General features: G+C 71.2%; 56 protein-coding genes (2 of these 56 running past the window's edge). 18 read left to right on the plus strand and 38 right to left on the minus strand.

Annotated elements, in window-relative coordinates:
* A protein-coding gene (locus EIL87_RS03980; RefSeq protein WP_125088944.1) for a glycine--tRNA ligase crosses the window boundary here: on the minus strand, positions 1-1,125 show its 5' portion. Its footprint begins 261 nt before the window's first position; the window shows 1,125 of its 1,386 coding nt (coding positions 1-1,125); its start codon is at positions 1,123-1,125; its stop codon lies off the left edge, out of view.
* A 182-nt stretch (positions 1,126-1,307) separates the two neighbouring features.
* Between EIL87_RS03980 and EIL87_RS03985 the strand changes: the two genes are divergently transcribed.
* Positions 1,308-1,763, plus strand: a complete 456-nt coding sequence (locus tag EIL87_RS03985; protein WP_125088774.1) for an ArsR/SmtB family transcription factor — start codon at positions 1,308-1,310, stop codon at positions 1,761-1,763.
* Positions 1,760-2,185: a Fur family transcriptional regulator gene (locus EIL87_RS03990; RefSeq protein WP_125088775.1), complete on the plus strand. Its 426-nt coding sequence runs from the start codon at positions 1,760-1,762 to the stop codon at positions 2,183-2,185. Before EIL87_RS03985 ends, EIL87_RS03990 begins: the two co-directional genes overlap by 4 nt.
* Positions 2,186-2,540: 355 nt before the next feature.
* Here EIL87_RS03990 and EIL87_RS03995 read toward each other — a convergent pair whose 3' ends face one another.
* The 17 genes from EIL87_RS03995 to hemW all read right to left on the minus strand — a co-directional run bounded on the left by EIL87_RS03995 (position 2,541) and on the right by hemW (position 17,400).
* On the minus strand, positions 2,541-3,242 hold the full coding sequence (locus EIL87_RS03995; RefSeq protein ID WP_125088776.1) for a TIGR03943 family putative permease subunit: 702 nt from the start codon (positions 3,240-3,242) through the stop codon (positions 2,541-2,543).
* Positions 3,242-4,258, minus strand: coding sequence for a permease (locus EIL87_RS04000; RefSeq protein ID WP_125088777.1), 1,017 nt, complete (start codon positions 4,256-4,258; stop codon positions 3,242-3,244). Before EIL87_RS04000 ends, EIL87_RS03995 begins: the two co-directional genes overlap by 1 nt.
* 117 nt (positions 4,259-4,375) lie before the next feature.
* Positions 4,376-4,801 carry a hypothetical protein gene (locus EIL87_RS04005; RefSeq protein WP_125088778.1) on the minus strand — a complete coding sequence of 142 codons (426 nt, stop codon included), beginning with the start codon at positions 4,799-4,801 and terminating at the stop codon, positions 4,376-4,378.
* Positions 4,802-4,804: 3 nt separating this feature from the next.
* Entirely contained in the window at positions 4,805-5,635 is an 831-nt protein-coding gene (locus EIL87_RS04010; protein WP_125088779.1) for an isoprenyl transferase, read from the minus strand.
* Positions 5,636-5,697: 62 nt separating this feature from the next.
* On the minus strand, positions 5,698-6,510 hold the full coding sequence (gene recO, locus EIL87_RS04015) for a DNA repair protein RecO (RefSeq protein ID WP_125088780.1): 813 nt from the start codon (positions 6,508-6,510) through the stop codon (positions 5,698-5,700).
* 36 nt (positions 6,511-6,546) lie between these two features.
* Positions 6,547-6,993: a DUF2752 domain-containing protein gene (locus EIL87_RS04020; RefSeq protein WP_233576006.1), complete on the minus strand. Its 447-nt coding sequence runs from the start codon at positions 6,991-6,993 to the stop codon at positions 6,547-6,549.
* A 3-nt stretch (positions 6,994-6,996) separates the two neighbouring features.
* Positions 6,997-7,740 carry an RDD family protein gene (locus tag EIL87_RS04025; protein ID WP_158628580.1) on the minus strand — a complete coding sequence of 248 codons (744 nt, stop codon included), beginning with the start codon at positions 7,738-7,740 and terminating at the stop codon, positions 6,997-6,999.
* A 122-nt stretch (positions 7,741-7,862) separates the two neighbouring features.
* Complete coding sequence (gene era / locus EIL87_RS04030) at positions 7,863-8,768, minus strand: GTPase Era (protein ID WP_125088782.1); 906 nt, start codon at positions 8,766-8,768, stop codon at positions 7,863-7,865.
* 375 nt (positions 8,769-9,143) lie between these two features.
* On the minus strand, positions 9,144-9,509 hold the full coding sequence (locus EIL87_RS04035) for a cytidine deaminase (protein WP_125088783.1): 366 nt from the start codon (positions 9,507-9,509) through the stop codon (positions 9,144-9,146).
* On the minus strand, positions 9,502-10,824 hold the full coding sequence (locus EIL87_RS04040) for a hemolysin family protein (protein ID WP_125088784.1): 1,323 nt from the start codon (positions 10,822-10,824) through the stop codon (positions 9,502-9,504). The genes EIL87_RS04035 and EIL87_RS04040 overlap by 8 nt, the downstream gene beginning before the upstream one ends.
* A 10-nt stretch (positions 10,825-10,834) precedes the next feature.
* The gene (gene ybeY, locus EIL87_RS04045) at positions 10,835-11,395 is read right to left on the minus strand and encodes an rRNA maturation RNase YbeY (protein ID WP_125088785.1); all 561 of its coding nucleotides are present in this window, start codon (positions 11,393-11,395) and stop codon (positions 10,835-10,837) included.
* Positions 11,392-12,453 (minus strand): PhoH family protein, encoded by a 1,062-nt coding sequence (locus EIL87_RS04050; RefSeq protein ID WP_125088946.1) that lies wholly within the window; start codon positions 12,451-12,453, stop codon positions 11,392-11,394. The genes ybeY and EIL87_RS04050 overlap by 4 nt, the downstream gene beginning before the upstream one ends.
* Positions 12,454-12,570: 117 nt before the next feature.
* Positions 12,571-12,936, minus strand: a complete 366-nt coding sequence (locus EIL87_RS04055) for a histidine triad nucleotide-binding protein (RefSeq protein ID WP_125088786.1) — start codon at positions 12,934-12,936, stop codon at positions 12,571-12,573.
* A gap of 90 nt (positions 12,937-13,026) precedes the next feature.
* Complete coding sequence (locus EIL87_RS04060) at positions 13,027-13,761, minus strand: 16S rRNA (uracil(1498)-N(3))-methyltransferase (RefSeq protein WP_125088787.1); 735 nt, start codon at positions 13,759-13,761, stop codon at positions 13,027-13,029.
* 8 nt (positions 13,762-13,769) lie between these two features.
* Positions 13,770-14,942 (minus strand): molecular chaperone DnaJ, encoded by a 1,173-nt coding sequence (gene dnaJ, locus EIL87_RS04065; protein WP_125088788.1) that lies wholly within the window; start codon positions 14,940-14,942, stop codon positions 13,770-13,772.
* Between the two features lie 61 nt (positions 14,943-15,003).
* A complete protein-coding gene (hrcA, locus tag EIL87_RS04070; protein ID WP_125088789.1) occupies positions 15,004-16,026 on the minus strand; it encodes a heat-inducible transcriptional repressor HrcA in 1,023 nt (340 codons plus the stop codon).
* Positions 16,027-16,176: 150 nt separating this feature from the next.
* Positions 16,177-17,400: a radical SAM family heme chaperone HemW gene (hemW, locus tag EIL87_RS04075; RefSeq protein ID WP_125088790.1), complete on the minus strand. Its 1,224-nt coding sequence runs from the start codon at positions 17,398-17,400 to the stop codon at positions 16,177-16,179.
* Positions 17,401-17,466: 66 nt separating this feature from the next.
* Between hemW and EIL87_RS27895 the strand changes: the two genes are divergently transcribed.
* From EIL87_RS27895 to EIL87_RS04120, 11 genes are all read left to right on the plus strand, one after another.
* Positions 17,467-17,559, plus strand: coding sequence for a putative leader peptide (locus EIL87_RS27895; RefSeq protein WP_407690511.1), 93 nt, complete (start codon positions 17,467-17,469; stop codon positions 17,557-17,559).
* A 119-nt stretch (positions 17,560-17,678) separates the two neighbouring features.
* Complete coding sequence (locus EIL87_RS04080) at positions 17,679-19,376, plus strand: nitrite/sulfite reductase (protein ID WP_125088791.1); 1,698 nt, start codon at positions 17,679-17,681, stop codon at positions 19,374-19,376.
* Positions 19,373-19,528 (plus strand): hypothetical protein, encoded by a 156-nt coding sequence (locus EIL87_RS26980; RefSeq protein WP_199740249.1) that lies wholly within the window; start codon positions 19,373-19,375, stop codon positions 19,526-19,528. The genes EIL87_RS04080 and EIL87_RS26980 overlap by 4 nt, the downstream gene beginning before the upstream one ends.
* Complete coding sequence (locus EIL87_RS04085; protein ID WP_125088792.1) at positions 19,528-20,259, plus strand: phosphoadenylyl-sulfate reductase; 732 nt, start codon at positions 19,528-19,530, stop codon at positions 20,257-20,259. The genes EIL87_RS26980 and EIL87_RS04085 overlap by 1 nt, the downstream gene beginning before the upstream one ends.
* A gap of 67 nt (positions 20,260-20,326) precedes the next feature.
* The gene (gene cysD, locus EIL87_RS04090; protein WP_125088793.1) at positions 20,327-21,253 is read left to right on the plus strand and encodes a sulfate adenylyltransferase subunit CysD; all 927 of its coding nucleotides are present in this window, start codon (positions 20,327-20,329) and stop codon (positions 21,251-21,253) included.
* A 215-nt stretch (positions 21,254-21,468) separates the two neighbouring features.
* The gene (locus EIL87_RS04095; protein ID WP_125088794.1) at positions 21,469-22,812 is read left to right on the plus strand and encodes a sulfate adenylyltransferase subunit 1; all 1,344 of its coding nucleotides are present in this window, start codon (positions 21,469-21,471) and stop codon (positions 22,810-22,812) included.
* Positions 22,809-23,564, plus strand: a complete 756-nt coding sequence (locus tag EIL87_RS04100; protein WP_125088795.1) for a sirohydrochlorin chelatase — start codon at positions 22,809-22,811, stop codon at positions 23,562-23,564. Before EIL87_RS04095 ends, EIL87_RS04100 begins: the two co-directional genes overlap by 4 nt.
* 136 nt (positions 23,565-23,700) lie before the next feature.
* A complete protein-coding gene (locus tag EIL87_RS04105) occupies positions 23,701-23,925 on the plus strand; it encodes a hypothetical protein (RefSeq protein ID WP_125088796.1) in 225 nt (74 codons plus the stop codon).
* Positions 23,926-24,192: 267 nt separating this feature from the next.
* Positions 24,193-28,959: a type VII secretion system-associated protein gene (locus EIL87_RS04110; RefSeq protein WP_125088797.1), complete on the plus strand. Its 4,767-nt coding sequence runs from the start codon at positions 24,193-24,195 to the stop codon at positions 28,957-28,959.
* Between the two features lie 6 nt (positions 28,960-28,965).
* The gene (locus EIL87_RS04115) at positions 28,966-31,305 is read left to right on the plus strand and encodes an ADP-ribosylglycohydrolase family protein (RefSeq protein WP_125088798.1); all 2,340 of its coding nucleotides are present in this window, start codon (positions 28,966-28,968) and stop codon (positions 31,303-31,305) included.
* Positions 31,306-31,379: 74 nt separating this feature from the next.
* Positions 31,380-32,156 carry an enoyl-CoA hydratase family protein gene (locus tag EIL87_RS04120; protein ID WP_125088799.1) on the plus strand — a complete coding sequence of 259 codons (777 nt, stop codon included), beginning with the start codon at positions 31,380-31,382 and terminating at the stop codon, positions 32,154-32,156.
* A gap of 45 nt (positions 32,157-32,201) precedes the next feature.
* Here EIL87_RS04120 and EIL87_RS04125 read toward each other — a convergent pair whose 3' ends face one another.
* The 10 genes from EIL87_RS04125 to aceA all read right to left on the minus strand — a co-directional run bounded on the left by EIL87_RS04125 (position 32,202) and on the right by aceA (position 42,228).
* Positions 32,202-32,564, minus strand: a complete 363-nt coding sequence (locus tag EIL87_RS04125; RefSeq protein ID WP_233576007.1) for a barstar family protein — start codon at positions 32,562-32,564, stop codon at positions 32,202-32,204.
* Between the two features lie 50 nt (positions 32,565-32,614).
* Positions 32,615-33,028 carry a ribonuclease domain-containing protein gene (locus EIL87_RS04130; RefSeq protein WP_125088801.1) on the minus strand — a complete coding sequence of 138 codons (414 nt, stop codon included), beginning with the start codon at positions 33,026-33,028 and terminating at the stop codon, positions 32,615-32,617.
* Entirely contained in the window at positions 33,025-33,264 is a 240-nt protein-coding gene (locus EIL87_RS04135; protein ID WP_125088802.1) for a hypothetical protein, read from the minus strand. Before EIL87_RS04135 ends, EIL87_RS04130 begins: the two co-directional genes overlap by 4 nt.
* Before the next feature lie 528 nt (positions 33,265-33,792).
* Positions 33,793-34,680 carry a 3-hydroxyisobutyrate dehydrogenase gene (gene mmsB, locus EIL87_RS04140; RefSeq protein ID WP_125088803.1) on the minus strand — a complete coding sequence of 296 codons (888 nt, stop codon included), beginning with the start codon at positions 34,678-34,680 and terminating at the stop codon, positions 33,793-33,795.
* Positions 34,681-34,730: 50 nt separating this feature from the next.
* Positions 34,731-35,765 carry an enoyl-CoA hydratase/isomerase family protein gene (locus EIL87_RS04145; protein ID WP_125088804.1) on the minus strand — a complete coding sequence of 345 codons (1,035 nt, stop codon included), beginning with the start codon at positions 35,763-35,765 and terminating at the stop codon, positions 34,731-34,733.
* 46 nt (positions 35,766-35,811) lie between these two features.
* On the minus strand, positions 35,812-36,975 hold the full coding sequence (locus EIL87_RS04150) for an acyl-CoA dehydrogenase family protein (RefSeq protein WP_125088805.1): 1,164 nt from the start codon (positions 36,973-36,975) through the stop codon (positions 35,812-35,814).
* 58 nt (positions 36,976-37,033) lie between these two features.
* The gene (locus EIL87_RS04155; RefSeq protein WP_125088806.1) at positions 37,034-38,533 is read right to left on the minus strand and encodes a CoA-acylating methylmalonate-semialdehyde dehydrogenase; all 1,500 of its coding nucleotides are present in this window, start codon (positions 38,531-38,533) and stop codon (positions 37,034-37,036) included.
* A gap of 169 nt (positions 38,534-38,702) precedes the next feature.
* Positions 38,703-39,353 carry an MOSC domain-containing protein gene (locus EIL87_RS04160; RefSeq protein ID WP_233576008.1) on the minus strand — a complete coding sequence of 217 codons (651 nt, stop codon included), beginning with the start codon at positions 39,351-39,353 and terminating at the stop codon, positions 38,703-38,705.
* A 31-nt stretch (positions 39,354-39,384) separates the two neighbouring features.
* Positions 39,385-40,431, minus strand: coding sequence for an NAD(P)H-dependent flavin oxidoreductase (locus EIL87_RS04165; protein ID WP_125088807.1), 1,047 nt, complete (start codon positions 40,429-40,431; stop codon positions 39,385-39,387).
* 483 nt (positions 40,432-40,914) lie between these two features.
* Entirely contained in the window at positions 40,915-42,228 is a 1,314-nt protein-coding gene (aceA, locus tag EIL87_RS04170) for an isocitrate lyase (protein ID WP_125088808.1), read from the minus strand.
* Positions 42,229-42,346: 118 nt separating this feature from the next.
* Between aceA and EIL87_RS04175 the strand changes: the two genes are divergently transcribed.
* Positions 42,347-43,813 (plus strand): helix-turn-helix transcriptional regulator, encoded by a 1,467-nt coding sequence (locus tag EIL87_RS04175; RefSeq protein WP_125088809.1) that lies wholly within the window; start codon positions 42,347-42,349, stop codon positions 43,811-43,813.
* A gap of 313 nt (positions 43,814-44,126) precedes the next feature.
* Here EIL87_RS04175 and EIL87_RS04180 read toward each other — a convergent pair whose 3' ends face one another.
* The 8 genes from EIL87_RS04180 to EIL87_RS04205 form a co-directional block, all read right to left on the minus strand.
* A complete protein-coding gene (locus EIL87_RS04180; protein ID WP_125088810.1) occupies positions 44,127-45,011 on the minus strand; it encodes a LysR family transcriptional regulator in 885 nt (294 codons plus the stop codon).
* Between the two features lie 70 nt (positions 45,012-45,081).
* On the minus strand, positions 45,082-47,376 hold the full coding sequence (locus tag EIL87_RS04185) for an arylsulfatase (RefSeq protein ID WP_233576009.1): 2,295 nt from the start codon (positions 47,374-47,376) through the stop codon (positions 45,082-45,084).
* 735 nt (positions 47,377-48,111) lie between these two features.
* Positions 48,112-48,246 (minus strand): hypothetical protein, encoded by a 135-nt coding sequence (locus EIL87_RS27805; RefSeq protein WP_325049391.1) that lies wholly within the window; start codon positions 48,244-48,246, stop codon positions 48,112-48,114.
* On the minus strand, positions 48,221-48,526 hold the full coding sequence (locus tag EIL87_RS27810; RefSeq protein WP_325049392.1) for a Uma2 family endonuclease: 306 nt from the start codon (positions 48,524-48,526) through the stop codon (positions 48,221-48,223). Before EIL87_RS27810 ends, EIL87_RS27805 begins: the two co-directional genes overlap by 26 nt.
* 3 nt (positions 48,527-48,529) lie before the next feature.
* A complete protein-coding gene (locus tag EIL87_RS27815; RefSeq protein ID WP_325049393.1) occupies positions 48,530-48,685 on the minus strand; it encodes a hypothetical protein in 156 nt (51 codons plus the stop codon).
* A 77-nt stretch (positions 48,686-48,762) separates the two neighbouring features.
* Complete coding sequence (lepA, locus tag EIL87_RS04195) at positions 48,763-50,613, minus strand: translation elongation factor 4 (RefSeq protein WP_125088812.1); 1,851 nt, start codon at positions 50,611-50,613, stop codon at positions 48,763-48,765.
* 369 nt (positions 50,614-50,982) lie between these two features.
* Positions 50,983-51,363 (minus strand): VOC family protein, encoded by a 381-nt coding sequence (locus tag EIL87_RS04200; RefSeq protein WP_125088813.1) that lies wholly within the window; start codon positions 51,361-51,363, stop codon positions 50,983-50,985.
* A 56-nt stretch (positions 51,364-51,419) separates the two neighbouring features.
* Positions 51,420-52,133, minus strand: coding sequence for a GntR family transcriptional regulator (locus tag EIL87_RS04205; RefSeq protein WP_125088814.1), 714 nt, complete (start codon positions 52,131-52,133; stop codon positions 51,420-51,422).
* A gap of 84 nt (positions 52,134-52,217) precedes the next feature.
* Here EIL87_RS04205 and EIL87_RS04210 point away from each other — a divergent pair, with 84 nt between their 5' ends.
* A complete protein-coding gene (locus EIL87_RS04210) occupies positions 52,218-53,555 on the plus strand; it encodes an MFS transporter (protein ID WP_125088815.1) in 1,338 nt (445 codons plus the stop codon).
* 184 nt (positions 53,556-53,739) lie between these two features.
* A complete protein-coding gene (gene manD / locus EIL87_RS04215; protein WP_125088816.1) occupies positions 53,740-54,951 on the plus strand; it encodes a D-mannonate dehydratase ManD in 1,212 nt (403 codons plus the stop codon).
* A gap of 59 nt (positions 54,952-55,010) precedes the next feature.
* Here manD and rpsT read toward each other — a convergent pair whose 3' ends face one another.
* Complete coding sequence (gene rpsT / locus EIL87_RS04220) at positions 55,011-55,271, minus strand: 30S ribosomal protein S20 (RefSeq protein WP_125088817.1); 261 nt, start codon at positions 55,269-55,271, stop codon at positions 55,011-55,013.
* Between the two features lie 206 nt (positions 55,272-55,477).
* On the opposite strand from rpsT, the gene EIL87_RS04225 reads away from it, so the two are divergent.
* Positions 55,478-56,008: a sulfite exporter TauE/SafE family protein gene (locus EIL87_RS04225; RefSeq protein ID WP_233576010.1), complete on the plus strand. Its 531-nt coding sequence runs from the start codon at positions 55,478-55,480 to the stop codon at positions 56,006-56,008.
* Positions 56,009-56,306: 298 nt separating this feature from the next.
* Positions 56,307-57,170 carry an EamA family transporter gene (locus tag EIL87_RS04230; protein ID WP_125088818.1) on the plus strand — a complete coding sequence of 288 codons (864 nt, stop codon included), beginning with the start codon at positions 56,307-56,309 and terminating at the stop codon, positions 57,168-57,170.
* On the opposite strand, the gene holA is transcribed toward EIL87_RS04230, so the two are convergent.
* Positions 57,171-57,398, minus strand: the final stretch of a protein-coding gene (holA, locus tag EIL87_RS04235; RefSeq protein WP_125088819.1) for a DNA polymerase III subunit delta. Its footprint extends 759 nt past the window's final position; only the last 228 of its 987 coding nucleotides appear in the window; its start codon lies beyond the right edge, outside the window — the gene reads right to left on this strand; its stop codon occupies positions 57,171-57,173.

Here is a 57,398-nt window from a genome sequence, read left to right on the forward strand (position 1 = left end):
GCGGGACAGCGGGAGCACCGCGGCCTTCACCGGGGCCAGCCTGCGGTCCAGCTTGAGCACGACCCGCTTGTCCACGCCGCCCTTGGCGTTCGGCGCCTCGTCCTCGGTGTAGGCGTCGATCAGGAACGCCATCATCGGACGGCCGACACCGGCTGCCGGTTCGATCACGTACGGCCGGTAGCGGGAGTTGCTGGCCTGGTCGAAGTAGGTCAGGTCCACGCCCGAGTGGTTCGAGTGCGTGGTGAGGTCGAAGTCGGTGCGGTTGGCGACGCCCTCCAGCTCGCCCCACTCCTGACCGCAGAAGCGGAACCGGTACTCGATGTCGACCGTGCGCTTCGAGTAGTGCGACAGCTTGTCCTGCGGGTGCTCGAACTCGCGCAGGTTGTCAGCGTCGATGCCCAGGTCCCTGTACCAGCTCATCCGCTGGTCGATCCAGTACTGGTGCCACTGCTCGTCCTCGCCGGGCTCGACGAAGAACTCCATCTCCATCTGCTCGAACTCGCGGGTCCGGAAGATGAAGTTGCCGGGCGTGATCTCGTTGCGGAAGCTCTTGCCGATCTGGCCGATGCCGAAGGGCGGCTTCTTCCGCGCGGTCGTCATCACGTTCGCGAAGTTGATGAAGATGCCCTGCGCGGTCTCGGGCCGCAGGTAGTGCATGCCCTCCTCGGACTCCACCGGTCCCAGGAAGGTCTTGAGCATCATGTTGAACTCGCGCGGCTCGGTGTACTGACCGCGGTTGCCGCAGTTCGGGCACGGCACGTCCGACAGGTCGTCCTCGGTGACCTCCTTGCCGGTGCGCTCGGAGTGCTCCTCGGCGAGCTGGTCCGCGCGGAAGCGGCGGTGGCAGGAGGTGCACTCCACCAGCGGGTCGTGGAAGGCGCCGACGTGGCCGGAGGCCTCCCAGACCTGCCGGGGCAGGACCACGGAGGAGTCGAGGCCGACGACGTCGTCACGGCCCTGGACCATGGACTTCCACCACTGGCGCTTGATGTTGTCCTTGAGCTCGACGCCGAGCGGTCCGTAGTCCCAGGCCGACCGGGTACCGCCGTAGATCTCGCCCGACGGGAAGACAAAGCCGCGGCGTTTGCAGAGGTTGACGATCGTGTCGATCTGGTCGGCGGGCACGTTCACTCCGGGATGGTCACTGGATACACGTCGAACCAGCTGGTCGCGCTGGAATGACCCAGCGTACCGATGCGGCGGGGCCGACCTGCCGCCCGGGCCGTGAACGCTGCGAGAGCACCCCCTCGCTGCGGGTGATCGATCCCGCGTCGACCGATCGGGTCGAGGAGCCACATGCCCGTAGGATGGTGCGCGTGGAACGTCATGGCGTGGCCCCCGACCAGAGCGCGGCTCCGCGGCCGGACCGGCCGGAGGACCACGTCCACTCGCCGGATCGCGACGTGCGGCCGGTGCCGGTGCGCGACCAGCGGGTCCTGCACGACGCAGGAGAGCTGCTGCGCGCGCTGGCCGCACCCGTGCGCATCGCGATCGTGCTGCAGCTGCGCACCGCGGAGCGCTGCGTGCACGAGCTGGTCGACGCGCTGGGCGTGGCGCAGCCGCTGATCAGCCAGCACCTGCGGGTGCTGAAGTCGGCGGGCGTCGTCTACGGCGAGCGCCACGGCCGGGAGGTCATGTACCGGCTGGTCGACGAGCACCTGGCGCATATCGTGGTCGATGCGGCGACGCACGCCGAGGAGATCGCCCGCGAGCGCGCGGGCGGCGACGCAAGCGACGGCGGACAGGAGACGGAGACAGCGTGACCACCGGCCAGGAGCCCACTGTCGGCGTCCCGGGACTGCGGGCCACCAAGCAGCGCGCTGCGGTGGCGCAGCTGCTCGACCGGGTCGACGACTTCCGCTCAGCGCAGGAGCTGCACGAGGAGCTGCGGCGGCAGGGCGAGGGGATCGGTTTGACGACCGTCTACCGGACGCTGCAGACCCTCGCCGACGCCGGCGAGGTCGACGTGCTGCGCACGCCCTCCGGCGAAGCGGTCTACCGGCGCTGCTCGAGCCACCACCACCACCACCTGCTGTGCCGGCACTGCGGTCGCACCGTCGAGGTCGCCGACCCGCCGGTGGAGAACTGGGCTGAGCGCATCGGTCAGGAGCACGGCTTCTCCGACGTCAGCCACACGGTCGAGATCATCGGCACCTGCCCGGACTGCTCAGCCAAGGGCCACTGAACTCCTCAGGTGCTCGCCCTGCATGGCGGCGCCTGAGCGACTCCGGGCGGCGCCGCTCCTCGAGCACGGTATGCACGGCGTCGCGACGTGCTCGCCACGCATCCGCTCAGAACCCGCCGCGGTGCCGGCTCAGTCCCACACCAGGAGCAGCGGCTCCCGCCACCCCAGGCCCCGTCGAACTCGCGCGAAGTTCGACGGGGTTCTTCAGGCTTCACCACTCTCGAGGAGTTCGAGGCGGGAAGTTCCGGGTCGAAGTTCTCGCGAGGTTCGGACGGGGTTCACGGCGCGGGGGCCGGAGGCGGTGACTCCGGCGCCGTGCTGAGTGCGCTTCAGCGCACGCCGTGCTGAGGGCGCCTCAGTGCTCGTAGGTGTCGGGTGGGGGTGGGATGGGTGTGATCGTGAGCGGGTCGACGGTGGGGGTGTAGTCGTTGGCCTGGGTGGCCGTGCCTGGGCGGAGGCGGGCGGTGACCTCGATCCAGGTGTCGACCGGAAGCGCAGCGGCGCCGGGTCCGGTGAGGTCGACCTTGACCGCGGTGGCGTCGGCCGCGCAGCAGCTGATCCGCATCCTGGCCAGCTGGGTCGTCCGCGGTGCCGGGTGGACGACGAACCCCTGCAGGCGGACCGCGCGGTCGTTCAGCGCACCCGAGTCGTCCCAGACCACGCGCGTGGCGAACTCCGACATGCTCAGCAGCGGGGCCTCTCCCGGTGGCAGCGGCGGGAACTTCGCTCCCTCGGGCGCGGCGGGGGCGGCTGCGGCCCGGTCCCGGGTCACCGAGTCCGACCCCAGCGCGGGCGGCGCGACCAGGAAGATCGCGAAGACCGGGAGCAGCAGCAACCAGGGGCTGCGAGTGCCGTGCTCGTGCTGGTGCACCGCATGCCCGGCGCGGACGTCGCGGACGATCGCGACGCCGGCGAGCAGGACCACCGCCGCCCCGGACACGACCAGCCAGGGCTGCAGCGAGGGTGTCACGTAGCGCAGGTAGGCGCCGCTCAGCGCGAGCTTCAGGACCGCGCCACCGAGCAGCACCAGCAGGATGTTCTGGGCCTCCCGCCGCATCACGCACCCCCGAGCAGCAGCGCGCCCACGGCGCTCGCGCAGCCGATCGCGACCAGGAAGGTCACCGGTGCGAACCTCGCGGCGAAGCGGCGACCGAAGGTCCCCGCCTGCAGTGCGATGAGCTTGAGGTCCACCGCCGGCCCGACCACCAGGAACACCAGCTTCGGCAGCAGCGGTAGGCCGGGCATGGAGGCGACGACGAAGGCGTCGGCCTCGCTGCACAGCGCCAGCACCACCGCCAGCACCGCCATGACCAGCACGCCCAGCAGGACCTGCCCACCCAGGGTCTTCAGCCACTCGGCGGGCACCAGCACGTTGAACACCGCCGAGGTCAGCCCGCCCAGGACCAGGAAGCCGCCGGCTTCGACGAGGTCGTGCCGGGCGGACTCGGCGAACACCGCCCACCGGCCGGCATCGCCGTGGTGCGCCTGCACGCGGCGCAGCGCGCGTTCGGCGAGCCACTCGACGCGGCCGAGCTTCGCCCACAGCCAGCCCACCACGCAGGCGGTCGACAGCGAGCCGAGGAACCGGGCGGGCACCATCCACGGGTCGGCGGGGAAGGCCACCGCGGTGGAGACCAGGACGACTGGGTTCACCGCCGGGGCGGCCAGCAGGAACGCGAGCGCGGCGGCCGGGGCGACGCCCTGCTGCACGAGCCGTCGCGCCACCGGCACCGAGGCGCACTCGCACCCCGGCAGCGCGACCCCGGCCAGTCCGGCGACCGGCACCGCCGCACCCGTCCGGGCGGGCAGGGCGCGCTGCAGCACCCGCGGTGGCACGAACGCCGCGATCAGACCGCTGACCAGCACGCCCACAACGAGGAAGGGCACGGCCTGCACGCACACCGCGACGAACACCGTCGACCCGGTGCGCAGCGCGGGCACGTCCAGCAGCGCGGTCAGCTGCGGCTGGAAGACCACGGCCAGCACGAGCAGCCCGCACATCACCTCCAGCGAGGTGATCGCGGGTCGGCGGCGCGTCCGCTGTGGCGCGGCGATCTCGGTCACGAGCGCCATCGTGCCAGCGCCGCGTCGGCGCCGTTCCGGCTTCGCCCGCCGGGAGGGTGAAAGCGCAGCTCACCCGGGGTACCGACACACCGGAAGATCACCCGGGCGGGTGCGCTGCGGCGTGGATCAGACGCTGCCCTCGGACTCGGTGAGCAGCTCCGAGCGCAGTTGCGACGCCGTGGCGACGACCAGCATCAGCAGGGTGCCCAGCGGCGAGGGGTCCATGCCCTCGGCCGGGAACGCGTAGCGCAACGTCACGTCCACGCCGCGCTCGGTGCGCACCACGCCCAACGTGCCGAACAGCCCTTGACCGGCGCGTTCGGCGACGGACTGCGACAGCTCGTCGCTCGGCGGCAGGTCCCAGGCCACGACGCAGGTCAGGCTCAGCACCGTCAGGCCCTCCGCCAGCTGCATCGCCTGGACCGCGCACGGCACCTCCGAGTGCCGGAAGGTCAGCGCGCCGTCGTCGTCCACGTGCACGTCGTGGTAGTTCTCCAGCGCTTCTTTGGCCGCGGTCATCAACCGCGCGGTGGTAGCGGCCTCTTGGGTCATCAACTAGCCCTCCTGGGCCGACGTGGCTGTCGCCGACCGATCGATTGCGCCGCCGAAGCGGCGGTCCCGGCGCGCGTACTGCTCGCACGCCTGCCAGAAGTGCGTGCGATCGACGTCGGGGAACAGCGTGTCCTGGAAGACCATCTCGGCGTAGGCGGACTGCCAGAGCAGGAAGTTCGACGTCCGCTGCTCTCCCGAAGGCCGGATGAACAGGTCCACGTCCGGCATCTCCGGCTGGTAGGTGTACTTGGCGATCGTCCGCTCGTCCACCCGGTCCGGGTTGATCTTCCCGGCGGCCGCCAGTCGCGCGATCTCCCGCGCGGCGTCACCGACCTCCGCGCGACCACCGTAGTTGACGCACATCGTCAGGTTGAGCACTTCGTTGCCAGCGGTGCGGACCTCGGCGTCCTGCAGGGTGTTGACGACGCTGCGCCACAGCTTCGGCTTGCGCCCGGCCCAGCGGATCCGCACACCCATCTCGTCGAGCTCGTCGACGCGGCGCGCGATCACGTCCCGGTTGAACCCCATCAGGAAGCGCACCTCCTCGGGGCTGCGCTTCCAGTTCTCGGTGGAGAAGGCGTACAGCGACAACCACTTCACACCGAGCTCGATGGCTCCCCTGGCCAGCTCGAGCACGACAGCCTCGCCGCGCTTGTGGCCCTCGACGCGCGGCAGCCCGCGCTCGTTGGCCCAGCGGCCGTTGCCGTCCATGACCACCGCGACGTGGTTGGGCACGAACTCCGACGGCAACGCCGGCGGCCGGGCCCCCGAGGAGTGCGGCTCAGGTGCCCGAACGGTCGGGTCTTCCTTGCCTCGCCCGCGGCGTCGCAACATATCCAGGATCTCCTTCGGCGGTGCTCGACGTGCGTGGCCATTGTGACCGTCGAGCCCGATCATCAGTTCAGCGGCCGTCCGCTGTCGCCCTCCCCGGCTCCGACCAGCGCGGCCTCGGACGCGCGTTCGCGGATCAGGTCGGGCACCGTCCGCTCCACCAACGGCAGCGACCGCAGCTGCCGCTCCATGTACCACTGCAGGTGCGCGGCGACCAGCCCGCTGGCCTCCCGGCGGACCGGCCCGGTGGCGGCCTCGGCGGTGTCCCAATCACCGTGCAGCAACGCCTCCATCAGCGGCAACGTCGACGCCGAGGGCCGGACCGAACCGGCGGGCCGGCAGGTCGCGCACACCGCTCCACCGGCTTGGACGTTGAACGCGGCGTGCGGACCGGCCCGGCCGCAGCGCGCGCACTCCGTCAACGCGGGCGACCACCCGGCGAAGGACATCGCACGCAGCAGGAACGCGTCGAGCACCTGGGAGGAATCGCGGTCCCGGCCCGCCAGGGCGCGCAGCGCTCCCACGGCCAGCAGGTACAGGCGCAGCACCGGCTCGCCCTCCTCGGCGGCCAGGCGGTCGATGGTCTCCAGCACGGCGCAGGCGGCGGTGTAGCGCTGGTAGTCCTCGACGATCTGCACGCCGAAGGCGTCGACGGTCTGCACCTGGGTGATGACGTCGAGCGTGCGGCCGGTGTAGAGCTGCACGTCGACGTGGCAGAACGGCTCGACCCGCGCGCCGAAGCGGGAGGTCGTGCGGCGGACGCCCTTGGCGACCGCGCGCACCTTGCCGTAGCGCCGGGTCAGCATCGTGATGATGCGGTCCGCCTCACCCAGCTTCTGCACCCGCAGCACGACCGCGGTATCCCGGTAGAGGCTCACCAACCCATCCTCGCACCTCGGCGTGACGACGAGGCGCTACGTCGGCAGGCGCAACTCCGGAACGGCGTTGCGCAGCACGGTCCAGAGCACCACCAGCACCAGCAAGACCTGCGGTGACCAGCGCCGGCTCGTCCAACTCGGCAACGCGCGGCCGAAGCGGCCGGCGACCCACGAGGTCCAGGCCCAGGCCAGCGGCGGCAGGAGCAGCAGGGCGAGCGCGTTGTGGTGCAGCGCCGCGGCCAGGTCCGCGCGCAGCAGGTGGAACAGCATCCGGGTGAGGCCGCAGCCGGGGCAGTCCAGGCCGGTGAGGAGCTTGATCGGGCACGGCGGTAGCGGGAACCCGGCGTCCGAGGTGGGGTCGGCCGCGAGCACCAGCGCGGCACCCGCGCACCCGGCGAGCACGGTCGCGGCGGGCCACCGCGCCCGGTGCAGGAACGTCGATGCCGGTGCGGGACGTCCCGCACCGGCATCGACCTCAACCACGGCTCACCACTGCTGCGGCGGCTGACCCCAACCCTGCTGCGGGGGCTGGCCGTAGCCCGGCTGCTGGCCGTAGCCCTGCTGCGGCGGCTGGTACACGCCCGGTGCCTGCGGCACGTCCGGAGCGGCGACCACGACGGTCTTCATGATCTTGTCCGCCCAGGTCTGCTTCTTCTCCTCCCACAGCGGCGCGAGCCACCCGATGGGCAGACCGCAGATCGCCGAGTCCACGATGTGGCAGAGCTGACGCAGGAACGCGTTGCCGAAGCCGATCGGCTGACCGGTCTGCTCGCTCACCGTCTTGATCTTGGCGACCTTCTGACCGAGCGTCTGGCCCGTGGTGCCCCGCCGGTAGCAGGTGTTCCAGATGGTGAAGCCCAGCAGGCCGAGGTAGATGAGGCCGAGCACGATGCCGACGACGATCATCGTGGTCATCGCCGCGTCCTCGGACCCGCCAGCTGCGACGGCCGCGAAGACGAACCCGGAGACGATGTAGAGCACGAAGAACACGGCCGCGGGAATGGCGCCGTCGATCAGGTAGCCCAGCACCCGCGTCCCCCACTCGGCCAGCTGACCGGCCGGGTGCGCGCCCGGCGCGCCGTAGGGCTGCGGCGGGTATTGCTGCGGGTAGGGCTGCTGCGGCTGCGGACCCGACGGGGGCCCGAAGGAGTGCTGCGGCTGCGGGCCCGAGGGCGGGCCGCCGTAGGGCTGCTGCGGACCGGACGGCGGGCCGCCGTAGGGGTAGTTCACGACAGGAGTCCTCTTCCCAGGTCTTGCGGAAACGTCAAGGGGCGCTGCGAGGCCGTTCGGCAACGTAGCTCAGACGCACCGCCGTCGTGGGCGGTTCCGGTGAACCAGGGCGGAAAAAGTGATCAGAACCCCAGCTTGCGGAGCTGCCTGGGGTCGCGCTGCCAGTCCTTGGCGATCTTGACGTGCAGGTCGAGGTAGATCTTGCTGCCCAGCAGCGCCTGGATGTGCCTGCGCGCCTCAGAACCCACCGCGCGCAAGCGTTCTCCGCGGCGCCCGATGACGATGGCCTTCTGGCTGGAGCGCTCGACGTAGATCAGCGCGTGCACGTCGATCAGGTCGTCGCGGCCCTCGCGCGGGGTCATCTCCTCGACGGTGACGGCGAGCGAGTGCGGCAGCTCGTCGCGCACGCCCTCCAGCGCGGCCTCGCGGATCAGCTCGGCGATCAGCGTCGACTCCGGCTCGTCGGTCAGCTCGCCGTCCGGGTAGAGCTGCGGACCCTCCGGCAGCTGGGAGACCAGCACGTCGGAGAGCTCGTCGACCTGGAACGAGTCCTTCGCCGACACCGGGATGAGCTCGGCGAAGTCCACCACCTCCTGCAGCGCCAGCAGCTGCTCGGCGACCTGCTGCTTGGGCACCAGGTCGGTCTTGGTGACGACGCCGACCACCGGGGTCCGCTGGGCGACCTTCTTGAGCTGCTCGGCGATGTAGCGGTCACCGGGACCGATCTTCTCGTCGGCAGGCACGCAGAAACCCACGACGTCCACTTCGGACCAGGTCTCGTAGACCAGGTCGTTGAGCCGACGTCCGAGCAGCGTGCGCGGCCGGTGCAGGCCCGGGGTGTCGACGATGATCAACTGGGCGTCGGGGCGGTGCACGATGCCGCGGATCGCGTGCCGCGTCGTCTGGGGCTTGCTGGAGGTGATCGCCACCTTCGTTCCGACCAGGCGGTTCGTCAGCGTCGACTTGCCGGCGTTGGGCCGGCCGACGAAGCAGGCGAATCCGGAACGGTGGGCATCTTCGGAGGTCACCGCCCCATTGTGACGGCTCCCGGTCCTCACCTGCGCACCACCCACCACCCGGCCCCGCCGCACCGCCGCGCGCACGACGTCCGACCAGGCACCCGGTCATCCGCTGCTCGAAGGCCCCCGGCGATCAGCACCCGGGGCCCGTCGCCGCGAGCCGTCTCCGGTGTCCGCGGTGATCGCCGGTCGGACGCCGGGGTGGCTGCCGACGGGTGCGCCACGTCGATCCGCTGTCCGAAGCTGGTCCGGGTGTCGGCGAGTGCCGTTGTCAGCGCGCGAGAACCCGCGGTGATGGGTTGGGTGATCACCGCGGGTCCGTCGAGTCCCGCTGGTGGTGGAGGGGCGGCGGCGTGGGAGGACCGGCGCCTGCGACTGCTCTCGTCAGTCGGCGATGACGCCCTGGACCTCGCCCTTGGCGTTGGCGCGGAGGACCTGGACGTGCTGGGTGAGGTCGTGGGCGGCGGCGACCGAGGCGTGGTCGAGCGCGTCCGCGTCGGTGACGACGGCTGCAGCCTCGAGGCCTTCGGCGCCGCTGGAGACGGCTGCGGCGACGGCCGCCTGCAGGGCCGTGAGCTTCAACGACGACAGGTCCACCGTGGTGGCGGCGTAGGTGCGGCCGTCGGTGTCACGGACCGCCGCGCCCTCGGCGGCGCCGTTGCGGGCGCGAGAGGAACGCGCGAGGGTGACGATCTTGGCGTCCTCCGGGTCGAGCTCCTGCGGTGCCGCCTTCTCGACGTGGTCAGCCACGGCTGTTGCTTCCCTCCTGCTCGGCACCGCGCAGCGGTGCTTGTTCGTTGTTCACCCGGCGGACCAGCAGCGCGTTGATGCGGATCCGCCCGCGGTGGTCCTTGCCGCCCTCGGCGCGCAGCCGGAGCCCGGCGATCTCGGTCTCGGCGCCCGGCAGCGGGACGCGGCCCAGCTGCTGGGCCAGCAGCCCGCCCACGGTCTCCACGTCGGAGTCGTCGAGCTCGACGTCGAACAGCTCGGCGAGGTCCTCCACCGGCAGCCGCGAGCTGACCCGCACGGTGCCGTCCTCGTAGTGCTCGACCGGCCGGTGCTCCTCCCGGTCGGACTCGTCGGTGATCTCACCGACGATCTCCTCGACGATGTCCTCGATGGTCAGCAACCCCGCCGTGCCGCCGTACTCGTCGACCGCGATGGCGAGGTGGCTGCGCGAGATCTGCATCTCGCGCAGCAGCTCGTCGAGCCGCTTGGTGTCCGGCACGAAGGCCGCCGGGCGCATCAGGTCCGTGACGGCGGGTCCGGCCGACTCGGTGCTCTCCAGCACGATGCGCGTGAGGTCCTTGAGCGTGACCAGCCCGACGATGTCGTCGACGCTGTCGCCGATCACCGGGATCCGGGAGAAGCCGGAGCGCAGGCACAGCGCGAGCGCCTGCCGGGCGGACTTGGTGTGCTCGATCCAGATGATCTCGGTGCGCGGAACCATGACCTCGCGGGCGAGGGTGTCGCCGAGCTCGAAGACGGAGTGGATCATGTCCCGCTCGCCGGCGGCGACCACACCTCGCTCCCCGGCCAGGTCGACGAGCTCGCGCAGCTCGACCTCGGTGGAGAACGGCCCCTCGCGGAAGCCCTTGCCCGGCGTGAGCATGTTGCCGATCAGGATCAGCAGCCTGGTCAGCGGGTTGAGCAGCCGGGCCAGCACGCGCACCGGCGCGGCGATCTTCACGCCGATGCCGTACGGGTGCTGACGCCCGAGGGTGCGCGGGCCCACGCCGACCAGCACGTACGAAGCGACCAGCATGATCAGCACAGCGATGACCAACGCCCCGGTCTCGGACTCGGCGATCCGCAGCGCCACCACCGTGACCAGCACGGTCGCGCCCATCTCGCAGGCCAGCCGGAGCAGGAGCAGCAGGTTCACGTGCCTCGGCCGGTCGCCCAACAGCGCCACGAGCTGCTTCGCCCCGGCACGGCCTTGGCGGGCCAGGTCCTCCGCACGTGCCTGAGAGGCCACCGTGATGGCCGCCTCGGAGGCGGCGAACACGCCGGCCGCCAGCACCAGCAGCACCGCGAGCACCAAGAACGCGGTGGAACCGGCCAACGCCACTCCCCTAGTCCGCTGGAACCGGGCCGCTGCCCGGCTCGTCGTCCAGGCCGACCGCTCCCAAGACCTTGTCGTCCATGCTGCGCTGGGCCTGCGCCCGCTCAGCCTCGTCGCGCGCCTCGCGGTACTCCGCCAGGATGCGGTTCTGCAGGCCGAACATCTCGCGCTCCTCCTCCGGCTCGGCGTGGTCGTAGCCGAGCAGGTGCAGGACGCCGTGCACGGTCAGCAGGTGCAGCTCGTCGAGCGTGCTGTGGCCGGCCTTCTTCGCCTGGTCGCGGGCGAACGCCGGGCACAGCACGATGTCGCCGAGCAGCGCCGGACCGGAACCGGCCGAGTCGGGACGGCGGGCCGAGTCGTACTCGTCCATCGGGAACGACATCACGTCGGTGGGACCGGGCAGGTCCATCCACCGCTCGTGCAGGTCGGCCATCACGTCGAGGTCCACCAGCACGATGGACAGCTCGGCGAGCTGGCTGACGCTCATCTTGTCGAGCGCGAAGCGGGCCACGGAGACGATCGTCTCCTCCGGCACCGCGACGCCGGACTCGTTGGCGATCTCGATGGTCATGCTCGTCCTCGTCGCTGGCCGTTGCGGCGTCCGTCGTGCTGGTCGGTGTCGTTCAGCGCGTGCCAGCGGTCGTAGGCGTTGACGATGTCGGTGACCAGCCGGTGCCGCACGACGTCGTGGCTGTCCAGGTCGGAGAAGTGCACGTCGTCGACGTCGCCGAGGATCTCCTGCACCATCTTCAGGCCGCTGCGCTGACCACCGGGCAGGTCGATCTGCGTGACGTCACCGGTGACCACGATCTTCGAACCGAAGCCCAAGCGGGTCAGGAACATCTTCATCTGCTCGGGCGTGGTGTTCTGCGCCTCGTCCAAGATGATGAAGGCGTCGTTGAGCGTGCGGCCGCGCATGTAGGCGAGCGGGGCGATCTCGATCGTGCCCGCCTGGGTGAGCCGCGGCACCGACTCGGGATCGACCATGTCGTGCAGCGCGTCGTAGAGCGGCCGCAGGTAGGGGTCGATCTTCTCGTAGAGGGTGCCGGGCAGGAACCCGAGCCGCTCACCGGCCTCGACGGCCGGGCGGGTCAGGATGATCCGGTTGACCCGCTTGGCCTGCAGCGCCTGCACCGCCTTGGCCATCGCCAGGTACGTCTTGCCGGTACCGGCCGGGCCGATGCCGAACACCACGGTGTGGTTGTCGATGGCGTCGACGTAGCGCTTCTGGTTGAGCGTCTTGGGGCGGATGGTGCGCCCGCGCCGGGAGACGATGTCCAAGCTGAGCACGTCGGCCGGCGACTCGTTGTTGTCGGCCGAGAGCATGCCCACGCTGCGGCGGACGATGTCCGGGTTGAGCTGGCTGCCCTTGCCGATCAACGCGATGAGCTCGGCGAACACGCGTTCGGCGAACGCCACCTCGGCGGGCTCGCCGGTCAGCGTCACCTCGTTGCCCCGGACATGGACGTCAGCGGTGAGCACGTCCTCGATCACCCGCAGGTTCTCGTCCCGCGAGCCCACCAGCGTCAGCACGACGTCGTCGGGGACGTTCACCTTGGACTGAGCGGCTGCGGCCTGCGGCTGCTCTCCGGACTGGGCGGCGGCGCCACCCGCTGCGAAACCGGCCACGTAGTTCGGGCCCACCTTCTGCGCGTGCGCGCGGGTCGTTCGGTCAGTTCTCCCTGGCACCGATGGTAGTCCAAGGGAGCAACCGAGTTGCTGACCTGCTCCCCCGGACCTCGGCCGTCAGCCCTTGAGCGGACCGCCGGTCATGCCACCGAGCCATTCCCCGCCGAGCAGGTGCAGGTGCACGTGGAAGATCGTCTGGCCCGCGTCGGCGTTGGTGTTGAACAACAACCGGTAACCGGACTCGGCGATTCCCTCCGCTTCGGCGATCTCGTTCGCGGTGGTGATCAGCTCGGCCAGCAGCGCCGGGTCGGCCGCGGCGAGCTCGGCGGCGTTGCGGTAGCGCTGCTTGGGGACGACCAGCACGTGCGTCGGCGCCTGCGGGTTGATGTCGCGGATGGCGATGACCCGGTCGTTCTCCCGCACGATGTCAGCCGGGATCTCCCGCGCGATGATGCGCTGGAACAGCTCAGTCTCCTCGCTCATGCCCGAAGGCTATCCGAAGTGGATGTTCGACAGCGGGACCGCTGGGAGCCGCACCGCAGGGAGCACCGATCTCGCCACGCACGCGGAGCGTCAGGACCAGCGGGTGGTGAGCGCGCCCAGCGCGCCGAGGGCCACCGCAGCGGCCGTGGAGGCGCGCAGCACGGTGCGTCCCAGGCGGGTGACCTGCGCTCCCGCCCGGGTCAGAGCGGCGAGCTCCTCATCGGTGATGCCGCCCTCCGGGCCCACCACCAGCAGGACCTCGCCCGACTCCGGCAGGTCGACGTCGGTGAGCTGGCCGGTGGCCGACTCGTGCAGGACGAGCGCGGTGTCGACCTCGGCGACGAGCTCCGCCAGCTGCTTGGTGCTGACCGGCTCGGTGATCTCGGGCGTCCAGGCGCGGCGGGCCTGCTTGGCGGCCGAGGCGGCGGTCGTGCGCCATCGGGCGAGCGCCTTGGCGCCGCGCGGCCCGTCGTCCCACTTGGCCACGCAGCGGGACGCTCGCCACGGCACGACCCCGTCCACGCCGGACTCGGTCGCCAGTTCGACCGCGAGCTCGCCGCGATCGCCCTTGACCAGCGCCTGCACCACCCGCACCCGCAGCGCGGGCCGCGGCTCGTGCCAGGTCTCGGAGACGGTCAACCGCAGCGAGTCGCGTTCGGCGGCCTCGACCGAGCACCGCGCCATGCCGCCCTGCGCGTCGGAGAGCAGGAGCTCCTCGCCGACGCGCAGGCGGCGCACGGTCGCGGCGTGCTTGCCCTCCGGGCCGTCCAGCGTGGTGGGGCCGACCTCGGGCAGCCGCTCCACGGAGAAGACCGGCAGCGACACGGGCTACCTCAGCGGTGCCCGAACGAGCGGAACCGGGAGAACAGCCCCTGCCTGGCGTTGCCGTTCGCGGTCACCGTCGGCTCGGGCTGCTCCTCGCCGCGCAGCTTGGCGAGGTCGCGCAGCAGCTCCGCCTGGCCGTCGTCGAGGTGCGTGGGGACCACGACGTCCAGGTGGACGTGCAGGTCGCCGTGACCGCTGACCTTGCCGTTGGAGCGGAGCTTGGGCAGTCCGCGGCCGGTGATGACGTGCTCGGTGCCGGGCTGGGTGCCGGGCTCCACGGCGATCTCCTCGCGGGAACCGTCCAGCGTCTCCAGCAGCAGCACGGTGCCCAGCGCCGCGGCGGTCATCGGCAGCTCGACGTTGCAGTGCAGGTCGGCGCCGTCCCGGGTGAACCGCTCGTGCGGCAGCTCCTCGACCTCGACGAAGAGGTCGCCCGCCGGGCCACCGCCGGGGCCGACCTCGCCCTCGCCGGCGAGCCGGACGCGCATGCCGTCGCCGACGCCCGCCGGGATCTTGACGGTGATGGTGCGCCGAGCGCGGACCCGGCCGTCACCGGAGCACTGCTGGCAGGGGTCGGTGATGACCTCGCCGAAGCCGCGGCAGACCGGGCAGGGACGGGACGTCATGACCTGGCCCAGGAAGGACCGCTGCACCGACTGCACCTCGCCGCGACCACCGCAGGTGTCGCAGGTCGAGGGGGCGCTGCCGGCCTTCGAACCGCCGCCGTCGCAGACGTCGCAGAGCACCGCGGTGTCCACGGTGATGTCGCGGTTGACGCCGCTGGCGCACTCCTCGAGCGTCAGCTCCAGGCGCAGCAGGGCGTCGGACCCGGGCTGCACGCGGCTGCGCGGGCCGCGGCCACCGCCGCCGCCTCCGCCGCCGAAGAAGGCGTCCATGATGTCGCCCAGGCCGCCGAAGCCGGCGAACGGATCGCCACCCATGCCGCCACCGGCGCCACCGCCGTTGCCCATGGGGTCGCCGCCGAGGTCGACCACCTGGCGCTTCTTCGGATCGGAGAGCACCTCGTAGGCGGTGGTCACCTCCGCGAACCGCTCCTGAGCCTCTTCGTCCGGGTTGACGTCGGGGTGCAGCTCCCGGGCGAGCTTGCGGTACGCCCGCTTGATCTGCTCGGGTGTCGCGTCCCGGGGGACCCCGAGGGTCGCGTAGTAGTCCCTGGCCACCTTCTCCGTACTTCCTCTGCTCGATTGAGTCGAGTTGTTGCCGGTCTAAGCCGGTGCAACCTCACCGGCCGTCCAGGATCTCACCCACGTACGCGGCCACGGCACGGACCGCCGCCATCGTCCCGGGGTAGTCCATCCGGGTCGGGCCGACCACTCCCAGGCCGCCCAGGACCATCCCGTCCGAACCGTATCCGGTGGAGACCACCGAGGTCGTCTGCATCTCCAACGCCTCGTTCTCGGCGCCGATGCTGACCCGGACGGTACTCGAATCGCGAGCGGCGGCGAGCAGCTTGAGCACCACCACCTGCTCCTCCAGGGCTTCGAGCACCTGGCGCAGCGAGTTGGGGAAGTCGGCGACGTTGCGGGTGAGGTTGGGGGTGCCTCCGAGCACCATACGCTCCTCCGGGTGCTCGACGAGCGACTCGATGAGCACGCCGCAGACCCGGACGAGCACGTCGCGCAGTTCCGGCGGCGCCTGGTCGGGCAGCTCGGCCACGGCCGCGGAGGCGTCGGCGAGCCGCTTCTCGGTCATCGCCGAGTTGAGCACCGTGCGAAGCCGGGCCACGTCGTCGTCGGTGATGACGTCACCGAGGTCGACCATGCGCTGGTCGACGCGGCCGGTGTTGGTGATCAGCACCAGCATCAGCCGGGCAGGGGTGATGGTGACCACCTCGACGTGCCGGACCGTGGACCGGGTCAGCGTCGGGTACTGCACCACCGCGACCTGCTGGGTGAGCTGTGCGAGCAGCCGCACGCTGCGTCGCATCACGTCGTCGAGGTCCAGAGCGCCGTCCAGGAAGTTGCGGATGGCCCTGCGTTCCGGACCGGTCAGCGGCTTGACCTCGTGCAACCGGTCGACGAACAGCCGGTAGCCCTTGTCGGTCGGGATGCGACCGGCGCTGGTGTGCGGCTGGACGATGAAGCCGTCCTCCTCCAGCGTCGCCATGTCGTTGCGCACCGTGGCGCTGGACACACCGAGGTTGTGGCGGTCGACCAACGCCTTCGACCCGACCGGCTCCTTGGAGGACACGAAGTCGGCCACGATCGCCCGCAAGACCTCGAAACGGCGTTCATCAGCGTTCAACCCGCGCCACCTCCTACACGCCTGCCCAGCGGATCCCGCCGTCAACGACCCGAGCGGGTCCACGCACCCAGAACTGGGCGCCTCGGGCACCCACGTCGAGTTTACGGTGTTCGTCGTCAAGAACCGAGAGCCGCAGCGGCGCAGCTCACCTCAGCCGAGGAGGTCCTGGACGACCGCGTCGGCCAGCAGGCGCCCGCGGTCGGTGAGCACGCAGCGCCCCCCGGCCAGCGCTTCCGGGACCAGCAGACCGTCGGCGGCGGCCTGCTCGGCGGAGCGGAGCCCGTCCTCGTCGAGGGCGTCGAGCGCCAGACCGCTGCGCACGCGCAGCTCGAGCATCACCCGCTCGATGCGCTGGTCCTCGGCGGTGAGCACCTCGCGAGCCTGGGCCGGCGAGCGGCCCTCGGCCAGGGCCGCCGCGTAGCGGGCGGGGTGCTTGAGGTTCCACCAGCGGACCCCGCCGACGTGGCTGTGCGCGCCGGGGCCCGCGCCCCACCAGTCGCCGCCCTGCCAGTAGCCCAGGTTGTGCCGGCACTCGGCGTCGGCGTCGCTCGCCCAGTTGGACACCTCGTACCAGTGCAGACCGGCCTCGCCGAGCTTGGCGTCGAGGAGCTCGTAGCGGTCGGCGAGGACGTCCTCGTCCGGCATCGGCAGCTCGCCGCGGCGCACCTTGCGGGCCATCGCGGTGCCGTCCTCGACGATCAGCGAGTACGCGGAGACGTGGTCCACACCGGCTTCCAGCACGGCGTCGAGGGAGGCTTCGAGGTCCTGCTCGCGCTCGCCCGGGGTGCCGTAGATCAGGTCCAGGTTGACGTGCTCGAACCCCGCCGCGCGGGCCTCGCGGGCGGCGGCCACGGCACGTCCCGGCGTGTGGGTGCGTTCGAGGACGCGCAGGACGTGCTCGGCGGCCGATTGCATGCCGAGGGACACACGCGTGAAACCGGAGGTTCGAATCCGTTCGAAGAACTCCGGCGAGGTCGACTCCGGGTTCGACTCGGTGGTGACCTCAGCCCCGGCTGCCAGGCCGAATGTGTCACGAATCGCACCCACCACCGAACCGAGCCGTTCGGGGCCCAGCAACGAGGGCGTTCCGCCTCCCACGAAGACCGTCTCGGCGGCCGGCGCGGGCCCCTCCGAGAGCACCTCCGCGCCCAGCTCCAGCTCGGCTCGCAGACCCTCCAGCCAGCTGTCGAAACCGGCGGACGATCCCAGCTCATCGGCGGTGTAGGTGTTGAAGTCGCAGTACCCGCAGCGGGTGGCGCAGAAGGGCACGTGGACGTAGACCCCGAAGGGGCGCGACCCCAGCCCGGTCAGGGCCGTCGCGGGGAGGCTCCCGTCGGCCGGGGCGGGTTCGCCGGTGGGGGGTTGAGCAGGCACGCTTCCACTGTCTCACCATGCGGATGGGGTTGGATCCGCTGGTTCACGCGTGGCAGGCTTCCCGACGTGGGTGCGACTGCGCTGGAGCTGCTTCTGGTCGCCCGCAGGTACGTTGACCTGCGGCGGGTGGCCAGCGCGCTTTGCCTCGGCACGGTCTGATCCCCCGCCGTCTTCTTTCACTGTCCAGTCGGCGCAGGGCCTCCGAGGAGTGAGAGCCGTCACGCCGACGGTGCTTCACGCGGGGGTTTTCGCGCCTGAAAGTCCCGGAGGTAGCGGACATGGTTCCCCCGACGGAATCGCCTGCTCGTCCTGCACGCAAGCGCAAGGGCCGCGGCGAGGGCCAGTGGGCGCTCGGCTACCGCGAACCCCTCAACGCCAACGAGCGCTCCAAGAAGGACGACAACCCGCTCAACGTCCGCCAGCGGATCGAGAACATCTACGCCCACCGGGGTTTCGACTCGATCGATCCGGGTGACCTGCGAGGCCGCTTCCGCTGGTGGGGGCTGTACACCCAGCGCGCGCCGGGCATCCCCGGTGCGCGCACGGGCACGATCGAGCCCGAGGAGCTCGACGACAGCTACTTCATGATGCGCGTGCGCATCGACGGCGGAGCGCTGACCACCGAGCAGCTGAGCGTCATCGGCGAGGTGTCGCAGACCTACGCCCGCGACACCGCCGACATCACCGACCGGCAGAACGTCCAGCTGCACTGGGTGCGGGTCGAGGACGTGCCGACGATCTGGGAGAAGCTCGAGGGCGTCGGCCTGTCGACCACCGAGGCCTGCGGCGACTGCCCGCGCGTGGTGCTCGGTTCGCCGGTGGCCGGCATCGCGGCCGACGAGATCATCGACGCCACCCCGGCCATCGCCGAGATCACCGAGCGCTACATCGGTGACACGTCGCTGTCGAACCTGCCGCGCAAGTTCAAGACCGCCATCTCCGGCTCGCCGCGCTGGGACACCGTCCCGGAGATCAACGACGTCTCGCTGGTCGGCGTGGTGCACCCGGAGCACGGCCCGGGCTACGACTTGTGGGTCGGCGGCGGTCTGTCGACCAACCCGAAGCTGGCCGTGCGGCTGGGCGCCTGGGTCCCGCAGGAGGAGGCCGCCGAGGTCTGGCACGGCGTCGTGCAGATCTTCCGCGACTACGGCTACCGCCGCCTGCGCAACCGGGCCCGCCTGAAGTACTTGGTCGCCGACTGGGGCGCGGAGAAGTTCCGGCAGGTGCTGGAGGACGAGTACCTGGGCCGCAAGCTGATCGACGGTCCCGCGCCGGAGACCCCCTCGGGCCACCGCGACCACCTCGGGGTCCACGAGCAGGTCGACGGCAACTACTACGTGGGCGTCAAGTCGGCCGCGGGCCGGGTCAGCGGTTCGACGCTGATGGAGGTCGCCAAGGCCGCCGAGCGCGCCGGCTCCACGCGGGTGCGCACCACGGTGGAGCAGAACCTGCTGGTCCTCGACGTGGCTGAGTCCGAAGTGGACGGCCTGACCGCGGACCTGGCGGAGCTCGGGCTGCACGCCGACCCGTCGCCGTGGCGGCGCGGCGTGATGGCCTGCACCGGCATCGAGTTCTGCAAGCTCGCGATCGTGGAGACCAAGCAGCGCGCCATCGACCTGGTCAACGACCTGGAGGCGCGGCTCGCCGACGTGCAGGCCGGTGTGACCGACCCGGTGACGATCAACCTCAACGGCTGCCCGAACGCCTGCGCCCGGACCCAGGTCGCCGACATCGGCCTCAAGGGCCAGATGGTCCCGGACGGCAACGGCAACCAGGTCGAGGGCTTCCAGGTGCACCTGGGCGGTGGCCTGGCCATCGACACCGGGTTCGGCCGGAAGATCCGCGGCCACAAGGTCATCGCCTCCGAGGTCGGCGACTACGTGGAACGGCTCGTGCGCCACTACCTCGACCAGCGCGAGGAGGGCGAGCGGTTCGCGCAGTGGGTGGCCCGCGCCGAAGAGGACGACCTCAAGTGAGCGAGCGTGCGGTGCCGCAGTGCTGCCCGTTCTGCGGCGACGAGGACCTCACCCCGGAGGAAGAACCCGCCGGGGCTTGGAAGTGCCACGCCTGCCTGCGCGTCTTCACCGTGCGGATGATCGGGCTGGCGCTGGGAGGGAACGGAGACTGATGACCGCCGAAACCACCACCACGGAGATCGGGTCCCGGCGCAGCGACGAGGAGCTCAAGGCCCTCGTCGAACGCGCCGCCCCGGAACTCGCCGAGGCCACCGCCGAGGAAGCCCTGCGCTGGGCCGCGGACAACTTCGGTGACGGCAGGCTGATCGTGGCCTCCAACATGCAGGACGCGGTGCTCGTCGACCTGGCCGCCAAGGCCATGCCGGGCGTCGAGATCCTGTTCCTGGAGACCGGCTACCACTTCGCCGAGACCCTCGGCACGCGCGACGCGGTCGAGCAGGTCTACGACGTCAAGGTGGTCAACGCCCGCCCGCAGCAGACCGTCGCCGAGCAGGACCAGGCCGAGGGGCCGCGGCTGTACGAGCGCAACGCGCAGCGCTGCTGCTTCCTGCGCAAGGTCGTGCCGCTGCGCGGCACCCTGGCCCGCTACGAGGCCTGGGTGACCGGTGTGCGCCGGGTCGAGGCACCGACCCGCGCGAACACGCCGATCCTGACCTGGGACGACCGCAACGGGTTGGTGAAGGTCAACCCGTTGGCGGCCTGGTCCGACGAGGAGGTGCAGCGCTACATCGACGACAACGGGGTGCTGGTCAACCCGCTCGTGCCGGCGGGATACCCGTCCATCGGGTGCCAGCCCTGCACCGCCAAGCCGGCGCCGGGAGCCGACCCGCGCAGCGGGCGCTGGGCGGGCAGCTCCAAGACCGAGTGCGGACTGCACGGCTGAGCTTTCAGCCCACGACGAGAGCGACTTCGACCCCGGGTGCGGGTGTCCGGGAGACGACGGAGGGGAAATGACCACAGCAGACACCGAGGTGTCCGCGCCGCCGCAGGTGGACAACCTGGCTGCGCTGGAGTCCGAGGCGATCCACATCTTCCGCGAGGTGGCCGGCGAGTTCGACCGCCCGGTGATCCTGTTCTCCGGCGGCAAGGACTCCACGGTGCTCGTGCACCTGGCGATCAAGGCTTTCTGGCCGGCGCCGGTGCCGTTCCCGCTGCTGCACGTCGACACCGGGCACAACTTCCCCGAGGTGCTGGACTTCCGCGACGACATCGTCGAGAAGCACCAGCTCCGCCTGGTCGTGGCCAAGGTGCAGGACTACCTCGACGACGGGCGGTTGCAGGAGCGCGCCGACGGCACCCGCAACCCGCTGCAGACCCAGCCGCTGCTGGACGCCATCACCGACAACAAGTTCGACGCCGTCTTCGGCGGGGGACGCCGCGACGAGGAGCGCGCTCGAGCCAAGGAGCGCATCTTCAGCCTGCGCAACGCCTTCGGCCAGTGGGACCCGCGCCGGCAGCGCCCGGAGCTGTGGAACCTCTACAACGGACGGCACCGCCCGGGTGAGCACGTGCGCGTGTTCCCGCTGTCGAACTGGACCGAGCTGGACATCTGGCGCTACATCCAGCGCGAGAAGATCGAGCTGCCGCAGATCTACTACGCGCACCGCCGCGAGGTCTTCCAGCGCGACGGCATGTGGCTGACCTCGGGTCCGTGGGGCGGTCCGCGCGACGGCGAGAGCCCGGAGTCCAAGACGGTGCGCTACCGCACGGTCGGGGACGGCTCGTGCACCGGTGCGGTCGAGTCCGAGGCCTACACGGTCGACGACGTCATCGCCGAGGTCGCGGCCAGCCGCCTGACCGAGCGCGGCGCCACGCGAGCGGACGACAGGATTTCCGAGGCCGCCATGGAAGACCGAAAACGAGAAGGCTACTTCTGATCCAGTGGGGTTCGTGACGGCTTGCGTGGCGGTGCGAGCAGCGGAACCCGAGCGTCCTCGCCACGAAGCCTCAAAAGCCCCGGCGGTGCCAGTGGCTCGGGCGGGGTGAAGAGGAAGCGCCTCCTGCGCTCGCCTGACGTCCCCAGCCGCTCGATCCCACGACACCAGAACCTTTCCCGACAGCTACGCCCTTACCACCAGGAGTGGGTTTCCAGATGACCGAGACCACGACCCGCACCGCCCCGGACAGCGGTACCGAGGTGACCCTGCCGGTGCACACCGACCTGCTGCGACTGGCCACGGCGGGCTCCGTCGACGACGGCAAGTCCACGCTGGTGGGGCGCCTGCTGCACGACACCAAGTCGGTGCTGGCCGACCAGCTCGACGCGGTGCACCGGGCCAGCGCGGACCGCGGGCTCGCCACCCCTGACCTGTCGCTGCTCGTCGACGGCCTGCGCGCGGAGCGGGAGCAGGGCATCACCATCGACGTGGCCTACCGCTACTTCGCCACGCCGAAGCGCACCTTCGTGCTGGCCGACACGCCGGGCCACGTGCAGTACACCCGCAACACCGTGACCGGGGCCTCGACCGCGCAGCTGGCGGTGCTGCTGGTCGACGCCCGCAACGGCGTCGTCGAGCAGACCCGGCGGCACGCGGCCGTGCTGGCGCTGCTGGGCGTGCCGCAGCTGGTCCTCGCGGTCAACAAGATCGACATGGTCGACTTCGACGAGGCGACCTTCACCAGCATCGCCGAGGAGTTCTCCGCCCACGCCAAGGCGCTCGGCTACGCCGACGACGCCGTGACGACCATCCCCGTCTCGGCGCTGCTGGGCGACAACGTCGTGGAGCGCTCGGAGAACACGCCGTGGTACTCCGGTCCGTCGCTGCTGGAGCACCTGGAGAACGTCCCGGTCGCGCCGGACCCGCACGACGCGCCGTTCCGGATGCCGGTCCAGTACGTGATCCGGCCGCGCACCGCCGAGCACCCGGACTACCGCGGCTACGCCGGCCAGGTCGCCGCCGGTGTGGTCAAGGCCGGTGACGAGGTCGTCGTGCAGCCGGCCGGTGTGCGCACCACGGTGTCCAAGGTGGACACCGCCGACGGCGAGCGCTCCGAGGCCGCGGCCGGGCACTCGGTGACGCTGCTGCTCGAGGACGACGTCGACATCTCGCGCGGTGACCTGATCGCCGCGGCCGAGACCGCTCCGGTGCTGACCGACGAGCTCGACGCCACGGTGTGCTGGCTGGCCGAGAAGGCGCTGAACCCGGGCGCGAAGCTGCTGGTCAAGCACGGTGCGCGGACGGTGCAGGCGATGGTGACCGAGCTGTCGGCGCGCTTCGACGAGCAGCAGCTGACCAGCGTGGCAGCCCCGGACTCGTTGCAGCTCAACGAGATCGGCCGGGTGCAGCTGCGCACCGCCGAGCCGCTGCCGGTCGACGACTACGCCGAGAGCCGCCGCAACGGATCGTTCCTGGTGATCGACCCGTCCGACGGCACCACGCTGGCCGCCGGCATGATCGGTGTCCCGCTGGCCCCGTTCGCCGAAGCATCGCGATGACCACCGCGCCCCTGGTCGCCGTCGCGCACGGCAGCCGGGACCCGCGCTCCGCCGAGACGATCCACCGGCTGCTGGGCGTGGTCCGCGCGCTGCGGCCGGAACTGGACGTGCGCGTGGCGTTCCTGGACCTGTCCGAGCCGTTGCTCGGCGAAGTCCTGGACGCCGTGCGCGCCGACGGGCACCGGGAGGCCGTGGTCGTGCCGCTGCTGCTCGGCCACGCCTTCCACGCCCGCGTCGACGTGCCCGCCGCCGTCGCCGACGCGCAGCAGCGCCACCCGGACCTGCGGGTGCGCATCGGGGACGTGCTCGGCCCCGACCCGCGCCTGGACGCCGCCGCGTGGCGGCGGTTGCTGGACGCCGGCGCCGATCCGGACGACCCGGAGCTCGGCGTGCTGCTGGCCGGTGCGGGCTCGTCGCACGCCCCGGCCAACCGGCTGGTGGCCGACGTCGCCGCCCGCTGGCAGGCGCTGACCTCCTGGACCGGCACGGTCGCGACCTTCGCGGCCGCCGCAGCGCCCGACGTGCCCGCTGCGATCGAGGCGCTGCGGGCCCGCGGTGCGCGGCGGTTCGCCGTCGGGTCCTGGTTCCTGGCACCGGGACTGCTGCCGGACCGCATCACCGACCTCGCCACGGCGCACTCGGACCGTCCGCTGATCGCCGGGCCGATGGCCGACGACCTGGGTGTGGCCGACCTCGTGCTGCACCGCTACGACCTGGCGACGCTCGAGGTCCCGCTGCCCGCGCTGGCCTGAGCCCGAGGCGCGTGACCGTCGCGCGCGCAACAGGTTGGCGAGAACTCGCCAACTGGGTTCTCGACCGCACCCAGGGCGTCATGATGTGATCTGTGCCGTTAACGCCAGGGTCGCGCGCGCAGGGGGTCACCACCTGATGAGTTCGATCCCCCACCTGATCGCCCGGGTGCACCCTGAGCTCGCGCGCAGCGAGCAGGACAAGTCCTGCCACTTCTTCCCGCTTCCGAGCGGCGGCCCGCTCCCCGAAACCCTGCGCGCCTACTGCGGTTTCAGCATCGCGCCCGGCCAGGCCGAGGCGCTCGAAGGTCCTGCCGGGATGCCCTGCCTGGGGTGCCTGATGGCGGCAGCCCTGTCCGACTGAGCTCACCGCTCCTCCCGACCGCAACTCCCTCGGACGTGTCGGGCGTGTGATCCGCCGGACTCCACGCCGCCAAGTTTCACGCAGAGTTGTTCACTCAAAGACTACGATTCACCCCAAGAGGTCATGAGAGAGTGCATGGCGGCGTCTGAACGGGGTACCGGCAGCTCACCGTGCACAGTTCAGCCGCCATGCCGCGCTTTCAGGTGACCGTCGCTGTGGGGGCGATCAATGCAAGGCTGGACAGGGAGTCAGGGACAGCAGGGCGAGATGAACACGCAGCAGCCGAGCCGACCGGTCATCACACCGGCCATGCGGGAGCAGGCCAAGAAGCAGCCCAACACCTGGCTGTACGTGGTCGACCCGATCTTCACCGACCCCAACGCCGAAGTGCCACCGTGGGGGTTCATCGGCGGGTACCGCGTCGACGAGCACGGTGAGATCACCGACGACTTCTCCCCCAACCCGAACTACCGGCCCTCTCCCGTGGCGCTGCGGCTGCCCGCGCCGAAGAACGACGTCGAGCGCGCCCTGCAGCTGACCACCACCGGTTACGCGCAAGGCCAGGCACTGCTGGCCGCGATGCTCGACGCCGAGCTGATCCTGTTCGCCCAGCCGCAGGGCACCGGGCTGTTCACGATGGAGCACGAATCGGGTCGTCGTCAGCTGCAGGTGTTCACCTCGGAGGGCTTCCTGCCGCCGAACTGGACGACCTGGCAGCGGATGACCGGCAGGCAGGTGGCCACCCACCCGCTGGCCGGCATCGACCTGCAGATCAACCCCACCAGCCCGGTGAAGGCCCGGATGCCCGGTGAAGACCTGGTCGCGGTCGCCGCCTCGGTCCCGCCGAAACCGCCTGCGGTGCCCATGTCCCCGCCGGCAGGCACCCCGATGACCCCGGGCCCGCCCGCGTCCCCGCCCACGGGCACCACGACGTCTCCACCCTCGGGCACCGCGATGTCGCCGCCCGCCGGGACCGCCGTGCCCGGCACCGGGTCCGACGCGCCGACCAAGACCGTGCGGGTCGGTCCCGGTGGACCCGCCGCGCCTCCGGCACCCGCCGCTCCCGCTCCTGCCGAGGCCGTCGAGGCCGAGGAACCCGCCGAGGCCGGCGGAAGCGAGTTCGAGCAGCGGTTTCTCGGAGCGGTGCTGGCCGGCGCGATCGGTGACGCGCTGGGCGCACCGGTGGAGTTCTACCCGATCGACCAGATCCGCAGCCGCTTCGGTGAGGACGGCGTCACCGAGTACGACCGCAGCGGCGAGCACCCCGGCGAGTTCACCGACGACACCCAGCTGGCCCTGTTCACGCTGGAAGGCCTGATCCGCGCGCACAGCCTGGCCCGCAGCGGCGACTCCGCCGGCCCGCTGCCCGCCGTTCAGCTCGCCTACCAGCGCTGGCTGCACACCCAGGGCTACGCCTGGATGCGCTCGGCCGGGCCGTTCGCGGCCAAGCACCCCAAGGCCAACGGGTGGCTGGTCGAGCAGACCGACCTGTTCGCCGTGCGTTCGCCCAACAGCACCACCATCAGCGCGCTGCGCGAGTTCGCCTCCGTCGGAGCTCCCGGCACCTTCGAGCGGCCGATCAACGACTCCGACGACTGCGGCGGCGTGGTCCGCGCGGCACCCGTCGCGCTGTGGTCCGACGACCCGCGCTCGGTCTTCGAGCTCGCGGCCGCGACCGCCGCGCTGACCCACTCGCAGCCCAACGCCTACCTGCCCGCCGGTGTGCTGGCGGTGCTGGTCCACCGCCTGCTGCGCGAGGAATCGCTGACCGAGGCGCTCGAGACGGCGCGCGAGCTGCTCACCGCCTACCGCGACCACGAGGACACCGCCCGCGCGCTGCGGACCGCCGAAGAGCTCGCGCAAAAGGGCAAGCCGACGCCCGAGGAGCTGCGGGACGCGCTCGGCAGCGGCTGGGCCGGGCACGAGGCGCTGGCCATCGCCGTGTGCGCGGCGCGGTGCACCGAGACCGTGGCCGACGCGCTCATGGTCGCGATCAACCACTCCGGCGACAGCGACTCGACCGGCGCGATCTGCGGCAACATCGTCGGCGCCCAGCACGGCACCGCCGCGCTGCCCGGCGTGTGGCTGCGCGATCTGGGCCAGCGCGAGGTCGTCGAGGCGCTGGCCAAGGACGGCCTGCTCGAGTTCCGCGGCGCCCCGCCCACCGGGGACGCGTGGGCCAAGCGCTACCCGGCCTCCGGCGACGTCTCGGACCTGGACTTCGCCTCCTCACTGCCGCGCGCGGAAGCCGAAGAGGTGCAGGAGCCGACCGAGGACGAGGACGAACCGGCCGCCGATCCCGCCCCGGAGGTCGAATCGGTCGTCTCGCCACCGGAATCTGCCACGCCGCCACCGCCGTCCTCGCCGGAAGACCTGCGCACGCAGCGGATCCTGGGGATGCTGCTGGGCACCGCCGCGGGTGACGCGCTCGGCTTCCCGATCGAGGCCGACACGCTGACCGACATCCGCGCCAAGTTCGGCGATTCCGGTCTCATCGACTACGTCGACGGGCACCGGCCGGCCGGGTCGATCAGCGACGAGACGCAGCTGACCGCCTTCACCACCGAGGGTCTTGTCCGCGCCGCGACCGCCCGCCGCCAGACCGGCTCGACCGATCCCGCAGTGCACGTCCAGCAGGCCTACCAGCGCTGGCTGCACACCCAGGGCGTCGCCTGGTCCGAGACCGGCGGCCGCGGCGAGCAGCCCGACGGCTGGCTGATCGGCCAGCGCGAGCTGTTCGACCGCCGGGTCCGGGGCATGACCACCGTGCAGGCACTGCGCGGTCACGCCGGTGGCCAGGAACGGGGGTCGCTGGAGAAGCCGCCGAACGACGCGGCCGACTGGGGTGCGGTGGTGCGCGCCGCGCCCGCCGCGCTGTGGTCCGAGGACCCGGCGGAGGCGTTCCGCACCGGTGTCCGCACCGCGGTCCTCACCCACGGCCACGTCAGCGCCTACCTGCCCGCCGGTGCGTTGGCGCTGCTGGTGCACCAGCTGCTGGCCAACCGCTCGCTGCCGCAGGCGGTCGACCGGGCCCTGCTGGAACTGTCCGAATGGGACGGTCACGAGGAAACGATCACCGCGCTGCGCAAGGCCGTCGAGCTGGCCGCGACCGGCACGCCCACCCCGGAGCAGATCGAGGAGGCCTTCGGCACCGCGCACTCCGGCGCCCAGGTGCTGGCGATCGCGGTCTGCGCGGCGCTGACCCACCCGGAGTCGTTCCCGGAGGCGCTGGTGCTGGCCGCCAACCACTCCGGCGCCAGCGACTCCACCGCGTCGATCTGCGGTGGCATCATGGGCGCCGCGCACACCGCGGCCGCGATCCCGCAGCACTGGCAGGAGAAGCTGGAGCTGCGCGAGACCTTGGAGTTCCTCGCCGCGGACGCCGACCTGGAGTTCGGTTCGAACCCGCCGTCCGGCCAGCTGTGGGCGGCTCGGTACCCGGTTCCCGAGGAGGAGCCCGCTCCCGAGGAGCCCGCGGAGGAGGCATCGGCGCCGCAGGAGGCCGAGGCGGCCGAGGCCGTCGTCGAGGCCGACCCGGAACCCGACGAGGAGCAGGCCCCTGCCGACCAGGCCCCGACCGACCAGGCCCCGACCGACGAGGGCTCGACCGACGAGGGCTCGACCGACGAGGCCGAGCAGACCGCAGCCCAGCACGAGTCCGCCGGGCACGTCTCCGCCGACGAGGACACCGTGGACGCCGCCACGGAGCGGACGCCGGTCGCGGCGCTCCCCGCCGAGGAGTCCCCTGCGGACGATGTTCCGGCGTCCGCCGAGTCCGAGGACTCCGGCGACGAAGGGCTCTCCGACGAGGAGCTCCGGCTGCTGCTGGCGTGGCGCAAGTTCCGAGACAACGACGACGGTGGCAACAGCGCCGACCTCACCCAGGGACTGCACAAGCTCCTCGTGGAGGCCTTCGGCGAGGAACGCGCCGCGCAGCTCATCGGCGAGGCCACCGCCGAGGAGGACGAACCCGCAGAGGAGCCCGAGCTCGAGGCAGCCGAGGAAAGGCAGGTCCGGCCCACCCGCCGGGAGCGGTTCACCGGCTGCGTGCTCGGTGCCGCGGTCGGCGACGCCCTCGGGGCGCCGTGGATGTTCAGCGACCTGCTCACCACGCTGCGCGAGAACCCCGACGGCGTGCGCGAGTACGCCGAGCTGTTCGGCCGTCGCGGCACGGCGACCGCCTACACCCAGCAGACCGCCTTCGTGCTGGCCGGTTTGAACGGGCCGAACCCGGACCGGCCGTCGCTGGTGCGGGCCTCGCTGCGGGACTGGGTGCGCACCCAGGGCGGCCGTCCCATGCCGGACGGCGGCGGCAAGCTCGCCCAAGTGGAAGCGCTTCGCGCGCAACGTTTCCCGGACGAGGCGACGCTGACCGCGGTGGCCCGCTGGGGCGATCGCAGCGAGAACCCGACACCCGGCAACCCGCCGAACGACGCCCGCAACGCCGCCGCCACCGCGCGCGGCGCGGTGGTCGGCTTCGAGGTCAGCGACCCGGCCGAAGCGATCACGCTCGGCATCGGCATCGGCGTGCTCACCCACGGCCACCCGGACGGTCACCTGCCCGCGGCGGCGCTCGCGGGCCTGGTGTCCGGCATCGACGGCGGCCGGACGCTGGTCGACTCCGTGGAGTTCGTGCTCGCCGAGCTCGACCGCGTGGAGGGCGCCGAGAACACCGTCCGCGGCTTGCGCGCAGCGTTGGAGATCGCCACCGGCGGACCGGTGTCGCCGACGGTGCTGGAGTCGCTGGGACTGGGCTGGAACGCACCGGAAGCGCTGGCCATCGCCGTCGCGGCCGCGTTGTCGCACCCGACCTCGGTGGCCGACGCGATCTCGCTGGCGGCCACGCACGCGGGCAACAGCGCTGCGACCGCCGCGATCTGCGGCGCCCTGGTGGGCACCGCCCGCGGCGCCGGGGAGCTGCCGGAGGAGTGGGTCGGCGGACTGGAGCTGCGGGAGGTCCTGGAACAGCTGCTCGGCGAGGTGGAGATCGCCGAGACCGAGGTGCCCGAACCGGCCGTCCACCACGCCGGGTAGTCCGCGGTGGACGTGCGCGGGCTGGACGAGGACGAACGCGCGCTGCTGGCCGCCTGCAGGCGGGACCCGGTGGAGCGGGAGCTGCTGGCGGTCTGGCGCCGGTGGGAGCGCCACCCCTCGACCCGCCCGCTGTGGGCCGCCGAGCTGCAGCAACGGCTCGCGGTGGACGCGCGGTCGCCGGGCACCGGGCTCTCCGGCCGCACCGGCGGACTGCCGGGCACCTCCGCCCGCGTGCAGGGACTGCTGCTCGGCGGAGCGGTCGGTGAGTTCGCCGCGCTCGGCCGCGTCGGCCAGCGCACCGGCGCGCTGCTGTTCGCCCTGGAAGGGCTGATCCGCGCGCACACCCAGCTGCGCTCCGACGGCTCCGGCGAGCCGACCTCGGCGGTGTTCGCGGCATTGCGCCGCTGGCTGCACACCCGCGGCGTGCCGTGGCGCGACTGCGGCACCGGTTCGCCCAGGCCGAGCGGAGCGCTCGTCGCGGAGAGAGGTCTGCACGACCTCGCCAGCGACGAGCCGACGATGCTGACCTCGGTCGCGAAGGTCGTCGCCGGGCACCCGCAGGGCACCCGGCAGCAGCCGATCAACGCCGCCGACAGCGCCACCGCGGTGCCGTTCGGGGCGCTGGCCGCGCTGTGGTCGGGCGACCCGGGCGCGGTGTTCGCGCTCGGCGGCGACCTCGCCGCGCTCACCCACGGGCACCCGCACGGGCACAGCCCGGCCAGCGTGCTGGCCTCCACGACGCTGTGGCTGATGCGCGGCAACGACCTGGAAACCTCGCTGCGGCAGGGGATTTCGGGATGGCAGTCAGGTCGTACGGCGCTCGGCGAGGCACTGCGGCTCGGGATGCTCAGCCCAGCGGGGTTCCGCCCGGGCCGCGCGCACCTGGGCGCGAGCCGGAGCGGGCTGGGCGCGCTGGCCGTGGCCGCGCGGGTGGCACTGGCCTGCGAGGACGACTTCGCCGCGGCCCTCGCCGCGGCCACCGAGCACGACGGTGACGCCGCGAGCGCGGCGATGCTGTGCGGGCAGCTGCTCGGCGCGTTGCACGGCCCCACTGCGATCCCCGCCGAGCTGCTGGAGCGGCTGCCGATCGTGGAGGTGGTCGAACGCCTCGGGCGGGACGCGGCCACCGAGTTCGGCCCCGAACCGGACGAGTCAGCCGGGTGGGAGGAGCGCTACCCGGCCGACGACTCCGCCGCCACCGCCACCCTCCCGTCCACGGCGGACTACCGGACGGGGCTGACCGGCGTGCCTCGGCTGGCCGCCTCGCGGGACCGCTTCCTCGGCGCGGTGCTGGGCTGCGCGGTCGGCGAGGCCCTCGGCATGCCGATCGCCTCGGACACCTGGGACGAGATCCGCGCCCGGCACGGCGACGAGGGGCTCACCGAGTACGTCCCCGCCGGTCACCCGTCGGGACGCGTCGGCAGCGACACCCAGCTGCTGCTGTTCTCGGTGGAGGGGCTGCTGCGCGCCAACGTCGCCCGGCGCGCCGGTGAGGCCGAGGACCCGATCCGGCACCTGCAGCACGCCTACCAGCGGTGGCTGCACACCCAGCACTTGAGCTGGCCGCGCGCTGCGGGCGAGTTCCTGCGCGTCGCCCCCGAACCCGACGGCTGGCTGGTGCGGGAGCGCGCGCTGTTCCAGACCCGCAACCCCGGGCGCACCATGATGCGCACGCTGATCGCCTTCGCCAAGGGCCAGCAACCCGTGGGCGCGCCGGACCAGCCGGTGAGCGATTCGGCGGGCAGCGACGCCATCCTGCGCGCGATCCCGGCGGCGCTGTGGTCCGACGACCCCTCGGAGGTCTTCGCGCTGGGCATGCGCAGCGCCGCGCTGACCCACGGCCACCCCACGGCGCTGCTCAGCGCGGGCGTCCTCGGCTACCTGGTGGCCCGGTCGTTGCTCGGCGAACACCTCGCGGACGCCGTCACCGGTGCGCTCACCCAGCTCGCCCCGCACGCCGGGCACCAGGAGGTGACCCGCCGGCTCACCGCTGCCCGGGACCTCGCGCGCGGGGACCGGCTGAGCCCGGAGGAGCTCGAACGCGCACTGGGCACGGCCGCCACGGCCGCCGAAGCCCTCGCCTTCGGCCTGCACGCCGCTCTGGTGGCCGACGGCGACGTCGACTCCGCCCTGCGGATCGCCGCCAACCACTCCGGTGGCAGCGCCGTCACGGCCGCGGTCGCCGGCTCCCTCACCGCGGCCGGCGCCGGTGCCTCGACGATCTCCCGGCGCTGGACCACCGAGCTGGAACTGCACGACGTCGTCGAGCAGCTCGCCCGGGACGCCGTCCGGGAGTTCGGCCCACGACCACCCGCCTCCTGGGACTCCCGCTACCCGCCCACCTGACCGACCTGCACGGCGTCCTTCCCGGGGCGTGCGGGTGTGGCGTCGGACGTGCCGGGCTGGTTAACGTCTCCGGCATGGATGAGCTCGTGCACTTCGAGGTGGCGGACGGGGTCGGGACGATCACCCTGGACTCGCCGCACAACCGCAACGCCCTGTCCGCCCAGCTCCGCAGGGAGCTCAAGGGTCACCTGGACGCCGCGATGGACGACGACGCGGTGCGCGTGGTGGTCCTGGCGCACACCGGCAAGGTCTTCTGCGCGGGCATGGACCTCAAGGAGTCGCGCTCGGCGGACTCCGACGAGCAGGGCGTCAACGAGTTCCCCGCACTGCTGGAGCAGATCTGGACCAGCCCCAAGCCGGTCGTCGCCAAGCTGGCGGGTCCGGCGCGCGCGGGCGGTGTGGGCCTCGTGGCCGCCTGCGACATCGCGGTGGCGGCCGAGTCGGCCACGTTCGCCTTCACGGAGGTCCGCATCGGCGTGGTCCCGGCGGTGATCTCGGTGACGGTGCTACCGCGGCTGCACGCCCGCCCAGCGCACGAACTGTTCCTCACCGGCGAGACCTTCGACGGACGGCGCGCGGCCGAGATCGGCCTGCTCAACTCCGCCGTCCCGGCCGAGGAGCTCGACGCCGAGGTCAAGCGCTACACCGACATGCTCGCGCTGGGTGGCCCGCACGCCTTGGCGGCCACCAAGGCGATGCTGACCAGCCAGCGGCCGGCTTCGATGAGCGAGGACTTCGCCGAGATGCTGCAGCTGTCGGCCAAGCACTTCGCCGGGGAGGAGGGCCAGGAGGGCATCGCGGCCTTCGCCGAGAAGCGCAAGCCCCGCTGGGTGCCGGACGCGCTCACGTGACCAGCGGTCGGTGGCACGCTCCGTGCCACCGACCCCCCTGCCCCCTCAGGAGCGGGTGAGCACCGCTGTGAACCGGCGGCCGCACATCGGTCGCTCAGCCGCGTCGCGCAGCACCGAGTTGATGCCGTTGAAGGCCTTCGGGTCGTGGTCGGCCAGGTCCTGGAAGTTCGACCAGACCAGCACGTGCTCCCCGTCGGGCAGCCAGGACAGGTCGGTCAGGCAGTCGTACAGGGAGTCCAGGTTGCGCCCGGCCCACTCGGGGAAGTCCAGCACCGCGGCGATGCCGTCCAACGTGGTGCGCTTGTTCACCAGGTCGGTGCCGTCGAGGACGTGCGCCGTGGCACCTCGTTCCTCAGCCGCCGCGACCGCCTCGCTGGCCGTCGTGTCGGCGATCGGCTGCTCACACACCGGCTGCTCCTTCCGCAACCTGCTCGCCAGTCTCGTTCCGAACATGGCACTCAACCCGCCGTATCCACAACCACGAACGACTCATAGTGATCACCGGTGTAGTACACCTCTTCACGGCTGCCGGTGACCAGCCTGCGCGCCCCGCGGTCCGCCGAACCAGGCGTGGGCACGGTGTACTCGTGGTAGTAACCCCGCTCGTGCTCGGGCAGCTCGCCTTCGCGGTTGCCGAACACCGAGCCGTCCTTGCCCGGGAAGGGGAAAGGCCCGCCCTCTTCGATGAGCCGGTAGGTCTTGCCGGCCTCGGGCGGCAACTGCGACAGCCGCTCGACCTGCAGGCCGGACTCGCGGGCACCGGGCACCTCGGTGCTCGGCGCGCCGGCGAGGACGTCCTTGCCGAACCAACCCAGAACGACCAGGGCGACCAGCCCGATCAACGCCGACGAAATGCGCTTGCGCGAGCTCACGCCGCTCTTCCCCTCCGCCCGGTGGAACCCCCGCTGCCACCGTCGACCGGCGTTCCGGGACCGGGTGCGCGGGTGAACTTGGCACCGATGCCGTCGACCGCGCGGTCGACGACGCGGGCCACGCCCCAGCACAGCGGCACCAGGACCGCGAGGACGAGAGCGACCTGCAACGGGTAGACGAGCTGCACCAGCCACAGCTCGACGCCGTCGTACCACTCGACGAGCAACTCCAACACAACGCGCAGCGTACGCGCGCCCGGACGCGCGTGCGCGCACCCCCGGCGCCCGCGCTCGGGACCCCGTGTGCACCGGCTCGGCGACCGGGGTGCGGCGGTGGTCGCACCACCCCGGCGCGCACCGGAAGCCCGAGGTCAACGACCTGCGGGAGCGCGCAGGTGAGGCGCGGGGACGCTCGCCCGCTGGAGCACGGCCCGGTCGAGCCGAGGCAGGTGTGGAGCAGGTCCCCCCACCCGCGCGCCCGCTGGTGAGCAGCGGCGCGGATCCGCCCGCGCAGTCCGGAACCGCGCGAGCACGCCGGGCAACACGTGCGGTCACCACCCGGTCACCTCGAGAAACCGCGACACGACCGGGATGCGCTGACGGCGTTCACGACTGCGACCGTCTCCGCGGAACCCTCCTCCGGCCTGCGCGGAGCTGCCGGGAGGTCGCTCCGCCACCGGCGCTTTCGACGGGCAGGCGGAAGCGGGCCCCGCCCACGACACCCTCCGGTGCGCGGCGAGGCCCGGGACGACCCGTGCTGCGGATCAGGAGCCGGAGCGCTCCCGGATCGACTTGATGATGGCGCCGAAGTCCTGGCCACCGCCGCCTTCCTCGTTGAAGCGGCGGTACAGGTCGGTGGCGAGGCGGCCGATGGCCGTGTCGGTCCCCGACTGCTCCGCCGCGGACACGGCGAGGTTGAGGTCCTTGAGCATCAGCGCCGCTGCGAAACCCGGCTCGTAGTCGTGGTTCGCCCGGCTGGTCTCCACCAGGTCGGGCACCGGGCAGTTCGTGGTCAACGCCCAGCACTGGCCGGTGGAGATCGACGCGACGTCGTAGAGCGCCTGGTGCGAGAGACCCAACCGCTCCCCGAGCACGAACGCCTCGCTGACCGCGACCATCGACGCGCCCAGGATGAGGTTGTTGCACATCTTGGTGACCTGGCCGTTGCCGGGACCACCGCAGTGGATCACCTTGCGCGCCATGGGCTCCAGCACGCTTTCGGCCCGGTGGAAGTCGTCCTCCGCACCGCCGACCATGAACGTCAGCGTGCCCGCTTCGGCACCGGCCGTGCCGCCGGAGACGGGGGCGTCGATGCTGCCGAAGCCGGCCTCTTGGGCGCGTTCGTGCGCCGCGCGGGCGTCTGCGACGTCCACAGTGGAGCAGTCGATCAGCAGTGCGCCGGACTCCGCGTTGGGCAGCACCTCGTCGTAGGCGTCCAGCAGGTGCTTGCCGCTGGGCAGCATGGTGATCACCGCTTCGACGCCGCTCACGGCCTCCGCGATCGAGTCCACCGTGGTCACGCCGCTGTCGGCGACCGCCGACAGCGCGGCCGGGACGAGGTCGTAGCCCCGCACGGTGTGCCCGGCCTTGACGAGGTTCGCCGACATCGGACCGCCCATGTGACCGAGTCCGATGAAACCGATGACAGCCATTGTCACAACCCTTCTGCTCGAACTTCCGCCAAGGCCCCGGCACCCGCCGCTCAGCCGAAGAGGTCCGGCTCGCCGGCCACCGGCTCGAAGAACTTCTGCACTCGCGATTCGTCCACTTCGGACAGGGTGGTGGGCGACCACTGCGGGTTGCGGTCCTTGTCCACCAGGGTGGCGCGCACGCCTTCGACGAAGTCGCCGATCCGCACGCAGGCCATGGCCAGGCGGTACTCCTGGGTCAGCGCCTGCTCCAGCGAGGTGCAGCCGCTGCGCAGCGCCCGCAGGGTGACCTTGAGCGCGGTCGGGGACTTGGTCTCGATGGTCGTCGCGGCGTCCTTCGCGGCCCGCTCGGGGCGCTCCCGCAGCCGCGCGAGGATCACCTCGAGGTCGTCGCCGGCGTAGGCGGCGTCGATCCACTCGCGGTGCTCGGCGAGCGAGGGTTCGGGCGCCGGAGCGGCGAAGCGAGCCAGCACCTCGTCGACGTCACCGCTGCTCAGCGCGTCGATGAGCGCGGGCAACTGCGCGCTCTCGACGTGGTGGTCGGCCAGGTTGCAGTACAGCGCGTCGGCACCGCCGACAGCGGTGCCGGTCAGCGCCAGGTGGGTGCCCAGCTCACCGGGGGCGCGCGACATCAGGAAGGTGCCGCCCACGTCGGGGATGAAGCCGATGCCGGTCTCGGGCATGCCGACCTTGGAGCGCTCGGTGACCACCCGGTGCGAGCCGTGCGCGGTGATGCCGACACCGCCGCCCATGCAGATGCCGTCCATGATCCCCACGACCGGCTTGGGGTAGTTGGCCAGCGCGGAGTTGAGCCGGTACTCCTCAGACCAGAACGCCGAGGGCAAGGTCTCGTCCCCGGCCTTGGCCGCGTCGTGCAGCGCGCGCACGTCGCCGCCGGCGCACAGACCGCGCTCGCCGGCACCGTCGATCAGGATCGCCCGGATGTGCTCGGCGCCGCGCCACCCCTCGACCGCTTCGGTCATCTCCCGGACCATGCCGAGGGTCAGCGAGTTGAGGGCCTTGGGGCGGTTGAGCGTGATCCGCCCGAGCGAGCCGTTCTCGCTGACCAGGATCTCGGACTCCGTCATGGTGCGAACTCCATCGTTGTGCAAGGTGCTGCCCCCGCGGTGGCGGTCAGGCCGCCAGCAGACCACGGGAGATGATCAGCCGCATGATTTCGTTGGTGCCTTCCAGGATCTGATGCACCCGCAGGTCGCGGACGATCTTCTCCAGGCCGTACTCCGCAAGGTATCCGTATCCACCGTGGATCTGAAGCGCTTCGTTGGCCACGGTGAACCCGACGTCGGTGGCCAGCCTCTTGGCCATCGCGCACAACTTGGTGGCCGCCGGGTCCTGGGTGTCCAGCGCCCACGCCGCCCGCCACAGCAGCAGTCGCGCGGCCTCCAGCTCGGTGGCCATGTCGGCGAGCTTGAACTGCAGCGCTTCGAACTCGCTGAGCTTGGAGCCGAACGCGCTGCGCTCGCGGACGTACGCCAACGACTTGTCCAGCGCGGCCTGGGCGCCGCCGAGCGAGCAGGCACCGACGCTGAGCCGACCGCCGTCGAGCCCGGCCATGGCGATGCGGAAGCCGATGCCCTCCTCGCCGAGGCGCTGGTCGGTGGGCACCCGCACGCCGTCGAAGACGACCTGGCGGGTGGGCTGGGCGTTCCAGCCCATCTTCTTCTCGTTGGCCCCGAAGGAAAGACCGTCGGAACCGGCTTCGACGACGAAGGTGGAGATGCCCTTGTGCCCGGGTTCGCCGGTGCGGGCCATCACCACGTACACGTCGGAGCTGCCGCCGCCGGAGATGAACTGCTTGACGCCGGTGAGCAGGTAGTCGTCGCCGTCGCGGACCGCGCGGGTCTGCAGCGCGGCGGCGTCGGAGCCGGCACCGGGTTCGGTCAGGCAGTAGCTGGCGAGGCGTTCCATCGTGCACAGCTGCGGCAGCCAGCGCGCCCGCTGGGCGTCGGTGCCGAAGCGGTCGATCATGCCCGCGCACATGTTGTGGATGGAGATGTAGGCGGCGATCGAGGGATCTCCGCTGGCCAGCGCCTCGAAGATCAGCGCGGAGTCGAACCTGCTCAGGCCGCTGCCCCCGTGGGCTTCGTCGACGTAGACGCCGCCGATGCCCAGTTCTCCTGCTGCACGCAGGGTTTCGACCGGGAAGTGCTTGTCCTGGTCCCACTCCACGGCGTGCGGTTCGAGCTGGTCGTGGGCGAACGCCAGCGCCGCGTCCCGGATGGCGCGCTGGTCGTCGGTGAGCTCGAAGGGTGAGCTCGCCACTGCTGCGACGGACACGTCGACTCCCTCCTCGCGACCGGGTGGGGGCCGGGTTCGCCGGCCCCCACCCGCGCGATCAGTGCATCGTCGGGATGGTGAAGCTGGCGCCTTCCTTGAGTCCGGAGGGCCAGCGCGAAGTGACCGTCTTGGTCTTGGTGTAAAAGCGGATCGAGTCCGGTCCGTGCTGGTTGAGGTCGCCGTACCCGGACCGCTTCCAGCCGCCGAAGGTGTGGTAGGCGATCGGGACCGGGATCGGCACGTTCACGCCGACCATGCCGGTGTCGACGCGGTTGACGAACTCGCGCGCGGCGTCGCCGTCGCGGGTGAAGATCGCCACGCCGTTGCCGTACTCGTTCTCGCTGGGCAGCCGCAGGGCTTCCTCGTAGTCGGCGGCGCGCACGACCGACAGGACCGGGCCGAAGATCTCTTCCCGGTAGATCCGCATCTGCGGGGTCACGTGGTCGAACAGCGAGGCGCCCATGAAGAAGCCGTCCTCGTGGCCTTCCTTCGAGTAGCCCCGGCCGTCCACGAGCAGCTCCGCCCCCTCGTCGACACCGACGCCGACGAGGTCGTGGACGCGCTGCCAGGCCTGCTTGGTCACCAGCGGGCCGAAGTCGGCGTCGGCGTCGAAGCTGGTGCCGATCTTGAGCGCCTCGACCTTCTCGACGAGCTTCTCGACCAGCGCGTTGGCGGTGGCCTCACCGACGGGCACGGCGACCGAGATCGCCATGCAGCGCTCTCCCGCCGAGCCGTAGCCGGCGCCGATCAACGCGTCGGCGGCCTGGTCGAGGTCGGCGTCGGGCATGACGATCAGGTGGTTCTTGGCGCCGCCGAAGCACTGGGCGCGCTTCCCGTGGGCCGCGGCGGTCGAGTAGATGTACTCGGCGATGTCGGAGGACCCGACGAAGCCGACCGCCTCGATGCGCGGTTCGGTCAGCAGCGCGTCGACCGCGGTCTTGTCGCCGTTGACCACGTTGAAGATGCCCGGCGGCAACCCGGCCTCGATGAACAGCTCCGCCAGCCGCAGCGGGACCGAGGGGTCGCGCTCGGAGGGCTTGAGCACGAAGGCGTTGCCGCAGGCGATCGCCGGTGCCGCCTTCCACAGCGGGATCATCGCCGGGAAGTTGAACGGGGTGATGCCCGCGACCACGCCCAGCGGCTGGCGCAGCGAGTAGACGTCGATGCCGGTGCCGACGCTGTCGCTGTACTCGCCCTTGAGCAGGTGCGGCACGCCGATGGCGAACTCGACGACCTCCAGACCGCGCTGGATGTCGCCCTTGGCGTCAGCGACGGTCTTGCCGTGCTCGGAGGACAGCAGCCGAGCCAGGTCCTCCATCTCGTCGTTGACCAGCTGCACGAAGCGCATGAGCACCCGGGCGCGCTTCTGCGGGTTCATGGCCACCCAGCCCGGCTGCGCCGCAGCCGCGTTGTCGACCGCCGCCGAGACCTCGTCGGTCGAGGCCAGCGGCACCCTGGCCTGCACCTGGCCCGTGTTGGGGTCGAACACGTCACCGAAGGAGCCGGAGGTTCCCGGCACCCTCTTGCCTCCGATGAAGTGCTCCAGCTCGCTAGTCATCTCGCACCGCACCTCCGCCGAACCGGCCCCCCGGAACAAATACTAGGAAGCCAAACTGTTTGTATCCCAATCTTCCCCACAAGGAACGTCCGCACAACAGGGTGTGCCGCGTCACAGTATCGATTCTGCGCACGCCACGCCGTTCCACCCAGCGCCGGTGGAGTGAGGTTCAGGCGGAGGCGCGGGAGGCTGCGACCTTGGCGCCGACGGTGGCGCGCCACTCCTCCGGCAGGTCGGGGAGGCACCCCGCGACGTGCTCGGCGAGGTCGGTCCGGCCGCATGTCGTGAGCGCGAAGACCTCCGCGACCGCGACACCGTGATCAGGCTGGGTCAGCAGGCGGACCCGGTCGCCCGGGCTGATCTCGCCCGGGCGCTCGACCGCCAGGTAGGCCCCGGTGCGGCCGTGCCGGGTGAACCGCTTGACCAGGCCGGGCACGTCCCAGAAGCCGGCGAAGACGCGGCACGGTGTGCGCGGGCCGGTCACCCGCAGCACGGCGTCGCCGATGGCCCAGCGCTCGCCGACCAGCGCAGAGCTGGTGTCGGCGCCGGTGAGCGTCAGGTTCTCGCCGGCGTTGCCGGGCACGAGCTCCTTGCCGAGCTCGGCCGACCAGAACGCGAGCTCGTCGACGTCGAAGGCGTAGGCGGCCTGGTACCAGGTGCCGTGGTGGCGGGTGTCGCACACCACGTCGCCCTGCGCGCCGGTCTCGGTGAACAGCACCGGGCCGTCGGCGGGACGCTTGTCGATGCCGGACCTCCCGTGCCGCCCGGTCCAGTCGTCGGTCCGCACGACCGCCAGGTTCACCGACGCCACGCCGATCACGAGTTCCCCCTGCTTCGAGCGACCGCGAGGGTCACAGCCGGCCCGCCACCGCGCGCAGCGCGTCCGCGGCCTCCCGGCGGAGCAGGTCGACCAGGTCCGCGGCCGGCATCGGCCGCGCCGAGGCGTAGCTCTGGCCCGCCCACAACGAGACGGCCTCGGCGTCCCCCGCCTTGCCCGCAGCGGCCCGCATCGGCTTCGTGAGGTTGTTGACCTGCGGGTACGCCGCGGGAGCGTCCTGGTTGTCGAGCATGAAGCGGTTCACCAGGCCGCGCGCCGGACGTCCGCTGTAGGCGCGGGTGATGTCGGTCTGCCGCTGGCCGTCGGCCATCTCGGCGCGCTGCACCTGCTGCGTGCCCGCCTCGTCGCAGACCAGGAAGGCGGTGCCCAGCTGCGCGGCGCTCGCGCCCGCGGTGAGCACCGCGGCCACGTCGGCGCCGTGCACCAGTCCTCCGGCCGCGATGATCGGCAGGTCGACCGCCTCGCGCACCGATCGGATCGCGGGCAGCAACCCGAGCAGCGGGCCACCGCCGATCTGGCCGGGATCGTCGTGGAACACGCCCCGGTGCCCGCCGGCCTCCATGCCCTGCACGCACACCGCGTCAGCACCCACCCGCGCGGCCTGCCTGGCCTCGTCGGCGGTGGTCACGGTGATCACCACCTCGGACCCGGCCGCGTGCAGCCGCTCCACGGTGGCGGCCTCCGGGAGGCCGAAGGTGAACGACACGACCGGGATCCGCTGCGCGATGAGGAGTTCGACCTTCGCCGGGTAGGAGTCGTCGTCCCAGTCGCTCGAGCCCGGTTCCACGCCGTACCGCCCGGCGGTCTCGGCCACCCGCCCCCGGTAGTCCTCGAGGTCCACGTCGCGCCGCTCGCTCGGCACGAAGAGGTTGACGCCGAAGGGTTCGGCGGTCAGCGAGCGCGTCCGCGCGATCTGCTCGGCGAGCGCTTCCTCCCCCGTCAACGCACCCGCCAGGTACCCCAACGCCCCGGCCTCGCTCACCGCCGCCGCCAGCTCCGGCGTGCTCAACCCACCGGCCATAGGCGCCGCCACCAGCGGAAACCGCCCAGACAAGATCATGCCCACAACCTACCTCCGAACCACCAGCAACACCGACCGTTCGCCGAACCCGAACACCACGAGGCCCACGACCCCACACCCACCCGAGCAACCGGCACCACCCCCACAGGACGCCGGGCACTCAACCTCGCTCCACCGAGCGGGACCGAAGACCCACCGAGCGACCGGCAGCGACCCACCTGAGCGACCCCCACGCCACCCGACCAACTCGCACCGCCTGGGGTTCTGAGCGGCTTCGTGGCGAGTACGCCGGGACGCCGCGCGACGTGCTCGAGGAGCGGCGCGCGGAGTCCACGGAGCCGCTCCAGGTCCCCACCCGCGAGCCGACCACGTGCACCGAAGCATGAAAGTGGGCGGGAACCCGACGCCTGGGTTCCCGCCCACTCGCACCATTGCGATTTTTCCGACACCCCGCCACAGGGCCGCTGGTGCGTTCATGGGGTGGCCGGCGCAGCAGGAGCGCCGGCCACCATCAGGGCACGATCAGTGGAACTGCGCGGTCTCGGTCGAACCGGCCAGCGCGGTGGTCGACGAGTCCGGGCTGATGGCAGTGCTGATCGTGTCGAAGTAGCCGGTACCGGCCTCGCGCTGGTGGCGAGTCGCGGTGTAACCGCGCTCCTCCGAGCCGAACTCCTTCTCCTGCAGCTCGACGTAGGCGGTCATGCCGTCGCTGGCGTAGCCCTTGGCCAGGTCGAACATGCTGTAGTTCAGCGCGTGGAAGCCCGCCAGGGTGATGAACTGGAACTTGAAGCCCATGTGGCCGAGCTCGCGCTGGAACTTGGCGATGGTGCTGTCGTCCAGGTTCTTCTTCCAGTTGAACGACGGCGAGCAGTTGTAGGCCAGCATCTGGTCCGGGTACTCGGCCTTGACGGCCTCCGCGAACTTGCGGGCCATCTCCAGGTCCGGCGTGCCGGTCTCCATCCAGATGAGGTCGGAGTACGGCGCGTAGGCCTTGGCGCGGGCGATGCAGGGCTCGATGCCGTTGCGGACCTTGTAGAAGCCCTCAGAGGTGCGCTCGCCGGTGATGAACTCCTTGTCGCGGTCGTCGACGTCGCTGGTCAGCAGCGTCGCGGCCTCGGCGTCGGTACGCGCGATGACCAGGGACGGGACGCCGGCGACGTCGGCGGCCAGGCGAGCGGCGTTCAGCGTCTTGACGTGCTGGCTGGTGGGGATGAGCACCTTGCCGCCCAGGTGACCGCACTTCTTCTCGGAGGCCAGCTGGTCCTCCCAGTGCACACCGGCCGCACCGGCGGAGATCATGCCGCGCATGAGCTCGTAGGCGTTGAGCACGCCACCGAAGCCGGCCTCGGCGTCGGCGACGATCGGGGCGAGCCAGTGGGTGTCGTCGTCCTCGACGGTCTCGACCTCGGGGTCGAGCTTCTCGGCCCAGTTGATCTGGTCCGCACGCTTGAGGGCGTTGTTGATGCGACGCACGACCTGCGGGACCGAGTTGGCCGGGTACAGCGACTGGTCGGGGTAGGTCTCGCCTGCCAGGTTGGCGTCGGCGGCGACCTGCCAGCCGGACAGGTAGATGGCCTTGAGACCGGCGCGGACCTGCTGGACCGCCTGGTTACCGGTCAGCGCGCCCAGCGAGTTGACGTAGTCGGTCTCGTGCAGCAGCTTCCACAGCCGCTCCGAGCCCAGACGGGCCAGGGTGTGCTCTTCCTGCACCGAGCCGCGGAGGCGGACGACGTCCGACGCCGTGTGGGTGCGCTCGATGCCCTTCCAGCGCGGGTTGGTGTCCCACTCGCGCTGCAGCTCCTCAGCGGCCTTCTTCGCCTGCTCGCGGATGCTCATGATTTTTCCCCTTCCGGGATCGCTGGCGACCTGCTGCAATCAATGTTGAACGCTGCCAAGCGAAACTGGGGCAGATTTTCGGGGAAAATTTCGGAGTTCTTCTGCTAGCATCAACGCCATGACGGACTTCGCCACCGAAGAAGACCGTAGTTTTTCTACGGAACACGACCTTCTGGTCTTTGGTCAGCGTCTCAGGCACTTGCGCCGAGCCGCCGGATTGACTCTCGTGGAGCTCGGCGAGCGCGTGGGGAGAGCACCGTCACAGCTCTCGCTGCTGGAGAACGGCCACCGCGAACCGAAGCTGTCGTTGCTGCGGTCGCTGGCGGACGCGTTGGGCACCTCCGTCGACGAGCTGCTGTCGAAGAAGGCCCCCAACCGTCGCGCCGAGCTCGAGATCGCGGTCGAGAAGGCCCAGCTCGACCCGATCTACCAACGGCTCTCGCTGCCACCGCTGAAGGTCGGCAAGCGGCTGCCCACCGAAGCCCTCGAACACGTGCTGGGCCTCTACGAGGAGCTCCGGCGCCGGGAGACGCAGAAGGTGGCGACGCCGGAGGAGGCCCGCAAGGCCAACGCCGAGCTGCGCAGCATGATGCGCCGCCACAACAACTACTTCCCCGAGATCGAGAAGGCCGCCAGTGACCTGCTCAAACGCATCGGTTACCACGGCGGGCCGCTGTCGGAGGGGCTGATCCAGACCATCGCGACCCACATGGGCTACCAGCTGAAGTTCGTCACGGACCTGCCGCGCTCGGTGCGGTCGGTGACCGACATGAAGAACCGTCGCATCTTCCTGCGGCGGGAGTCGCTGGGCATGCACAGCCCCCGCACGATCCTGCTGCAGACCCTGGGGCACCTGACGCTGGGGCACAGCCAGCCCCGCGACTTCGCCGACTTCCTGCGGCAGCGGGTGGAGGCCAACTACTTCGCGGCCGCCGTGCTGGTGCCCGAGCAGTCCGCGGTGCCGTTCCTGCAGGAGGCCAAGGCCGAGCGGGACCTCGCGGTGGAGGACCTGCGGGACGTGTTCTCGGTGTCCTACGAGATGGCCGCGCACCGGTTCACCAACCTGGCCACCCAGTACCTGGACCTGGTCTGCCACTTCGTCCGCAACGACGAGACCGGCATCATCCACAAGGCCTACGAGAACGACGGGCTGGTCTTCCCGACCGACCCGACCGGCGCGATCGAAGGGCAGCGGATGTGCCGTTACTGGGCGGGACGCCAGGTCTTCGCCTCCCCGGACCGCTACTCGACGTACTACCAGTACACCGACAAGCCGGGTGCCACGCACTGGTGCGTCGGGCACGTCGACCCGAGCCGCGGCCGGGACTTCGCCATCACCCTCGGCGTGCCCTACACCGAGTCGCGCTGGTTCCGGGGCCGCGACACGAACAACCACTCGAAGTCCGGTTGCCCGAACGGCGAGTGCTGCCAGCGCCCGCCGGCCGAGCTCGCCAGCCGCTGGGAGGGCATGGTCTGGCCCTCGGCCCGAGCCCACTCCCACGTCCTGGCCGCCCTGCCCGCCGACACCTTCCCCGGCGTCGACGAGGCCGACGTCTACGCCTTCGTCGAGTCCCACCAGGGCTGAGCAGGTCCACCAGCGACAACCACATCACCGCAGGTCACCACGGCACGAGGGTGCGCGTGCTCCACTCGGAGCTCCGCGCCCCGGACCTGCGCGCCTGAAGTCGGACGTTCCAGCAGCGACTTCCCCGCCCCCTCACCGCAGGTCACGTGGTCGGCTTGGTGCTGAGGCGCCAGTTCTGACCTCCGATGAGTCCCGGACCGCGAGCGACGCACGTCCGCGGTGGGACGTTCCCGGTGAGACCTCTCCCAACCACCACGTCGCCGCAGGTCACACGGGTGGTCGAGGCGTGAGGTCCCCCGTGGAACGGGCCCCTTCAGCGGCGGAGCTCGGCGATGCCTTCGGCCATCGTGAGGAACTGCGCGGCGGCCGGCGAGAGAGGCCCGGGACGCCAGAACAGGACACCCCGGCGCACCACGCGAGGGCGCAGCGGCAGCACGACCGCGCCGCGGGCGGCGGCGTCGCGGGCCATCGACCGCGGCAGCAGCGTCGCGCCCGCCCCGGCCAGCACCAGCGGCACGATCATCGCCTGGTGCGCGGTCTCCACCGCGAACGACGGTTCCCCGCCCCGGGTGCCCACGGTGTCCTCGATGACCGCCCGTGTCGCGGTGCCCGGCGGCGTGGCGATCCAGTCCAACGTGGACAACTCCGGCACGCTCAACCGCTTCTGGCCGGGCACCGAACCCGGCGGCAGCACCGCGAAGATCTCCCGACCGCGCAGCACCATGCTCTCCAGGTCGCCGATGGGGTGCTCGGAGTCGACCACGCCCAGCTCGCACTCACCTGCCCGCACCGACGAGGTCACGTCGGTGCCCAGCTCCGGGTCGGCGATGTTGACCGCGACCTTCGGGTACTCCCGCAGGAAGGTCCCGATGAGCTCGGCGAGCGGGTCGACGGCCAGCGTCGTCTGCGCGACCACGTCGAGGCGTCCGCTGGACAGGCCGAGCACCTCGCGGACCGAAGCCGAGGCCGTGCTCAGGTCGCGCATCACCTGCCGGGCCGGTTCGGCCAGGGCGTCCCCGGCCGGCGTCAGCGAGACGCCGTGCGGAAGCCGGTGGAAGACCTTGCCGCCGAGCTCCTTCTCGAGGTTGCGGATGGCGTGCGACAGCGAGGGCTGGGCGACGTGCATCGCCTGCGCGGCCGCTGTGAAGCTGCCGTGCTCGACGATCGCCAGGAAGTACTCCAACTCCCGCCGATCCATCACACCTCCCACCGACGAGCCCGCCTGCCCGGCCATCACACCCGGGCAGGCGGGACATCGCAGGCCGACGCTACTCGTGCGCGGTGCGGAAAGCCGCGGCCGCCTCCACATCCGACCACTGGTCGTCGTCGAGGTCGACGCGCAGCCGCCGCAGCTCGCCGGTGAAGGCGTTGTCGACCGGGCGGTAGTCGTCGGTCACCGGGCTGGCCCGATCCACCCCGACGTCGAAGGTCTCGTCGAAGGCGAAGTAGTACGGGATCGTCGCGTCGACCCGGCCCCAGGCGACCTCGGTGCCGTCCACGTGCAGCGTCACCGCGCCGCCCTTGCCGACGCCACCCCCGTCGTAGTCGAAACGCAGGCTGATCTCGTGCTCACCGGCCGCGACCCGCTCCGGCGCGCGGACGTGCTGGACGACCGAGCCGAAGTAGTTGTAGGCGTAGCAGGGCTTGCCGTCGTGGAAGTAGAACGACCAGCCGCCGGTGTGCCCGCCCTGGGCCACCAGCACGCCCTCGACTCCGCCCTCGGGCACCTCGACCATCGCCGTCAGGGTGTGCGAGCGGTTCTTGACGTTCGGGGCGGTCTCCTCGGTCAGCCGCTTGGCCCCCGCGTGGAAGGTCACCGAGCGGCGGTCGCCCATCAGGTCGAGGCGGCCCGCTTCGAGGGGGTTCTCCCGCTCGGTCATCCGGTCGTCCAGCGGCAGCACCTGGTGCTTGGCGGCCTCGACCAGGAACAGCTGCTGGAGCTCGCGCAGCTTCTCCGGGTACTGCTCGGCGAGGTCGTGGGACTGGGTCCAGTCCACGTTGGTGTTGTAGAGCTCCCACCGGTCCTCGTCGAAGGAGCGGCGGACACCGTCCTGCACCATCACCCACGGGGTTCCGTGGCGAGTCACGGCCATCCACCCGTCCTGGTAGATGCCCCGGTTGCCGACCATCTCGAAGTACTGCACGCGGTGCCGGTCGGGCGCGTCGGCGTCGTTGAAGCTGTACAGCATGCTGGTGCCCTCGATGGGCTGCTGCGGAACGCCGTTGACCTCGGTCGGGTGCGGCAGACCCGCGGCTTCGAGGATCGTCGGCACCACGTCGATGACGTGGTGGAACTGGTCGCGCAGACCGCCGCGCTCGCTGATGCCGGCCGGCCAGTGCACGATCATGCCGTCGCGGATGCCGCCGAAGTGCGAGGCGACCTGCTTGGTCCACTGGTACGGGGTGTTCATCGCCAGCGCCCAGCCGACCGGGTAGTGCGCGTGCGTGGACGCGTCCCCGAGGGACTCGTCGTGGGCGTTGATGAACTCGGCGCTGTCGGGGATGCCGCTGGCGAAGCGGTGCTCGTTGAGCGTGCCGCCCAGACCGCCCTCAGCGGAGGCCCCGTTGTCGCCCAGGATGTAGACGAACAGGGTGTTGTCGAGCTCACCGAGCTCGTCGAGGGCGTCGACGAAGCGCCCGACCTGGTCGTCGGTGTGCTCGGCGAACCCGGCGTAGAGCTCCATCAGCGAGGCCGCGGACCGCTTCTCCTCCTCGGAGAGCTCGTCCCAGTGCGGCACGCCTTCCGACCACGGCGCCAGCTCGGCGTCCTGCGGTACGACGCCCAGCTCCTTCTGCCGCGCCAGGGTGATCTCGCGCTGCGCGTCCCAGCCGTGGTCGAACTTGCCCCGGTACTTCTCGCGGTACTCCCGCGGCACGTGGTACGGCGCGTGGGTGGCACCGAAGGGCAGGTAGACGAAGAACGGGTTGTCGGGCTTGAGCGAGGTCTGGTCGCGCACCCAGTCGATCGCGTTGTCCACCAGGTCCTCGGACAGGTGGTAGCCGTCCTCGGGTTTGCGGGTGGGCTCCACGGGTTTCGTGCCGTCGAACAGCACGGGGTACCAGTGGTTCATCTCGGCGCACAGGAAGCCGTAGAACTTCTCGAAGCCCTCACCGGTGGGCCACCGGTCGAACGGGCCCGCCGCGCTGACGTCCCGGGCCGGGGTCTGGTGCCACTTGCCGAACGCCGCGGTGTTGTAGCCGTTGCCCTGCAGCATCTGACCGATCGTGGCGGCGCTGTGCGGGCGGATGCCGCAGTAGCCGGGCGCCGCGCTGGCCATCTCGGTGGTCACGCCCATGCCGACGGAGTGGTGGTTGCGGCCGGTCAGCAGCGCCTGCCGGGTCGGCGAGCAGATGGCGGTGACGTGGAAGCGGTTGTAGCGCAGGCCGTTGTCGGCCAGCCGCTCGGCGGTGGGCGTGGAGCAGGGGCCGCCGAACGCGCTGGGCGCCCCGAAACCCATGTCGTCAAGGAGCACCACGACGACGTTCGGAGCTCCCTGCGGCGGGCGCAACGGCTGCCGGGGCTGGAAGGCCGGGCTCTGGTCGCGAGCGTCGAGCGACGTCACCGCGGGCGGCTGAGGATCGGGGATCGGCAAGCGTTCGCGGGAGAACTCCACGAGCAACCTCCAGGCAGCGTCGAGCCCGCCACTTTTCGGTGGCGCACCAGGGGGAACGTCGATGTGACCGGCGGAAACCGAAACACCGCAAGACCTTTGCGAGCGCATGCTATCCACCGGTCCGCCCCGCACAACCCCGCTCCACCAGCTGGGAGCGAGACGCAGCTCACGGATCGAGGGTGTTCTCGCAGCTCACCGACCGAGCAGACCGATCCTCGATCCACCCCATAGTCAACTCCTATTCCTGGAGGGCGCTGCGCGCACCGGGAGGGGCGATCGGCAGCGCTCCAGCCCTGAGCGACGGAAGCGGGCCAGGTCGGGTGGCCGCCGCCACGGGATCCCCTGAGGGTTCCCCGGTGACGCGTTGTTCGTGGAGAGCGACCACCCAGGTGGTCAGGTCGAGGCTGGGCCGCAGTTCTGCCACCTGCGGCTGCACGCGTGCCCGGTGGCCGCGGAGCAGAGCGAGGCACTGCTCGCCTCGCGGACGAGGGCGGCGAAGGCCCGCAGCTCGACCGGCGCATCCCCGACGCCCGCAGCCGCGAACAGACCGCCGCTCCCTCCGGGGCCTGTCCACTGTAGATGCGGCGGCCGGCGGAGGCGCGCCGGACCGGAGCGAGGAACAGGCCCTCGCGCCCGTAGAAGCGCGGGGCGTACCCGCTCAGCTCCACTGCGCCCCTGAGCCCGTCAGGCCCGGCGACTGCGGCTGGTCAGGCCGGAGGGGACGACCCGGACCGGGAACGGGTTGGTCGCGTCGAACATCTCTGGTCCGGTGACTTCCGCGATCCGCGCGTACTCACCGTCGTCGCCGAGCTCGAACACGGTCAGCCTGGGCTCCAGCGGATCGATGACCCACTAGCTCGGGACGCCGAACCGCTCGTAGAGGGCCTTGGGAGTTCAAGTCGTTGAACTTCGTGCTCGGCGACAGCACCTCCACCGCGAGCACCGGAGTCGTCGGCAAGTAGGCCTCGGTCAGGTCCTCATCCCGGGCGACCAGCAGGTCCGGGTCTGAGCTCGACCGTGATGGAGGGACGCACCGCGAACGGGGCAGGCAGCTCGTCGGGACAGGCCTCGTCGAGCATCGCCCCCACCGCAGCACCACCTTCTAGTGCTTGTACCCAGGCGCGGGCGTCACGAGAAGCGCCCCGTCGAGGAGCTCGTACCGGTGGCCATCATCGGGCGTTGTCTGCAGGTCGTACACCGTGGACGGGCGACCTTGGACGATGCCGTGCGGACCGGTCGTCTCTGCCATGACTGACATGGTGCCCTCCTTTCCGATCGACGGAGAGGAGGGCACCAGAGCACACCGGCAGTCAATCACCGGGAAACCACTGCGGGTTACTTCTTGCCCTTGGACTTGTCGTCCTTGGCCTCTTCCGTGGAGAGGGCTGCCACGAAGGCTTCCTGCGGGACCTCGACCCGGCCGATGGTCTTCATCCGCTTCTTGCCTTCTTTCTGCTTCTCCAGCAGCTTGCGCTTCCGGCTGATGTCACCGCCGTAGCACTTGGCGAGCACGTCCTTGCGGATCGCGCGGATCGTCTCGCGGGCGATGATGCGCGAGCCGATGGCCGCCTGGATCGGCACCTCGAACTGCTGGCGCGGGATGAGCTCGCGCAGCTTGGTGGCCATCTTCGTGCCGTAGGCGTAGGCGCCGTCGCGGTGCACGATCGCGCTGAAGGCGTCGACCGGCTCGCCCTGCAGCAGGATGTCGACCTTGACCAGGTTGGAGGTCTGCATCCCGGACTCCTCGTAGTCCATCGAGGCGTAGCCGCGGGTGCGGGACTTGAGCTGGTCGAAGAAGTCGAAGACGATCTCGCCGAGCGGCAGCGTGTAGCGCAGCTCGACGCGGCTCTCCGACAGGTAGTCCATGCCGTCGAGCTGGCCGCGACGGCTCTGGCACAGTTCCATGATCGCGCCGACGAACTCCGACGGGGCGATCACCGTGCACTTGGCGACCGGCTCGGCGACCTGCTTGATCTTGCCTTCGGGCCAGTCGGACGGGTTGGTCACCACCAGCTCGGTGCCGTCCTCCATCTCGACCTCGTAGACCACGTTCGGCGCGGTCGAGATCAGGTTCAGGTTGAACTCGCGCTCCAGCCGCGCCCGGGTGATCTCCAGGTGCAGCAGGCCCAGGAACCCGCAGCGGAAACCGAAGCCCAGGGCACCCGAGGTCTCCGGCTCGTAGGTCAGCGCGGCGTCGTTGAGCTGCAGCTTCTCCAGCGCCTCGCGCAGGATCGGGTAGTCGGAGCCGTCGATCGGGTACAGCCCGGAGTAGACCATCGGCTTGGGCTCGCGGTAGCCGGGCAGCGGCTCCTCGGCGCCCTTGCGGTCGGAGGTGATGGTGTCACCGACCTTGGACTGGCGGACGTCCTTCACGCCGGTGATCAGGTAGCCGACCTCGCCGACGCCCAAGCCCTTCGACGGCTTGGGGTCTGGGGAGATGATGCCGACCTCGAGCAGCTCGTGGGTGGCACCGGTCGACATCATCTTGATCTTCTGGCGCGGGGTGATCTTGCCGTCGACGACGCGGATGTAGGTGACGACGCCGCGGTAGGTGTCGTAGACCGAGTCGAAGATCATCGCGCGCGGTGGGCTGTCGTCCACGCCCTCCGGAGCCGGCACCTGCTTGACGACCTCGTCGAGGACCGCGTCCACGCCCTCGCCGGTCTTGGCCGACACGCGCAGCACGTCCTCGGGCTCGCAGCCGATGATGTGCGCGAGCTCGGAGGCGTACTTGTCCGGCTCGGCGGCGGGCAGGTCGATCTTGTTGAGCACCGGGATGATCTGGAGGTCGTGCTCCATGGCGAGGTAGAGGTTCGCCAGGGTCTGCGCCTCGATGCCCTGCGCGGCGTCGACCAGGAGGATCGCGCCCTCGCACGCGGCCAGCGAGCGGCTGACCTCGTAGGTGAAGTCGACGTGCCCGGGGGTGTCGATCATGTGGAGCACGTGCTCGTCACCGTCGACGACCCACGGCAGGCGCACGTTCTGCGCCTTGATCGTGATGCCGCGCTCGCGCTCGATGTCCATCCGGTCGAGGTACTGAGCCCGGTAGGCGCGTTCCTCCAGCACACCGGTCAGCTGCAGCATGCGGTCGGCCAGCGTCGACTTGCCGTGGTCGATGTGCGCGATGATGCAGAAGTTCCGGATCCGCTCCGGCGGCGTGAACGTGGTGTCGGCGAAACTGCTCACTCAGGTTCCTCGGATGTCGGCGGCGTTCCTACGGCTGTCGGCGTTCGTCGGCAGACGTCGGCCCGGGTCTCCCCGGCGGATGGCGCGCAGGGTCCACCCCATAGTCCCACGCCACGCCCGGTGCCCGACGTCCAACTCCCGGTCACCCGCGAACACCAGGTGGCCGGCTCGAGGCTCCCAGCCCACCCGCGACCGGTCAGCCCTGGACCACGAGCCGAGCCCAGGAGCTGGTCAGGAACGCGGCGGCCACGGCCCGAGCCCCGAGCCGCAGAGGTGCGTTCGACTCGCGCGAAGTTCGACGGGGGTGACTCAGCAGGCGGCACCGGGGTGACCCGCACCGCTGAGCACGGACGATCCCTGAACCAGGACCTAGTCGCCGCGGGTGTCCCTGCGGATCGGGTGGTCGGCGGGGACCTCGACGATCACGACGCGCATGCCGTCGGGGTCGGTGATCCACCCCTCGTGCAGACCCCAGGGCTTCTGCTCGGGCTCGGCGACGATCGTGACGCCCTGGTCGCGGAGCTCGTCGAAGGTGGCGCGGAGGTCTCGGACCTGGAGCCACAGGACCTGGTCCGGGCTCGGGCCCGCGTCACCCTGGCCGGAGACCTCCAGGTACCCCTGGCCCAGGAAGAACACCGTGCCGCCCGGGAACTCGCGGCAGATCGCCAAGCCCAGGACGTCCCGGTAGAACCGGACCGACCGGTCGTGGTCGGCGGGCCGCAGGATCATCCGGCTGTTCAAGACCTCCATGCCCGCCTTTCTACCGGTGCGCCCGCGAGAACACCGAACAGCGGTGCCGCGGGTCGTCACCGCAGGACGGTGATGCTGCGCCTGACCGGGCGTTCGTCGGAGCTGTCGACGAAGAGCCCCGGGTTCTCCGCCCTGATCCGCTCGACGTCGTCGAACACCGCGCGCAGGTGGCCGCGCAGGGCCGCGACGGCTGCCGCGAGGTCACGAGCCGCCAAGCCGTCGACGACCTCGGCGTGCTGGTCGATCAGTACCGAGACCGGGCTGACCGTCCGCAGCCCCAGGCGTCGCGCGCGGTCGAGGTGGGCTTTGGCCTGCTCGACCGTGCGCCAGGCGTTGGCGTGACCACCAGCCGCGAGCAGGCGCTGGTGGAAGGCCTCGTCGAGCCCGAAGAACCGGTCCACGTCCTCGGCGGCGGAGCGCTGCTGGTCCACCAGGTCGCGCAGGGCTTCGACGTCCTGGTCGGTGCGCCGCTCCACCGCGTCGGAGAGCGAGGCGGTCTCGACGGCCTCCCGGACGAACTGGGCGTCGGCGATGCGCTGCGGGTCGACCCTGGCGACGAACGAGCCCAGCTTCGGGAACACCCGGACCAGGTCCTCCTCGGCGAGCAGCAGCAGGCTCTCGCGCACCGGCGTGCGGGAGACCTCGAGCTCTCCGGCCAGCTCGTTCTCCGACAAGGGGTGTCCCGGGGGCAGCTGCAGCGTGATGATGCGCTGCCGGATCTCGCGGTGGACCGCCACCCGCGCCGAGGTCTTGCCCGCTGTGCTCGCCATGGTCACCACCCTATCGACAACCTTGACTTCTAGGATCCCAGCGCTTGTATGGTAGCGCTGCTATTCAAAACGGGAGGTGGGTTGATGCCGACGGACCTCGAGCCGCGGGCCGGCACGACCAGATCGCTGCGCCGCACGGTCGCCGCGTCGGTGATCGGCACGATCGCCGAGTACTACGACTTCTTCATCTACGGCACCGCGTCGGCGCTGGTGTTCAACGAGGTCTTCTTCCCCGAGGTGGACCCGCTCGTCGGCACCCTCGCCGCGTTCTCCACCTACGCGGTCGGCTTCTTCGCCCGCCCGCTCGGCGGTCTGGTGTGGGGCCACCTCGGCGACCGGATCGGCCGCAAGAAGACGCTGGTCTACACGCTGCTGCTCACCGGTCTCGGCACCTTCGTGGTCGGCCTGATGCCCACCTACGAGCAGATCGGCCTGTGGGCGGCGATCATCCTCGTGCTGGTCAGGCTGCTGCAGGGCTTCGGCGTGGGCGGAGAGCAGGGCGGCGCGCTGCTGCTGACCGCCGAAGCCGCGCCGGCGAACAGGCGCGGCTTCTACGCGAGCTTCGTGCAGACGGGGTCGCCCGCGGCCTACCTGATCCCGACCGTGCTGTTCGCGGTGCTCGAGGCGCAGCTGCCCGAGCAGGCGTTCCTGTCCTGGGGCTGGCGGGTGCCGTTCCTGCTCAGCGCCGTGGTCGTGGTCATCGGCCTCTACATCCGGATGCGGGTGCCCGAGTCGGAGACCTTCGAGGCCGTCAAGCAGCAGGAACCGCAGCGGGCGCCGCTCGGGGAGCTGCTGTCGCACCACCGCCGCGAGGTCTTCGGCGGGATGCTCGCCAAGTTCGTCGAAGCCGCCGTGTTCCCGCTCTACACCGTCTTCCTCGTCTCCTACGCCAAGGCGCACGACGTCGACAGCTCGATCGTCCTGGACGCGGTGATCATCGCGATCATCGCCGAGCTGGTCCTGCTCCCGCTGTGGGGCAAGCTCACCGACCGCATCGGCCGCCGCACCACCTTCATCGGAGCCGCCGTGGTCAACCTGGTGCTGCTCGTGCCGGCGTTCCTGGCGGTGGAGAGCGGCGACGTCGTGCTGATCACGCTGCTCATGGTCGCGGGGCTGGCCTTCGGCCACGCCGGGACCTACGCGCCGCAGGCCTCCTACTTCCCGGAGCTGTTCCCCTCCCATGTCCGCTACAGCGGTGTCTCGGTGGTGTGGCAGTTCGGCGCGATGATCGCCAGCGGGCCGTTCACCGTCGTCGCCTCCGCGCTCCTCGTGCTCGCCGACGGCGCCTTCACCTGGGTCGCCGTGTACGTGGCGGCGCTGATCGCGCTGAGCCTGGTCGGCCTGCGGTTCCTGCCTGAGACGGCACCGAACCGCCGCGGCGGCACCGAGTACGCGGACTGGCCGAGCACCACTTCCCACTGACCCTGCCGAGGCTTCGCTCCGCCGCGCCGCCTGGGTCCCCCTCGAACTTCGCGAGAACTTCGAAGGCACCTGCGCGGCTCGGCACGAGCGGTCCCAGTGCTCGTGCGGGTCCACACCGGACGGCCACACCGGACGGTGAGCAGCGCGAGCAGCCCTGTCGAACCCACCACTGGAGAGGACCGAGTTGTCCCAGATCGTCGACGCGAAGGTCATCGTCACCGCCCCCGGCCGCAACTACGTGACGCTCAAGCTCACCACCGCCGACGGTGTGGTGGGCTGGGGCGACGCCACGCTGAACGGGCGCGAGCTGGCGGTGGCGTCCTACCTGCGCGACCACGTCTGCCCGCTGCTGATCGGCCGCGACGCGCAGCGCATCGAGGACACCTGGCAGTACCTGTACAAGGGCGCCTACTGGCGGCGCGGCCCGGTGACCATGACCGCGATCGCGGCAGTCGACGTCGCCCTGTGGGACATCAAGGGCAAGGTCGCCGGGATGCCCGTCCACCAGCTGCTCGGCGGCCCGGCCCGGGACGGCGTGCTGGCCTACTGCCACGCGACCGGCGAAGACGTCCCGGCGCTGCTCGACGACGTCGCCGCGCACCTCGAGCAGGGCTACCTGGCGATCCGCGCGCAGGCGTCGGTGCCCGGGGTCGACAAGGCCTACGGCGTACCGGCCCGGGGCGAGTTCTACGAACCCGCGTCCTCGGCCGTTCCCGAGGAGGGGCGCTGGGACACTGAGTCCTACCTGCGGCACGCACCGGAAGTGATGGGCGCGGTCCGGGAGCGCTTCGGTTTCGACTTCCACCTGCTGCACGACGTGCACCACCGGCTGACGCCGATCGAGGCCGCCCGGCTGGGCAAGGACCTCGAAGAGCACCGGATGTTCTGGATGGAGGACCCCACCCCCGCGGAGGACCAGAGCGCGTTCCGGCTGATCCGGCAGCACACCACGACGCCGGTCGCGGTCGGTGAGGTGTTCAACTCGATCTGGGACTGCCAGCAGCTGATCAGCGAGCGGCTGATCGACTACGTCCGCACCTCGGTGTCCCACGCGGGCGGCATCACGCACCTGCGGCGGATCTTCGCGCTGGCCGAGCTGCACGGCGTGCGCACCGGCTGCCACGGGGCCGGGGACCTCTCACCGGTGTCGCTGTCGGCCGCGCTCCACGTGGACCTGACGGTGCCGAACTTCGGCATCCAGGAGTACATGGGGCACACCGAGCAGACCGCGGAGGTGTTCCACACCGGCTACACCTTCGCCCACGGCTACTTGCACCCGAGCGACGAGCCCGGCCTGGGCGTGCAGGTCGACGAGGAGGCCGCCGCGCGGTTCCCGTACGAGCCGCGGTACCTGCCGGTCAACCGCCGTCGCGACGGCTCGATGCACGACTGGTGAAACGCGGAACGGCCCCTCCCCCGCTGCGGGGAAGGGGCCGTTCCGTCGACTGAGGAAACTCAGACCTTGTTCACACGAACGGCCATGGCCGACTTCTTGTTGGCGGCCTGGTTCTTGTGGATCACGCCCTTGCTGGCGGCCTTGTCCAGCTGACGGGCGGCGATCCGCTGCAGCTCAGCGGCCTTCTCCTTCTCGCCGGCGTCAGCGGCCTGGCGGAACTTGCGGATGGCGGTCTTCAGCTGGGTCTTCACCGCCTTGTTGCGCTGGCGGTTGGCCTCGTTGGTCTTGATCCGCTTCATCTGGGACTTGATGTTGGCCACTGGTGCGCCTTTCCTCGTCAGTCGACTCGCGTGCCGCACTCGATCGGCCCGGCCCGAAGGCCAGTTTCCTCCACGGCGGAATGCCGTACGGCACGGTCGACCATGTTAGCAAGCCTCACCTGCGCGTTCGCCGAGTGGTCCGCGCGCACCGAGGAGGCGCACCACCGCTGAGGGGCGGCTGCGCGTCGACCATGAGGTGAAGCCTCGTGCTCACCGCGTCGAACTGGCCCGGATTCGCCGATCTGACCCTCGCCGGGCTGCTCTTCCTCTGCGCGGCGGCGTTCCTCGCCGGAGCCGTCGACGCGGTCGTCGGCGGGGGTGAGCTCGTCCAGCTGCCCGCGATGCTGGTGCTGCTGCCCGGCGGCGAGGTGGTGCACTCGCTGGCCACCAGCGAGGTCGCCGCGATCGCGGTCACCTCCGCCGCTGCCCGCACCTACGCCACCCGCACGCCGGTGGACTGGCGGGCCGCGCTGCCGATGGCCCTGGTGGCGCTGCTCGGCTCGCTGGACGGAGCGGCGTTGGCCGACGCGCCGCCCTCCTCGGTCCTCAACGTGGTGGTGCTCGTCGCGCTGGTCGTGGTCGACGTCCACACGTGGCGCAGGCCCGACCTCGGTTCGGTGGACGCTCCCCGCTTCGTGCGGCGGGGCCAGCTGGTGCAGATGCTGCTCGGTGGCGCGGTGACCGGGTTCTGGGACGGCGTCGCTGGGCCGGGCACCGGGTCGTTCCTGGTGTTCTAGCTGGTCAGCCTCGCCGGCTTCGCCTTCCTCACCGCCTCGGCGACGGCGAAGGTCGTCAACGTAGCTACCAACCTCGGAGCGCTGGCCTTCTTCGTCCCGGCGGACAAGGTGCTCTGGGACCTCGGGCTGGCGGTGGCGCCAGCAACATCACCGGGAGCGTCCTGGGTGCGGCGCTGGCCGCCGGCCGCGGCTCGGGGTTCGTGCGCCACGTGTTCCTGATGGTCGTGGTCGGACGTGTCTGCAGCCTCGGCTGGGAGATCGCCCTCAGCGGCTGATCACGGCTAAACTCCCTGGACCCATGGGCGCAGCCGCCGTCGTTCTCGTCGTCCTGGCCGCATTCGCGCACGCGGGGTGGAACTTCTTCGCCAAGCGCGCCGGTTCCTCCGGGGCCGGGTTCGTGTGGCTGACGGCGACCTGCTCGGCCGTCCTCTACCTGCCGGTCGCCGCCGGAGCGTTGCTGGTGAGCGGCGCACCACCGCTGAGCACGTGGCTGCTGGGCGTGCTGGTCAGCGCCGTCGTCCACCTCGGCTACTTCCTGCTGCTGCAGCACGGCTACTCCGTCGGCGACATGTCGGTGGTGTACCCGCTGGCGCGGGGGACCGGCCCGATGTTGGCGATGGTGGTGGCGGTGCTGGTGCTGCAGGAGCGGCCGGGCTGGCTCGGGATCTGCGGCGGCCTGCTGGTGGTCGCGGGCGTCCTGGTGATCGGCCTGTCCGACGGGGTGCCGCGGGCCGGGGCGAACCTCGCCGGTGTCGGGTTCGGGCTGCTCACCGGGGCCCTCATCGCGACCTACACGGTGTGGGACGCGCACGCGGTGACCGGGCTGGCGCTGTCGCCGCTGCTGTTCGACTGGGCCAACAACCTCACCCGGAGTGCCCTGCTGACCCCCTACGCGGTCGTGCGGCGCGACGCGCTGGTGCGGATCTGGTCCGAGCACCGGCGGGAGATCCTCGCCGTCGGCCTGCTGTCGCCGTTGGCCTACGTCCTGGTGCTGTTCGCGATGCAACTGGCGCCGGTGAGCCTGGTGGCGCCGGCGCGGGAGCTGAGCATCGTCATCGCGGGACTGCTGGCGTGGCGGCTCCTGGGCGAGGCCCAGGCGGTGCGGCGGCTGACGGGTGCGGTCGTGGTGCTCGCCGGGGTCGTGCTGCTCGGCGTGGCGTGATCAGGAGCGCTGGTTGCGCAACGAGACCAGGCGCAGGACCGCCGTCTCCAAGGCGTAGTCGGCATCGGCGGCCATGCCCTTCACGCCCGCGTTGACCTCGGCGACGACCTGCAGCGCGGTGGCCAGGCTCGTGGGGGTCCAGCCGCGCGACTGGGACTGGGCCTTCTTGACCTTCCACGCGGGCATGCCGAGGTCGCCCGCGAGCCGGTAGGGGTCGTTGCGGCCGCC

Source organism: Saccharopolyspora rhizosphaerae (genome assembly GCF_003931915.1).
Lineage (GTDB): Bacteria > Actinomycetota > Actinomycetes > Mycobacteriales > Pseudonocardiaceae > Saccharopolyspora > Saccharopolyspora rhizosphaerae.

Coding starts and splice junctions, on each gene's coding strand:
- EIL87_RS03985 (WP_125088774.1), top strand. CDS start 1,308: ATGGTGCGCGTGGAACGTCATGGCGTGGCCCCCGACCAGAGCGCGGCT.
- EIL87_RS03995 (WP_125088776.1), bottom strand. CDS start 3,242: ATGCGGCGGGAGGCCCAGAACATCCTGCTGGTGCTGCTCGGTGGCGCG.
- EIL87_RS04000 (WP_125088777.1), bottom strand. CDS start 4,258: ATGGCGCTCGTGACCGAGATCGCCGCGCCACAGCGGACGCGCCGCCGA.
- EIL87_RS04005 (WP_125088778.1), bottom strand. CDS start 4,801: ATGACCCAAGAGGCCGCTACCACCGCGCGGTTGATGACCGCGGCCAAA.
- EIL87_RS04010 (WP_125088779.1), bottom strand. CDS start 5,635: ATGTTGCGACGCCGCGGGCGAGGCAAGGAAGACCCGACCGTTCGGGCA.
- ybeY (WP_125088785.1), bottom strand. CDS start 11,395: ATGACCATCGAGATCGCCAACGAGTCCGGCGTCGCGGTGCCGGAGGAG.
- EIL87_RS04055 (WP_125088786.1), bottom strand. CDS start 12,936: ATGAGCGAGGAGACTGAGCTGTTCCAGCGCATCATCGCGCGGGAGATC.
- EIL87_RS04080 (WP_125088791.1), top strand. CDS start 17,679: ATGGTTCCCCCGACGGAATCGCCTGCTCGTCCTGCACGCAAGCGCAAG.
- EIL87_RS04085 (WP_125088792.1), top strand. CDS start 19,528: ATGACCGCCGAAACCACCACCACGGAGATCGGGTCCCGGCGCAGCGAC.
- cysD (WP_125088793.1), top strand. CDS start 20,327: ATGACCACAGCAGACACCGAGGTGTCCGCGCCGCCGCAGGTGGACAAC.
- EIL87_RS04095 (WP_125088794.1), top strand. CDS start 21,469: ATGACCGAGACCACGACCCGCACCGCCCCGGACAGCGGTACCGAGGTG.
- EIL87_RS04100 (WP_125088795.1), top strand. CDS start 22,809: ATGACCACCGCGCCCCTGGTCGCCGTCGCGCACGGCAGCCGGGACCCG.
- EIL87_RS04105 (WP_125088796.1), top strand. CDS start 23,701: ATGAGTTCGATCCCCCACCTGATCGCCCGGGTGCACCCTGAGCTCGCG.
- EIL87_RS04110 (WP_125088797.1), top strand. CDS start 24,193: ATGAACACGCAGCAGCCGAGCCGACCGGTCATCACACCGGCCATGCGG.
- EIL87_RS04120 (WP_125088799.1), top strand. CDS start 31,380: ATGGATGAGCTCGTGCACTTCGAGGTGGCGGACGGGGTCGGGACGATC.
- mmsB (WP_125088803.1), bottom strand. CDS start 34,680: ATGGCTGTCATCGGTTTCATCGGACTCGGTCACATGGGCGGTCCGATG.
- EIL87_RS04145 (WP_125088804.1), bottom strand. CDS start 35,765: ATGACGGAGTCCGAGATCCTGGTCAGCGAGAACGGCTCGCTCGGGCGG.
- EIL87_RS04155 (WP_125088806.1), bottom strand. CDS start 38,533: ATGACTAGCGAGCTGGAGCACTTCATCGGAGGCAAGAGGGTGCCGGGA.
- EIL87_RS04165 (WP_125088807.1), bottom strand. CDS start 40,431: ATGATCTTGTCTGGGCGGTTTCCGCTGGTGGCGGCGCCTATGGCCGGT.
- aceA (WP_125088808.1), bottom strand. CDS start 42,228: ATGAGCATCCGCGAGCAGGCGAAGAAGGCCGCTGAGGAGCTGCAGCGC.
- EIL87_RS04175 (WP_125088809.1), top strand. CDS start 42,347: ATGACGGACTTCGCCACCGAAGAAGACCGTAGTTTTTCTACGGAACAC.
- EIL87_RS04180 (WP_125088810.1), bottom strand. CDS start 45,011: ATGGATCGGCGGGAGTTGGAGTACTTCCTGGCGATCGTCGAGCACGGC.
- EIL87_RS27815 (WP_325049393.1), bottom strand. CDS start 48,685: ATGTCAGTCATGGCAGAGACGACCGGTCCGCACGGCATCGTCCAAGGT.
- EIL87_RS04200 (WP_125088813.1), bottom strand. CDS start 51,363: ATGGAGGTCTTGAACAGCCGGATGATCCTGCGGCCCGCCGACCACGAC.
- EIL87_RS04205 (WP_125088814.1), bottom strand. CDS start 52,133: ATGGCGAGCACAGCGGGCAAGACCTCGGCGCGGGTGGCGGTCCACCGC.
- EIL87_RS04210 (WP_125088815.1), top strand. CDS start 52,218: ATGCCGACGGACCTCGAGCCGCGGGCCGGCACGACCAGATCGCTGCGC.
- EIL87_RS04230 (WP_125088818.1), top strand. CDS start 56,307: ATGGGCGCAGCCGCCGTCGTTCTCGTCGTCCTGGCCGCATTCGCGCAC.